The following is a 57,671-nucleotide window of genomic DNA, read 5'->3' as shown; positions in this document are numbered from 1 at the left end:
GGCGCTGCACGTCAGCCTGACCTAATTCCTCTGCTGCGTACACAGTTCTTTATCGTCATGGGTCTGGTTGACGCCATCCCTATGATCGCTGTTGGTCTGGGTCTGTACGTGATGTTTGCTGTCGCGTAAGTAGAGTTTTCTCTACTGTGAACTACACCAAACTATTAACTTTTAAAGAGGCATTGTGCTGTGAATCTTAACGCAACAATCCTCGGCCAGGCCATCGCGTTTGTCCTGTTTGTCCTGTTCTGCATGAAGTATATATGGCCGCCGATTATGGCTGCCATCGAGAAGCGTCAAAAAGAAATTGCTGACGGTCTCTCTTCTGCAGAACGTGCCAAAAAAGATTTGGACTTAGCGCAAGCCAATGCGACCGACCAACTGAAGAAGGCCAAAGCAGAAGCACAGGTGATTATTGAGCAAGCGAGTAAACGTAAAGCTCAGATCCTTGATGAAGCTAAAGCAGAAGCTGAACAGGAACGTAACAAAATCGTGGCGCAAGCGCAGGCAGAGATCGACGCCGAACGTAAGCGTGCTCGTGAAGAGTTGCGTAAGCAAGTCGCGATGCTGGCTATAGCTGGCGCCGAGAAGATCATCGAACGTTCCGTGGATGAAGCTGCTAACAGCGACATCGTTGATAAACTGGTCGCTGAACTGTAAGGAGGGAGGGGCTGATGTCTGAATTTGTAACTGTAGCTCGCCCCTACGCCAAAGCAGCTTTTGACTTTGCTGTTGAGCACCAGGTGGTTGAACGTTGGCAAGATATGCTGGCGTTTACTGCCCAAGTGACGCGCAATGAACAAATCGCTGAATTGCTTTCCGGTGCTGTAGCACCAGAAACAATGTCTAAGACGTTTATTGCAGTCTGTGGTGATCAGCTCGATGAACCCGCACAGAACTTCATTCGAGTTATGGCGGAGAATGGCCGTTTACTGGTTCTTCCTGAGGTACTACAGCAGTTTATTCAACTGCGTGCCTCGCTGGAGTCGACCGTCGACGTTGAAGTGAGCTCTGCGAGCCCATTGAACGACGAACAGCTGGCGAAAATTGCCGCTGCGATGGAAAAACGTCTATCACGCAAAGTTAAGCTGAATTGCAAAATCGATAAGTCCGTAATGGCCGGCGTAGTAATACGTGCAGGCGATATGGTGATAGATGGCAGCGTTCGCGGTCGTCTAGAACGCCTGGCGGACGTCTTGCAGTCTTAAGGGGACTGGAGCATATGCAACTGAATTCCACCGAAATCAGCGAACTGATCAAGCAGCGCATTGCTCAGTTCAATGTGGTGAGCGAAGCTCACAATGAAGGTACTATTGTTTCCGTTAGTGACGGGATCATTCGCGTACACGGTTTGGCCGAGGTTATGCAGGGCGAGATGATCGCACTGCCAGGCAATCGTTACGCAATCGCACTGAACTTGGAGCGCGACTCCGTAGGTGCTGTAGTTATGGGTCCGTACGCCGATCTTGCCGAAGGCATGAAGGTTAAATGTACTGGCCGCATCCTGGAAGTTCCAGTCGGTCGTGGCCTGTTGGGTCGCGTCGTCAATACTCTGGGTGAACCTATTGATGGTAAAGGTCCGGTAGAAAACGATGGCTTCTCAGCTGTTGAAGCTATCGCACCTGGCGTTATCGAACGTCAATCCGTTGATGAACCTGTTCAGACCGGCTATAAGTCTGTCGATGCCATGATTCCAATCGGTCGTGGTCAGCGTGAATTGATCATCGGTGACCGTCAGACAGGTAAAACTGCTCTGGCGATTGATGCGATCATCAACCAGCGCGATTCAGGCATTAAATGTGTGTATGTTGCTATCGGCCAGAAAGCCTCTACTGTTGCAAACGTAGTGCGTAAACTGGAAGAGCATGGCGCATTGGCTAACACCATTGTGGTTGTCGCTACTGCCTCAGAATCAGCAGCATTGCAATACCTGGCACCTTACTCTGGTTGTGCCATGGGTGAATATTTCCGCGACCGCGGTGAAGATGCGCTGATTATTTATGATGACCTGTCTAAACAGGCTGTTGCATATCGTCAAATCTCCTTGCTGCTCCGTCGTCCACCAGGTCGTGAAGCTTATCCTGGCGACGTATTCTACCTCCACTCCCGTTTGTTGGAGCGTGCTGCGCGTGTTAACGCCGATTACGTTGAAGCCTTTACCAAGGGTGAAGTGAAAGGTAAAACCGGTTCTTTGACCGCATTACCAATCATTGAAACTCAAGCAGGGGATGTTTCCGCGTTTGTTCCGACCAACGTAATTTCTATTACCGATGGTCAGATCTTCCTGGAATCCAGCCTGTTTAACGCCGGTATTCGTCCTGCGGTTAACCCGGGTATCTCCGTATCTCGTGTGGGTGGTGCAGCGCAGACCAAGATCATGAAAAAACTGTCCGGTGGTATTCGTACCGCTCTGGCACAGTATCGTGAACTTGCTGCGTTCTCCCAGTTCGCATCCGATTTGGATGATGCAACACGTAAACAGCTGAGCCATGGTCAGAAAGTGACCGAGCTTCTGAAACAGAAACAATACGCACCGATGTCTGTTGCGCAGCAGTCTCTGGTTCTGTTCGCAGCTGAACGTGGTTATCTGGGTGATATCGAGTTGGCGAAGGTAGGTAGCTTTGAAGCTGCACTGTTGGCATTTGCTGACCGTGAGCATGCCGAGCTTCTGCAACAAATCAACCAAACTGGCGCGTATAACGATGAAATCGAGGCCAAGCTGAAAGGCATCCTTGATACATTTAAGGCAACCCAGTCCTGGTAACGCTATACGGTCCTGCTTTTCGTTAGGAAAGCAGGCCGTCTGGCAATGAGGAGAAGCAGAAATGGCCGGCGCAAAAGAGATACGTTCCAAGATCGCCAGCGTGCAAAACACGCAAAAGATCACCAAAGCCATGGAGATGGTCGCCGCCTCCAAAATGCGTAAATCGCAGGAACGCATGGCGGCTAGCCGTCCTTATGCAGAAACAATGCGTAGTGTGATTGGTCACCTCGCGTTAGGTAATCTGGAATATAAACATCCATACCTGGAAGAGCGCGATGTTAAGCGTGTTGGGTATCTGGTGGTTTCTACAGACCGTGGCTTGTGCGGTGGTTTGAACATTAACCTGTTCAAAAGACTGTTGTCTGAGATGAAAGGTTGGTCTGAAAAAGGCGTTGAATGTGATTTAGCGCTAATCGGGTCAAAAGCAGCTTCTTTCTTTGGTTCCGTGGGCGGCAAGATTGTTGCTCAGGTTACTGGCATGGGGGATAACCCTTCTCTGTCAGAACTTATCGGGCCAGTGAAAGTGATGTTGCAAGCCTATGATGAAGGTCGTTTGGATAAACTGTATATCGTTAATAACAAGTTTATCAATACGATGTCTCAGGAACCACGGATCATGCAGCTGTTACCTCTTCCGCCAGCGGAAGACGGTGAGCTGAAGAGGAAATCCTGGGATTACCTGTATGAACCTGATCCAAAAGCGCTGTTGGATACCCTCCTGCGTCGCTATGTGGAATCGCAAGTTTATCAGGGCGTCGTTGAAAACCTGGCTAGCGAACAGGCCGCGCGAATGGTAGCGATGAAAGCCGCCACCGATAACGGCGGCAGTCTGATCAAAGAGCTGCAGTTGGTTTACAACAAAGCTCGTCAGGCCAGCATCACTCAGGAACTCACCGAAATCGTCGGGGGAGCCTCCGCGGTTTAACCAGGTTATTACCCTAAATAGTTCAGATTGCGGGAAGGCGGCAACTGAGCAAATCCCCAGGCGCTTGCTTAGAGTAAGTTACTAGGGTGAGAGAAGGCAGCCAACGCCCCAGCAATTTGGAATATGACGGGTAAACGTATTACGTAGAGGATTCAAGATGGCTACTGGAAAGATTATCCAGGTAATCGGCGCCGTAGTGGACGTCGAATTCCCCCAAGACGCTGTACCAAAAGTGTACAACGCCCTTGAGGTTGAAGGCGCAGCTGAGAAGCTCGTGCTGGAAGTTCAGCAACAGCTGGGCGGTGGTGTTGTTCGTTGTATCGCAATGGGCTCTTCCGATGGTTTGAGCCGCGGGTTGAAAGTTATCAACCTGGAACACCCAATTGAAGTGCCGGTGGGTAAATCAACTCTGGGCCGTATCATGAACGTATTGGGTGATCCAATCGACATGAAAGGGCCTATCGGTGAAGAAGAGCGTTGGGCAATCCACCGTGAAGCGCCTTCTTACGAAGAGCTTGCCAGCTCGCAAGACTTGTTAGAAACCGGTATCAAGGTAATGGATTTGATTTGTCCGTTCGCTAAGGGCGGTAAAGTCGGTCTGTTCGGTGGTGCGGGTGTTGGTAAAACAGTAAACATGATGGAGCTGATTCGTAACATTGCGATTGAGCACTCAGGTTATTCTGTATTTGCTGGTGTGGGTGAGCGTACTCGTGAGGGTAACGACTTCTACCACGAGATGACTGACTCCAACGTTTTGGACAAAGTATCCTTGGTTTATGGCCAGATGAATGAGCCACCAGGTAACCGTCTGCGCGTTGCACTGACCGGCCTGACCATGGCGGAGAAATTCCGTGATGAAGGTCGTGACGTATTGCTGTTCATCGATAACATCTATCGCTATACCTTGGCTGGTACGGAAGTATCCGCACTGTTGGGTCGTATGCCATCTGCGGTAGGCTACCAGCCAACGCTGGCAGAAGAAATGGGTGTGTTGCAGGAACGTATTACTTCCACTAAGACGGGTTCAATCACTTCTGTTCAGGCCGTTTACGTGCCAGCGGATGACTTGACTGACCCATCTCCAGCAACCACCTTTGCTCACTTGGATGCAACCGTCGTTCTGAGCCGTCAAATTGCCTCTCTGGGTATTTACCCAGCGGTTGACCCGCTCGACTCCACCAGCCGTCAGCTTGATCCGCTGGTTGTTGGTCAGGAGCACTACGATGTAGCGCGTGGCGTGCAGTCTATTCTGCAACGTTACCAGGAACTGAAAGATATCATCGCGATTTTGGGTATGGACGAGTTGTCAGAAGATGACAAACTGGTTGTATCCCGTGCGCGTAAAATCCAGCGCTTCCTGTCTCAACCGTTCTTCGTGGCAGAAGTCTTTACCGGTTCACCGGGCAAGTTCGTATCGCTGAAAGATACCATTCGTGGTTTCAAAGGCATCATGAACGGCGACTATGACCACCTGCCGGAGCAGGCGTTCTACATGGTTGGCACCATTGAAGAAGCAGTGGAAAAAGCCAAGAAACTGTAACGCTGTTGACTGGAGGGTGACATGGCTGCAATGACTTACCATCTGGATGTTGTGAGCGCAGAGAAGAAAATGTTCTCAGGCGTAGTACAAAAAATTCAGGTGACGGGTAGTGAAGGTGAACTGGGTATTTTCCCTGGTCATGCCCCGCTGCTCACTGCCATTAAGCCTGGCATGATACGCATCGTTAAGCAGTTCGGTGAGGAAGAGTTTATTTATCTTTCTGGCGGCATCCTTGAGGTGCAACCGAGTGTGGTGATCGTATTGGCTGACACTGCTATTCGCGGAACTGATCTGGACGAAGCTAAGGCGCTGGAATCTAAGCGTAAAGCTGAAGACCATATCAATAATTCCCACGGTGATGTCGACTATGCTCAGGCATCCGCTGAATTGGCGAAGGCGATTGCAAAACTACGTGTAATCGAGCTGACCAGGAAAGCGATGTGATTTTACAGTGGTGGGTTTTTAGTAACCCACTGATATGTAAAATTATTATATATTCAAAGTGATTGGGATTGTCGGTGGCCAGCGAAAATCGCTAACCTCTTGCTATTTCAAATACGAAGAATATAAAGAACGATAGAATGCCAGTCAGTAAAACTGATTGGCATTTTTTTTACTTTTACATTCAATAAAACCGACTTTCTGTCCTCTTTCGCCTTTGGGCGCAGTCATTTAACCTACCTCTCCTGTATTTAATTAATCCTACGCTAAACTGAAAGCGTTTCTTTCTGAAAACTCTTGTTTCTTGGCGTAAAATAAGTAGTTAATTATCTGAATAGGTGAGAGTGTTTTGATAAAAACAGGTCAGAAAACGTCGCTGATCGCAGACACTTTTGACTACATTTTTTTATTACCTGCTCAATTGCTGCAACCCTTTAACTATGCGGGTTGAGTACGTTTTTCGCTGAGAAATATGTAGTAATTATTTCGCTAAACAGGTTTACTTCCGTCTATTAATTTGGAGTTATCAGGTTGCTTATGTCTAACAGCTCAATGAGTGTAGTCATCCTTGCCGCGGGTAAGGGGACACGTATGTATTCCGACCTTCCTAAGGTATTACACCCACTGGCAGGTAAGCCGATGGTTCAGCATGTTATTGATGCTGCCATGAAGTTGGGTGCTCAACACGTTCATCTGGTTTATGGGCACGGTGGTGAGTTGTTGAAAAAAACACTGACTGACCCGGCACTGAATTGGGTACTGCAAGCCGAACAGTTGGGTACCGGGCATGCGATGCAACAAGCTGCACCCTATTTTTCTGATGATGAAGATATCCTGATGTTGTACGGCGATGTGCCGTTGATCTCTGTTGATACTCTCGAGCGCCTATTGGCAGCTAAGCCAAAGGGGGGTATTGGCTTGTTGACGGTGAAGCTGGATAACCCTAGCGGTTACGGGCGCATTGTGCGTGAGAATGGCGATGTGGTGGGTATTGTTGAACATAAAGATGCCAGCGATGCACAACGCGAGATTAATGAAATCAACACTGGGATATTGGTTGCCAATGGCCGTGATCTAAAACGCTGGCTATCATTGTTGGACAACAATAATGCTCAGGGTGAATTTTATATCACCGATATTATTGCTTTGGCCCATGCTGATGGTCAGAAGATAGTTGCGGTGCATCCAGCTCGTTTGAGTGAAGTGGAAGGAATCAATAACCGCCTGCAGTTAGCCACTCTTGAGCGCGTCTATCAGTCAGAGCAAGCTGAAAAGTTGTTGTTAGCCGGGGTGATGTTACTGGATCCCGCGCGCTTTGATTTGCGGGGAGAATTAACACATGGCCGTGATATCACAATTGATACCAATGTCATTATTGAAGGCCATGTGGTTTTAGGTGACCGGGTGCGTATTGGTACCGGGTGTGTACTTAAAAACTGTGTTATTGGCGATGATTCAGAAATCAGCCCATACAGTGTGTTGGAAGACTCTCGTTTAGATGCTGGTTGTACCGTTGGGCCATTTGCCCGCTTGCGGCCGGGTGCTGAGTTAGCTGAGGGCGCACATGTCGGTAACTTTGTTGAAATCAAAAAAGCCCGCTTAGGTAAAGGTTCTAAAGCCGGACACCTTTCTTATTTAGGCGATGCTGAGATTGGCTCAGGCGTAAATATAGGCGCAGGGACAATCACCTGCAACTATGATGGAGCTAATAAGTTTAAAACTATTATTGGTGATGATGTCTTTGTTGGATCTGATACTCAGCTCGTCGCGCCAGTGACTGTTGCAAACGGCGCGACTATTGCTGCCGGTACTACCGTCACCGGTGATATTGCCGAAAATGAGTTAGTTCTTAGCCGAGTTAAACAGGTTCATGTGCAGGGTTGGCAGCGTCCGGTTAAGAAAAAATAATCTATTAAAACAGTCCCTTCAACGTTCGTTATTCTGCATTGAAGGGATGTTTTGCCCTGTGTTTTTTGCTTATCTATTTGTGCCGAGAATACAGAACAAAACATAATAATCCCCAACTCTACAGGCTCGGGGAACCCCGGAAAATCCGGAAATTCAGGTCACTGACATCGACAAGGTTCTAAAAGAATCTTAAATAGGAATAAAACAGATGTGTGGAATTGTTGGCGCAGTAGCGCAACGTGATATCGCTGAGATTCTGATCGAAGGTTTACGTCGTCTTGAATATCGTGGCTATGACTCAGCTGGTTTGGCTGTAGTGGATGCTGACAGTAATCTGACTCGTTTACGTCGGGTGGGTAAAGTTCAGGCGCTATCTGATGCGGCCGAAAGCCAAGATTTACATGGCGGAACCGGGATTGCACATACTCGTTGGGCCACTCATGGTGAGCCATCAGAGGCCAATGCGCATCCTCATGTTTCGGACTACATCTCCGTCGTTCATAACGGCATTATTGAAAATCACGAACCTTTACGTGAATTGCTGATTAGCCGTGGCTACCGTTTCAGTTCTGAAACTGATACTGAAGTTATTGCTCATCTGGTGCATTGGGAGCTACAACAGGGCGGTTCATTGCTGGAAGTCGTTCAGCGCGTGATCCCGCAATTGCGAGGCGCTTACGGCACTGTTGTGATGGATAGCCGTGACCCAAGCCGCTTGATAGCAGCACGTTCAGGTAGCCCATTGGTTATTGGCTGTGGCGTGGGTGAAAACTTTATCGCCTCCGACCAACTGGCTTTATTGCCAGTCACCCGTCGCTTTATCTTCCTGGAAGAGGGTGATGTGGTTGAAGTGACTCGCCGTAGCATCGCTATTTTTGATAAGCAGGGTAATGCTATTGAGCGCCCTGAGATCGAATCTCAGGTGCAATATGATGCCGGCGATAAAGGTGTTTACCGCCATTACATGCAGAAAGAAATTTATGAACAGCCAATGGCGATTAAGAACACGCTGGAAGGCCGTTTAAACCACGGGGCGATTGATTTATCTGAGCTTGGCCCTAAGGCTGATGCTTTGCTGGCTGACGTCCAACATATCCAAATCATCGCCTGCGGTACTTCTTACAACTCAGGTATGGTTTCGCGTTATTGGTTTGAATCATTAGCCGGTGTACCTTGCGATGTAGAAATTGCATCCGAGTTCCGCTACCGTAAATCCGCTGTGCGCCCGAATAGCTTGCTTATTACCTTGTCACAATCAGGTGAAACCGCCGATACACTGGCCGCTCTGCGTTTATCCAAAGAGTTAGGATATTTAGGTTCTCTGGCAATTTGTAATGTCGCCGGTTCTTCGCTGGTGCGCGAATCTGATTTAGCCTTGATGACTAAAGCCGGTACCGAGATTGGCGTGGCCTCAACCAAAGCCTTTACCACTCAGTTGACCGTGTTATTGATGCTGGTGGGGCGTATCGGCAAGCTGAAAGGCGCTAATGCCAGTTTAGAGCACGACATTGTTCATGCACTACAGGCTTTGCCAGCGCGTATTGAGCAGATGCTGTCTCTGGATAAAACCATCGAAGCGCTGGCTGAAGGTTTCTCTGATAAGCACAATGCACTGTTCCTTGGCCGTGGCGATCAGTATCCGATTGCGATGGAAGGTGCGCTGAAACTGAAAGAGATTTCTTATATTCATGCTGAAGCTTATGCAGCGGGTGAATTGAAGCACGGCCCATTGGCATTGATTGATGCAGATATGCCGGTCATCGTGGTCGCGCCAAATAATGAATTGTTGGAAAAACTGAAATCTAACATTGAAGAAGTGCGCGCCCGTGGCGGTTTGCTGTATGTATTTGCCGATCAAGATGCTGGCTTTACTGATAGCGAAGGCATGAAAATCATTCAGTTACCGCATGTAGAAGAAATTATTGCTCCTATCTTCTACACCGTGCCACTACAATTGCTGGCTTACCATGTCGCGCTGATTAAAGGCACCGATGTGGATCAGCCTCGTAACCTGGCAAAATCAGTGACGGTTGAATAATCCCTGCGGATGATAAAATCGCGATAAATCTAAAAGTCCGGTTGTGCTGTTTAAATAGCATCACCGGACTTTTTTATGATTAGCTTAAATTTCCTGTTAGGCGACGATGAAAATCGCTGCTGCGCATATCCAGCCCTTCAATAGTCACTTCAGCACCGTAACGTTTATAGCGATACTCGATACCATCCAGAGCCGCTACGGTGGAAGCATCCCAAATCTGTGCATGCGTCAGGTCGATGATGACTCGTTTGGGGTCATTGGCATACTCGAAATGCTCGAACAGGTCGTTACTGCTGGCAAAAAATAGTGGGCCGCGTACGGTATAGCGAACACTTTCACCATCATCACTTAATGTACGTTCTGCATGAATAACATGGGCTATGCGGCGTGCAAATAGCGCCATGGCAACAATAACTCCGGCCAATACACCGAGCGCGAGATTACTCGTCCAGACAGTAATCACTACAGTTAGCACCATCACCAGTGTTTCTGACCAGGGCATACGTTTAAGGGTTGATGTTTGCAAGCTATGCCAGTTAACCGTTTTTACTGCGACAACCATCATTATGCCCGCGAGTACCACCATAGGGATTTGTGCCAAAATTTTGCTCAGACCTGTCACCAGTAACAGCAGAACCACGGCTGCCGCGAAAGTTGAAACTCGGCTCCGGGCTTTGCCTAACTCAACATTGACGATAGTCTGGCCAATCATGGCACAACCCGCGATGCCACCATAAAAACCGGCGAGAATATTACCAACACCAAGGCCCCATGACTCACGGCGCTTGCTTGATGGGGTATCTGTAATGTCATCTACCAGTTTTGCTGTTAACAGCGACTCCATTAACCCGACAAAAGCGATACTTAACGCTGTAGGCCATACAATGTGGAGTGTTTGCCAATTCAGAGGAACCAGAAGCTGGGTGAACCCTGGCAAGCCGCCACCCATCGGCCCTTCATCGCCGACATTAGGTAGTCGGTAGCCCATCAACAAAGCCACTACAGTGACGACCACGATGGCAATAAGTGGTGAGGGTACGCTTTTAAGTATACGCGGGAGCAGCAAGACAATGAGCAGGGTAATGACAAGCATCCCCCATACCAGGTTCGATTGCCCCCAAACATGGGGTACCTGAGCGAAAAATATCAAGATACCCAATGCATTAACAAAACCGATCATCACAGAGCGCGGGATATAACGCATCATGCGAGATAAACCTGTCATGCCGAACAGGATTTGAACTATCCCTCCCAACACGACCGCTGGCAGTATGTATTCGACGCCATGTATATGAACCATTGGGCCGATGACTAATGCCACTGAACCTGCAGCGGCGGTGACCATTGCGGGTCGCCCTCCGAGAATAGATAGCGTCAAACACAGAACAATAGATGCGACCAAACTTACTTTCGGATCGACGCCAGCAATGACAGAAAATGAGATAACTTCAGGAATGAGCGCCAATGCTGTCATCACTCCGGCTAAACATTCACGTGCCATTAACTTTGGTGATGTGAGAACCTGGGCTACACGCAGTTGATCGCCTAACGCTTCAGCGGTGTTAATGTGATTACTGTTACTCATTTCTTCTGTCTCTTTTCATTATTATTTCTTAGGTAAAACTTACCGGGTGTTGGCAAAATAGCTAAACGCCAAGATCCTAAGCATCACAGCAAAAAACCGATAAAATATTGGCCTAAATGGGCATGAATAGATAATGCGAAAAGCATGAATGCTTTAACAGTACCCGCTCAGAGTCGTTCAGTGCGATGGGGAATAACTCAAGGTGGCGTAAGATTCATGATGACTTTAGTGACTCGTGGTAATTATAAGGGGGCTTTAGTGAGCAATGATACGATAGGAGGCTAGCCGCGAACACCAATTTCTAATGTCATAAATATGAGTGCCAATTATCCCCTTTTTAACTAAAACCCTTACTTTCTGAGTTTTATATTTAAACTAAAAAAACATTAAAACAAATAAAATCAACGTCTTGTATTGATTCTTGTTTGCTGTCATATAACTGTAATATTTCATACATTTTTCTGTCATTAAACTGTCCTATTTTCCCTCCTGCACCATACTTAATCTGATGAAAAAATTTTATACACTTTGTACTTGAAGTTGCAGGTTTGTTAGCTACGTTCACTCACCCGAATCACTTACACGAGTAAGTTCATCGGGGTTCGCTTGCCGCCTACCAGCAGCACCAAGTTCTTTGGTATAGAGTTAATTCTAATATCCCATTAGGAGGGATTATGAAACTGATGCGTACCACCGTAGCCAGCATTGTGGCAGCGACTTTATCTATGACCACCGTGTCCGCGTTCGCTGCTGCAAGCCTGACGGGTGCAGGTGCGACATTCCCCGCACCGGTGTATGCCAAGTGGGCAGATTCTTATCAGAAAGAAACAGGTAACAAAGTTAACTATCAGGGGATCGGTTCTTCGGGCGGCGTAAAACAAATTATTGCCAATACTGTTGATTTCGGTGCGTCTGATGCGCCATTAACAGATGACAAACTGGCGGCTGAAGGTTTGTTCCAATTTCCAACAGTGATCGGCGGCGTAGTATTGGCCGTGAATATCCCTGGTATTAAATCCGGTGAACTGACATTAGACGGTAAAACACTGGGTGATATTTATCTGGGTAATGTGAAAAAGTGGAATGATCCGGCTATTGTTAAGCTGAACCCAGGCGTTAAATTGCCAGATCAAAATATTGCTGTGGTGCGTCGTGCTGACGGCTCCGGCACTTCATTCGTGTTCACCAGCTACCTGGCTAAAGTGAACGCAGAATGGAAAGAAAAAGTAGGCGCAGGTTCGACGGTTAACTGGCCGACTGGTTTGGGTGGCAAAGGTAACGATGGTATCGCCGCCTTTGTACAGCGCTTACCTGGCTCTATTGGCTATGTAGAATATGCTTACGCCAAACAAAATAGCCTGGCTTACACCAAACTGATTTCTGCGGATGGTAAACCTGTTAGCCCAACAGAACACAGCTTTAGCTCTGCGGCGAAAGGTGTGGACTGGAGCAAAACATTTGCTCAAGACTTAACCAATCAAAAAGGTGATGATGTTTGGCCAATAACATCAACAACTTTCATCTTGGTACATAAAGAGCAGAAAAATGCGGCTAACGGCGTTGAAGTATTGAAGTTCTTTGACTGGGGTTACACAGACGGCGCTAAACAAGCCAACGAGCTGGATTATGCAACATTGCCAGCTGAAGTTGTTGAGCAAGTCCGTGCTGCTTGGAAAACTCAGATTAAAGATAGCAGCGGTAAGCCAATCTTCTGATTGAAGTTCGTTTTACCTGTAATAAGTTATTTATAACATCACCTTATACCCAAAGTAATTGGAGTTGCAGGTAGGCGGCAATTGAGCTAATCCCGATGAGCTGACTTATTTTAAGGTCAAGACCAGTCAGTGATTCGGGTTAGTGAACGCCGCCAACACGCCTGCGGCTTCAAGTACAAGGGGGTATAACACTCAGATGAGAAGAGAGTCTATGGCTGACAAGCCGACAATCAAAGCACCGAGTCAATATGGTGACATCATTTTCAGTGCGCTAGTTAAACTGGCTGCGCTGATTACGCTATTTCTGTTAGGCGGCATTATCGTTTCATTGATTATTGCTTCCTGGCCAAGCATTGAGAAATTTGGTTGGGCTTTCCTGTGGACCAAAGAGTGGGATGCGCCGGCTGAACAGTTTGGTGCATTAGTGCCGATTTACGGCACGGTTGTGACCTCGGTTATTGCCCTACTCATCGCGGTTCCGGTCAGTTTTGGTATTGCTCTGTTTTTAACTGAATTAGCCCCAAACTGGTTAAAACGCCCACTGGGTGTGGCGATTGAATTGTTAGCCGCGATCCCCAGCATTGTTTACGGGATGTGGGGTTTGTTTGTCTTCGCCCCGTTATTTGCCCGCTATTTCCAAGAGCCAGTCGGCAATGTGATGTCCGGCATCCCGATTGTGGGCGTATTGTTCTCTGGCCCGGCTTTTGGTATCGGCATTCTGGCCGCCGGTATCATCTTGGCCATCATGATTATTCCTTACATTGCAGCTGTCATGCGCGATGTCTTCGAACAAACCCCGGTGATGATGAAAGAGTCGGCCTATGGTATTGGCTGCACCACCTGGGAAGTGATTTGGCGCATTGTGCTGCCTTATACCAAAAATGGTGTTATTGGTGGCGTGATGTTGGGGCTGGGCCGTGCGCTGGGTGAAACCATGGCGGTAACCTTTATTATCGGCAACACCTACCAGCTCGACAGTTTCTCGCTGTTTATGCCGGGCAACAGTATTACCTCCGCGTTGGCGAATGAGTTTGCCGAAGCTGAATCTGGCTTACATACCGCCGCGTTGATGGAACTGGGTCTGATCTTATTCGTCATTACCTTTATCGTACTGGCTTTATCTAAGTTAATGGTTTTGCGTCTGGCTAAGAAAGAGGGGCGCTAAGATGGCGACGATGGATATGCAAAGTGATGCGACGCTGATGGAAACCCGCCGTAAAAAGCAGGCATGGCGTCGTCAAAAAAACCGTATTGCTTTATTGCTTTCAATGGCCACCATGGCATTTGGCCTGTTCTGGTTGGTGTGGATTTTGTTCTCCACGGTGACCAAAGGTATCGACGGTATGTCTTTGGCCTTGTTTACCGAGATGACACCGCCGCCCAATACGGCCGGTGGGGGGTTGGCAAACGCCATTGCGGGGAGCGGATTATTAATTCTGTGGGCAACCGTCATTGGCACCCCACTGGGGATTATGGCGGGGATTTATCTGGCGGAATATGGCCGTAAATCCTGGTTGGCGGAAATTACCCGCTTTATAAATGACATTTTATTATCAGCCCCTTCCATTGTTGTCGGCCTGTTTGTTTACACCATAGTGGTTGCCAAGATGGAGCACTTCTCCGGTTGGGCTGGGGTGATTGCGCTGGCGCTGTTACAAATCCCTATTGTCATTCGCACCACTGAAAACATGCTGAAGTTGGTACCGGATAGCTTGCGCGAAGCGGCTTATGCATTGGGAACACCAAAATGGCGCATGATATCGGCCATTACCTTGAAAGCATCTATCTCCGGTATTTTGACGGGTATCTTGTTAGCGGTCGCGCGTATTGCCGGTGAAACCGCGCCTTTGCTGTTCACCTCGCTCTCCAACCAGTTCTGGAGTACCGATCTGAGTCAGCCAATTGCTAACTTACCGGTCACTATCTTTAAGTTTGCCATGAGCCCATTTGCTGAATGGCAACAACTGGCATGGGCTGGGGTGCTTTTGATAACCCTGTGTGTGCTGTTACTGAATATTGTGGCTCGCGTTATTTTTGCTAAGAAAAAGTATTAATCGGCTGAGAAAAGCCCTTAATTAGCAAAGAAAAACCCGATTCGCCAATAAATTCCAAAATGCAGCTACGGCGGCATTGGCTAAAAGAGAGAAGTCTTGATGAGTATGGCTACTGACATCAACAACAGCAAAATTCAGGTTCGCGATCTGAACTTCTACTACGGCAAATTTCATGCGCTGAAGAATATTTCGCTGGATATTGCCAAAAACCAGGTCACAGCATTCATCGGCCCATCAGGCTGCGGTAAATCAACACTGCTGCGTACATTCAATAAAATGTATCAGTTGTATCCGGATCAGCGCGCTGAAGGCGACATTTTGCTGGATGGGCAGAATATCCTGACCGATAAACAAGATATTGCATTGTTGCGGGCAAAAGTTGGCATGGTTTTCCAAAAGCCAACCCCATTCCCAATGTCGATTTACGATAACATCGCCTTTGGTGTGAAACTGTTTGAGAACCTATCTCGCACCGATATGGATGAGCGCGTGCAATGGGCGCTGACCAAAGCGGCTTTGTGGAATGAAACCAAAGATAAGTTGCACCAGAGCGGATACAGTTTGTCGGGAGGCCAGCAGCAGCGCCTATGCATCGCCCGTGGTATCGCGATTCGCCCAGATGTGTTGTTGCTTGATGAGCCTTGCTCAGCACTTGACCCTATCTCGACTGGCCGTATTGAAGAGCTGATCAGCGAGTTGAAGTCTGACTATACGGTGGTGATAGTGACACACAACATGCAGCAAGCGGCTCGCTGCTCAGATCACACGGCATTTATGTATCTGGGCGAGTTAATTGAATTCAGTGATACAGATACGCTGTTTACCGCACCACAGCAGAAACAGACGGAAGATTATATCACCGGTCGCTATGGCTGATTTTACTCATAGGGTATACATCAATTTCGCCTATTTACATGTACGGGAAGTATCATGGATAACTTGAATCTTAATAAACATATTTCCGGCCAGTTCAATGCAGAACTTGAACATATCCGCACCCAAGTATTGACCATGGGCGGGCTGGTGGAACAACAATTATCTGACGCGATCACCGCCATGCACAATCAGGACGGCGAGTTGGCAAAACAGGTCATTGCTGGTGATAAAAAGGTCAATATGATGGAAGTGGCCATTGATGAAGCCTGTGTGCGCATCATTGCCAAACGTCAGCCGACGGCGAGTGATTTGCGTCTGGTGATGGCCATCATCAAGACGATTTCTGAGCTAGAGCGCATCGGTGATGTGGCGGATAAAATCTGCCGCACTGCGCTGGAAAAATTCTCTCATCAACACCAGCCTTTACTGGTCAGTTTGGAGTCTTTGGGGCGTCATACGGTACAGATGCTGCATGATGTTCTGGATGCCTTTGCCCGGATGGATTTGGATGAAGCTATCCGAATCTATCGCGAAGATAAGAAAGTTGATCAGGAATATGAAGGCATTGTGCGCCAGTTGATGACGTATATGATGGAAGATCCGCGAACTATCCCAAGTGTGCTGACAGCATTGTTTTGCGCCCGTTCGATTGAACGCATTGGCGACCGCTGCCAGAATATCTGCGAATTTATCTTCTACTTTGTTAAAGGTCAGGATTTCCGTCACTTAGGTGGCGATGATTTAGAAAAACTGCTTTCTAATAAAGCTGAAAAGTAACCTGTTTCCCCCAATTAGATTAAGCATTTCTGCTTGATTGGGGGTTATTTTTATAAATTATTTTTTCCCGCCTTTGCTACCTTATTATTAATTTATTAAGCTAATTCACTCTCGTTTTATCTCTGTTTATATTTAATCCCCCATTGATTGACATAATGAAAGTGTGTTTTGTTGCTTTGTGGATGTATATTTAAATGGTTTTATTGTTTAGGGGAAATATAACTTCCCTCATGGGGAAAGTATATTTCCCCTATTATAATATAATGGCGATTTTAATATTTATCTGCATAAGAATATATGATTTTTAATATGCGTTTACATTGGGCGGGATAAGTGAACATACGTCTGTATATGCCAAAGAATGTCGCTCTTAGCCTGCTGTGGGTTGTTTGGGGAGCATGTTTAGTTAGCTATATAGTCTACAATTTATTTTTTTATCTTCTTCTTGCTCCTACTTTATTCCTCATTTTTATTCTGATAAATATTATGTTTAAAAAGAAAGCAAGCAGTCATGACAAGGTGTCTATTATGGCCAACTCTTCTCTACCATCTTCAGCCCCATTATCGGGTTCGCCATCAGACTCAGTGAAGACAAATACGATTATAGCGGTGGGGACAAAATTAAAAGGTAATATTAATCTTGATGGTGACATTCAAATTTATGGTGTTGTCATCGGTGATATTGTTGTCAATGAAGGCACACTAAGATTGATGCGCAGTGGTCATATTGAAGGGAATTTAACCGCCCCTCACATTACGGTTGATGGGCGGATCGAGGGTGTTTGTGTTTCCGATCATTTGGAAATTTTGGAGAATGGTCGGCTAAACGGCATTGTAAAAGGCAGTAATTTCTCTATCAAGAAAGGCGGTGTTTTCATTGGTCAGTCAGAGATTAGCGAAGAGTCTGAAAGCCTGACAAAGACTAAAGTTAAATCCACTACTTCGAATCATCATGAAAAGGTAAAGTCGGAAGAAACACCCAGTTAAATACTATAACTCGGTATATAACTCTGTTGAGGTTGTTGTTACTCATACACGCTAGAAATGCGGTTTGGCCGGGGATTCACGGCCATAATCGCCCGTTTTCCCCGCCCATGATTTCACTTTTTCTTTCAATATAAGCAAACTTATCCACTGAGATGATTTAGTTATAAATATATCGTTTTATATTATTTCCTGACCTAACGCGGACTTGATAGCTTACGTGTATCGCAACATCTCAATCATCTTAGGAGCTTTCAATGAAGCAATCTCTAACCACCAAAAAAAGCGTTCTGGCACTCACGCTGTTAGCCGGTCTGGCCACACTTTCTGGTGCTGCTCACGCAGATAAGCTGGATGATATTAAACAGGCTGGTGTGGTGCGGATTGCTGTTTTCGATAGCAACCCACCATTTGGTTATATCGACCCACAGACTAAAAAACTGGTGGGATATGATGTCGATGTGGCGAATGCAATCGCGAAAGATTTAGGTGTAAAAGTTGAACTGCGGGCAACTAACCCAGCTAACCGTATTCCGTTACTGGCCTCTAAAAAAGTGGATTTGATTGCTGCCAACTTCACTATTACGGATGACCGCGCCAAAGAAGTGAACTTCAGCTTGCCGTACTTTGCGACGGGTCAGAAATTTATTGCCCATAAAGGTGTGCTGAAAACGCCAGAAGACATCGCTGGGTTGCGTATCGGTGCGGATAAAGGCACGGTACAGGAAATAACCTTACGTGACCGTTATCCAACGGCGAAAGTCATTTCCTATGATGATACTCCGGTGGCATTTACCGCTCTGCGCAATGGTAATGTTCAAGCTATCACTCAGGATGATGCAAAATTAGTTGGGTTGTTGGGCAACCTTTCTGTGGCACAAAAAGCAGATTTTGAAATCTCACCATTCAGTATTACTAAAGAATATCAAGGCGTTGGTATTCCTAAAGGGGAAGATCGCTTAACTACTCAAGTGAACGAGACACTGGTTAAACTGGAAAAAGATGGCGAAGCAGCGAAAATTTATGACCGCTGGTTCGGGCCTGAAACCAAAGCAGCTCAACCCCGTGGCGATTTCAAATTTGCACCATTGGATCAACAGCCTAAAGCATGATTCAATAGTCAATTGAGAACACCAAAAGCCCTGCATTGTTGTGATGCAGGGCTATTTGCTTTCATGCAGATACGGGTTTAAGGAAATATGAATCTACATCACCTCACTGACTGGTTGCTGGCTCCGCAATATCTCGGCTGGTTATGGAATGGTTTTCTGCTGACGTTGTGGATTTCTGCCTGCACAGTGGTGGCTTCTACGCTATTGGGTTTTTTACTGGCCGCCGCCAGAGACAGCGAACTCAAAGCGTTGCAATGGTTTGCGATTGGTTACAGCATGCTATTTCGTAATACGCCGCTGCTTATCCAGTTGTTCTTTTGGTATTTTGCTGCCAGTCAATTTCTGCCCGCATCCTGGATACCTTGGCTTAATACTCCCCATGAAATCACGGTTTTTGGACTCACTCTCGGCTGGCCTTCTTTTGAGTTTTTGGCCGGTTTCATCGGCTTGACCTTCTATTCCACGGCATTTATTGCGGAAGAGTTGCGCTCGGGGATCAGCGGGGTTGCCAAGGGACAAAAATATGCTGCCCATGCATTGGGGCTGACGGGTTGGCAGTCTATGCGCCATGTTGTGTTGCCGCAGGCGTTGAAAATCGCTATGCCGCCGTTACTCGGCCAATATATGAATATTATTAAAAACTCATCATTAGCGATGGCTATTGGTGTGGCCGAGCTTTCTTATGCTTCCCGCCAGGTTGAAACGGAAACTTTGCGGACATTCCAGGCTTTTGGTGTGGCAACGGTGTTGTATATCGCGATTATTGCGTTGATTGAGGCCTGGGGCATGTGGCGTCAGCAGCGAACCATCGTTAAGGGGCACTGAGATGGATTTTACGATTATTGCCGATAACTGGACTTATCTGTTATGGGGAACATTTCCTGATGGGCCGTTAGGCGGAGCTGCATTAACCTTGTTGATCAGCCTGTTAGCTGGCGTGGCTTCGGCTATTTTAGGCACCGTGTTGGGTGTGGTGCTGGCGATGTCCCGCGGTGCCTGGGCGGGAATATTAGCTGCATTTTTAGGTTTTTTCCGCGCTATTCCCGTGATTATGTTGATTTTTTGGACGTATTTTCTACTGCCGATCGTATTTGGTGTGGATATCCCCGAAATCACTACTGTGGTATGCGCGTTGGCACTGATTGCTTCAGCCTATCTGGCTCATGCGGTGAAAGCGGGAATTGTGGCGATCGGGGCGGGGCAGTGGCAAGCGGGTTTGTCATTGGGCTTCAATCGTTGGCAAGTTTTGTGGTTCGTGGTTTTGCCGCAAGCCTTGCGCATGATGGTGCCATCATTTATTAATCAATGGATTTCTTTGATTAAGGATACCTCGCTGGCTTATATCGTCGGGGTCAATGAACTGACGTTTTTGGCCACTCAAGTTAATAACCGCAGTATGGTTTACCCGATGGAAGTATTCCTGTTCGTGGCATTGGTCTATTTCGTTTTATGTTTGGCACTGGACTTACTGGCAAATGGCCTTAACCGCCGTTTTAGCTCCCAACATGCCATTAATAAGCAAAGCGCCATTAACCGTTCATGGCGCTGGTGGCGAAATAAATCTGTATTACCAGTAAGTTAAGTGCGGGTTATCTGCCAGCCTCTGGCGCGCCATAAATCGGGTAGTTGCCGCATATCATCAAACATGGTGACTAATGGGTGGTGAATCGGCTGATTATGTGGATCGGCGCAGTAATAATATACCGGTATCCCGGCCGCTATTCCGGCATGGGTACCGGCTGCTGAGTCTTCAATCAAAATACAGCGCTCGGCCGCGACCTTCATCTCTTCTGCGGCATGATAAATCAACGCGGGATCAGGCTTCCAACGTTGGATGTCGTAGCCGCTATAGAGCCTTTCTTCAAAGAAAGGCAGTAAGTCGGTCAAGCCCAGAGAGTGCTGCATTTTACTCACCGGCCCATTGGACACCACGCAAATCGGCAATGTTATTTGCTCTAGCAATGTTTTTGCGCCGGCGATAGGTTGTAACTCAGCATCAAATAAGCGAGCAACTTCATCGCGATAGAGTTTCTCCAGCTTTTCTATTGGCTCATCCAGGCCGTTTTCTTTACTCACCAACGCGACGATTTCATTGAGTTTCACGCCCTTAAAACGCTTAATCACCTCTTCCAGCGACAAGTGAATATCATAATGGGCAAACATCACAACATAGGCCTGACAACACAGAACTTCACTGTCGACCAAGGTTCCATCACAATCGAACATGACACATTCAATCTGGTTCACTCAATCCATCCTTTATTATGCCGTTTTAAGTTCATTCCACTTTAACCATCCTGCCCCAGAATGCGATACATAATTACCCTGCTAGCAATATTACGCATATCAACTGAATAAAATTCAATAAGTTGAATAGTGGGTGGTTAAAGTTAATCCACTTGTTGCGCAACACGGCAGATAAAAAATAGCCAAATAGAGTGTGATCTCGCTCTAAACAACTGTTTTTTTGTTATAGGATATCCACAACTGTCACTCCCTTTTGCGGAACTCCTCAAATGAGTAAACCAAACCTTGATACTGAGCAGGGGCTGCTCGAACGTGTTTTTAAACTAAAGCAACACGGTACCACCGCCCGTACTGAGCTGATTGCGGGTATCACCACCTTCCTGACCATGGTCTATATCGTGTTCGTTAACCCACAGATTTTAGGGGTTGCGGGGATGGATGTGCAGGCCGTGTTTGTCACCACCTGTCTGATTGCTGCTTTCGGCAGTATCTTTATGGGCCTATTGGCTAACTTACCGGTCGCTCTGGCACCGGCGATGGGGCTTAATGCTTTCTTCGCTTTTGTGGTGGTTGGCGCGATGGGTATTTCATGGCAAGTCGGCATGGGTGCTATTTTCTGGGGAGCAATCGGTTTCCTTTTGCTCACTATTTTCCGCATCCGTTACTGGATGATAGCTAACATTCCTCTGAGTCTGCGGGTGGGGATAACCAGTGGTATCGGCCTGTTTATTGCCATGATGGGGCTGAAAAATGCCGGCATCGTGGTCGCCAATCCGGATACTTTAGTCGCGGTCGGGAATCTGACCTCTCACAGCGTCCTGTTGGGAGCATTGGGCTTCTTTATCATTGCAATTCTGGCATCACGCAATATTCATGCTGCGGTGCTGGTGTCGATTGTCGTGACGACGTTAATCGGCTGGGCGCTGGGTGATGTGCATTACTCTGGCATTTTCTCCATGCCGCCCAGTGTGACTTCCGTGGTTGGGCAGGTCGATTTAGCCGGTGCGCTGAATATTGGTATGGCGGGGATCATATTCTCCTTCATGCTGGTTAACCTGTTTGATTCATCCGGTACATTGATTGGTGTGACGGATAAAGCCGGTTTAACTGATCATAAAGGGAAGTTCCCGCGCATGAAACAAGCGCTGTATGTGGACAGTATCAGTTCTGTTGCCGGTGCGTTTATTGGTACGTCGTCAGTGACGGCTTATATTGAAAGCTCCTCCGGGGTTTCTGTCGGTGGCCGTACCGGCTTAACCGCCGTGGTGGTCGGGATCCTCTTCCTGTTGGTGATATTTATTTCTCCACTGGCTGGAATGGTACCTGCCTATGCAGCGGCGGGCGCATTGATTTATGTGGGCGTGCTGATGACATCCAGCTTGTCCCGTGTGAAATGGGATGACTTGACCGAAGCGGTTCCAGCATTTGTCACCGCAGTGATGATGCCGTTTAGCTTCTCAATTACTGAAGGGATTGCGCTGGGCTTTATTTCTTACTGCCTGATGAAGTTAGGTACCGGTCGCTGGCGTGAGATCAGCCCATGCGTGGTAGTGGTTGCGCTACTGTTTGTGCTGAAAATTGCGTTTGTTGATCACTGATAATTTATGATTAGTTACTGATTTTGAACACGCCCCCATATTCGACACCGAGGGTGGGGGCGTAGTATTTATAATCTTATGACTTCAATTGAGCGCTAATTTGCTCCAGTGCTTTTGTGGCACATTGCGCATCCAGATGCCCGCCGGGCGCACCAGCAACACCAATCGCACCAACCACTTCATCCCCAGCTTTCACCGGTACACCGCCACCTAAGAGTAAGAAACCGGGAATATCTTTCAGGTTATTGGCCGCGGGTGTTTTCTGACTGTTTTCCATAACTGTCCCACTTGGGGTTTTGGTCGACAGCGCGGTAAAGGCTTTTTGTTCACTGGCTTTTACAGTATGTGGGCCAGCATTATCAGCACGCAACACAGTCTTGATGATGCCAGCGCGATCCACGACGGTGACCGCGACGTTATAGCCATCAGCTTGGCAAACGGCGAGGGTACGGTTGGCTACATCAGTGGCCAGTGCCAAAGAAATATTACGTTCAGTATTCAGACCCGCAGCAGAGGCTTGAGTTATCAGGCCGATGAATAAGGCAGAAGTCAGGGCAATAGGCTTGATCATATAAAATCCTTATTGTTAGCGAAGTGAATTCCTCACAGTAAAGCTATCCTACGGCGAAAAGTGGTGAAAAAACATTCGGCTAACTACCCGTTTTACTAGGTACTTCTACCTATCCCCTGCGCACTTGACGCCGCAGGGGTGTTAGCTGCGTTCGCGTACCCGAATCACTTACTTATGTAAGCTCATCGGGATGAGTTCACTGGCTGCCTACCTGCAACACCAATTGCTTTGGGGATTATTGGCGCACTTGACGCCGCAGGGGTGTTAGCTGCGTTCGCGTACCCGAATCACTTACTTGTCGTTGACCTTATATAAGTAAGCTCATCGGGATTAATGAGCCTCATTCTTGAGGCTCACCCTAAGGGCTAGCATAAATGCTGTTCAAATCGGTTCCCGACCGATTTGTCTCTCACTTGCTGCCTACCTGCAACACCAATTACTTTGGGTATATTATTGGTAGGATATATGAGTAGTGATGAATAAGTGATGCCAGCGAGTTGACCTCTAATTTGGTAATGATATTGGCGCGGTGGGCCTCGACGGTTCGCGGAGATATCGACAAGATATGGGCGACCTGTTTACTGGTTTCCCCTTGAATAATCAGGGTGGCGACTTCCCGCTCTCGAGCAGAGAGTTGGTTGAATAACTGTTGATAGCTTGCCTGCTGCTTATAAGCTATCAGTGCCTGTTCATGTTGATCCAGCGCCATGCTGATGGTTTCGATCAATACATCGGCATCAATTGGTTTGGTCAAAAATTCCAGCGCCCCGCCTTTAAAGGCCCGGCGACACAATTCAACATTGCCATGCCCCGTCATAATGATGACCGGGAGGGAGCTATCACGCTCTTGAATGGTTTCTAAGATTGTCATGCCACTTTTACCCGGCATGCGAATATCCAACAGCACGCAACTCGGCTGGGTAACCGTCAGATTATCGAGGAATATCTGGCCGTTACTGAACGCCTTAACCTCCCAACCCATGGTCGAGAGTAACGCGGACAACGCAGCACGAACACCCTCATCATCATCAATCAGATAAATGTGTTTTGTCATGTGTACTCCCGGTCATCAGAGGAAAAATCAAGATAAAGCAAGCGCCGCCATGTTCATTGTTTCTCGCTTTTATGTCGCCACCCATACGCTGTACCAATGTTTCACACAGGGTTAGCCCTAATCCCAGCCCGCTCTCTCGGGTGGTATAGAAGGGGCTAAATAAGTTGTCTAATTGCTGATGATTTAGCCCTGGGCCATTATCCTCAATCTGAATAATGTATTGTTTTGGCGTAAATTTTATGGTGAAAGTGATTGTTGGGGCCGGCATTTGTTGGATAGCCTGAATGGCATTACTGAGCAAATTATGAAAAACCTGTTCCAGCCATAAAGGGTCACTTTGGAGTGTGGGCAGATTGGCGGGAATAATATTGATGATTTTCACATTCGCCGCAGTTATTTCTTGGCTCAATAACACATTAACTCGCCGCCAGATATCAGCCACCACGACCGGCTGTAAATTTATCTGCCCACGGCTGAGTAAGGTTCGCAGCCGATCGAGCAAAGCAGCAATGCGCTTGATTTGCTCGACAGAGGCCACCAGCAATGGAGCGACTTTCTCATCTTGCGGCGGTAACAGCCGTAGGGCGGTTTGGTTATAGGTCAATGTCGCGGTGAGCGGCTGGTTTAATTCATGGGCGATGCCGGTTGCAATTTCTCCCATAGCATTGAGTCTGGCCTGGTCAGCAAATTTGGCGCGTTGATCAGCATGTAAACGGTGCTGAGCCAATTGCTGCCAGCGGTGCCAACTGTATAAGGCAGCGGCTGTCATCAGCGAAAGCAGCAGGGCGGTAAACCAAGGTAAATCACGCCAAACCGGGGTGGCATGACCTATTAAAGTGAAAGATTGTGCCCCTTCGCCCACCGGTTTTTGCCACTGCCAGAAACTTTCAGGTGCTGAATGGCCCAAAATCGCGAGTTGATGCTGCTGATAGCGCAATATTAAGCTATCAAAATGAGGCGGTAAGCCCACTATTTGCAGTAATTTCTGGGCATTAACCTGCAAACCACTGCCGTTGTATGAGTTAGCCAACCGGTAATCTCCCTCCTGAATATGCAAGGTAAGTTGGCCGGGTTGAGATGGGTCTGCCGGTGTTTGATTGATTGCGACTAACTGTGGGAAATGGCGTTGTAATTGCACCAGTTGAGCCGGTTCCAGAGCCAAAAATAAAATTGCCTGCTGCTGGGCCAATTGTTGGCTTAGTTCGCGGTGAATGATGCGAAACTCCGCTTCTCGCTCGGTTTGTTGCGTATTCAGCCCATACCAGCCTAGCCAGAAAGTGGATATCAGGGTCAGGAGAAGCCAGACAGTGATTTTAACGGCCATGGGTGAGTAGCATCCGCAAAGATAAAGTGGCTATTGATAACATGGGGCGCGATACGGAGAAACCCCCCAATACCGCAGGCTATGGGGGTTCTGTAACCATAGAGGGTTATTTCACCCGAACACGCTCAATGTAAGTGGCAAATGCAGCAAGCTGTTTGGCCAGAAAATCCAGTGTTCCCTGATCCGTCAGCTCTTTGGTTTGTTCATCGACTTTGCTTTGAATCACACCGCCCATAAATTCAGGCTTATTCATTACCATCGCATCAAGGAAGACCAAAATTTGGCGCAAATGATACTGGCAGCGCGCGCCACCAATTGGCCCCATGGAGCTGGTCTGAATCGCCACTGGTTTGTTAGCCAGCGGTTGGTTAGGTAAACGGGATAGCCAGTCGATGGCATTTTTCAACCCACCTGGGACTGAGTAGTTATATTCCGGTGTCACGATAATCACCCCATCGGCCTGACGAATCTGCTCAGCAATGGCCTCAATCGTGGTCGGGAACCCCTCTTCCTGTTGTACATCGGCATCATAAAGTGGAATGTCGCGAATAGCAGGCAATGCTTCGATGCTCACACCGGCTGGCGCTAATATAGGTAGCGCACGCGCCACCATGGCATTGTATGAACCGCTACGCAGACTTCCCAATAGGGTAACAATTTTAAGGGGTTGCTGTGACATGACATACTCCCGATAAGTGAATAAATGATGCTGTTCCATCTCCAGAGTAGGACAAATTTGAGTGACGTGCTACCCATTAAAATTTAACTTAAATGAGTGTCATCTGCGGATTTGTTTCATTGAAATTGCGACCGATGGAAGAAAATGAAAAAATAGTTTCTGGTTGTTATCAAGTCTATACGTGAAATGCCGTTAATAGATCTGGAGCTATCCAGCTCTCTTACATTGAGCGACACGATAATGCTAAAAACCACTCAAGCCCGATTTACCTTACTCGTTAGTGCGTTTTTCATTTTTTTACTGATAATCACTGTGGTGGTTATTCAGCTTTTTATAACACCACAACTCAAACAATCTGAAAGCACCATTGTTGGCAACAGTGTTAACCAAATCGCCACGGCAATAACGGCGCAAATGAATAAAGTGGAAGCACAAGCCCGCAGTATTACGCAGGCCGTTGCCATCATGGACAGTAATACCATTGACTCATTATTGCCGGGGTTAGTGGATCAATACGGTGACAGCAATGTCTTTGGTGGTGGGATTTGGCCATTACCCAATAAACGCGAGCAAGGGGTGATTAAATTCAGCACTTTCTTTGCCCGTAATGGGGAAAATAAATTAACGGTGAATACCCACTGGAATTCGCCAGAGTCACAAAATTATTTTGAACAACCCTGGTACAAAGATGGCTTAAATGCCCCGAAAGGCTTCTGCGCTTGGGCTAAAGCCTATCAGGACGATGCCAGCCCGCAACCAAGAACCAACTGCGCAATGGCGATTTATAAAGGTGACGAGATCTATGGTGTTTCTACCATTGACGTCACTTTAGGTTTCTTTAACCGCCTGGTTAAAGAGATGGAACAGAAGGTCAATGGCACCATTCTGATTGTCGAAGCTGATGGCAAGATTGTGGGGAGCAGCGCCCTGACGGATGGTAAAGCAGAATTAAAAAATCTGTCAGATTTTGCCAGCAGTTCGCCGATGGCGGCAGAAACTCTGCGATTATTGCCGCAAATGAAAGACCAGAAATTACTGGAAAATGAATTTGACGTCGATGGCACCTCTCACACTCTGTTTATCCGCCCCATCGCCAATAGCCCGTGGTACTTGGTCACTGACCTGCCCACCAGTTTATTGGTCAAGCAGAGCCACAGCATTTTACTGCATCTGGGGTTAGTACAGATTCCTATCATGTTGTTATTGCTGTTGTTCCTGGTGTTTTCTATCCGCGTCTTTATGAAACGGCTGGCGGTGTTGAAGCAGAATATCACGGCATTATCCGCGGGTGGCGCTGATTTAACCCAGCGTTTACCACAAAGCAGTAGCCCGGAATTCAATGCTATTAACCAGAGTTTCAACGATTTTATCGACTATTTGCAGCAAATGATGCGCAAAGTCGGCGAAAGCAGTTTGGCTATCGCGTCGGCATCGCGCCAAATTGCCAGCGGCAATCTGGATTTATCCGCTCGTACTGAAGATCAAGCCAGCTCCATTGAAGAGACTGCGGCTTCAATGGATGAACTGACCAGTACCGTGAAACAAAATGCGGATAACGCTAGCCATGCCAACAAATTGGCAATGGATGCTTCCACAGTGGCGGTGAAAGGCGGCACCGTGGTGAAGAAAGTGGTGGATACCATGGGGTCAATCAACCATTCGTCGAAGAAAATCGTCGATATTATCAGTGTGATTGACAGCATTGCTTTCCAAACTAATATTTTGGCATTGAATGCGGCGGTAGAAGCCGCGAGAGCCGGTGAGCAGGGGCGTGGCTTTGCTGTAGTGGCCTCTGAAGTGCGTAATCTGGCGCAGCGTTCGGCCACTTCTGCACGCGAAATTAAAAAGCTGATTGAAGACTCGGTGTCTGATATTACGATTGGTACTCGTCTGGTGGCGGATGCGGGCACGACAATGGATGACCTGATGAGCGGGGTTTCCAATGTGGCGTCATTAATGAATGAAATAATGTCATCCAGCCAAGAGCAAAGCTTGGGTATTGAGCAGGTTAATCTCGCGATTAATCAGCTAGATAACTCAACGCAGCAAAATGCGGCGCTGGTGGAACAAGTGGCGGCAGCGGCTCAAGCTATGCAGGATCAAACCGTGCAGTTGGAAAGTGTGATTAGCGGCTTTAAGGTTTAATTTTATACCCGTCATACTTCAAGCTGCATGTGTGTTGGCTACGCTCATTCATCCCGAATTATTTAGGGTATATATCGCTGTTATGCCAAAAAAATTAACCCCTTTTGCTAGCCGAAAGGGGTTTTTTATCACTCACGGCGAATTTTACTGGCAAATAAATTACCCAGTGATTGGATTAACTGTACGGTGATAATTAATACAATCGCGGTAGTGACTGTGACAAAAGTATCAAAGCGCTGGTAGCCATAAGTAATGGCTAAATCACCAATCCCGCCGCCGCCGACGGTACCCGCCATGGCGGTCGCGCCAATCAAACCAATGGTAGCGGTGGTCAGCGCCAATATTAAAGATGACAGGGCCTCGGGCAGTAAGAAATACCAAATGGCTTGTAGCGGTGTTGCTCCCATCGATTTCGCTGCTTCCAAAATTCCGGGATTAACGTCCAGCAGGGAGTTCTCCACCAAGCGGCCAATATAGGGCGCGATAAAAATAATCAGCGGCACAATAGCCCCCGGAGTTCCTATGGTGGTGTTCACAATGAGGCGGGTGAGCGGGATAATCGCGACCATCAGAATAATAAATGGCAATGATCGGATGATATTGATAACAGGATTTAGAATATTATAAAAAGTTCTATTCTTAATTAATCCACCTGGCCGGGTCACCACCAGTAAAATCCCCAAAGGAATACCAATAAGAGAACCGATCACCAATGAAATACTGACCATAACCAGAGTGTCGCGTAGCGCCTGGGTAAATTGGTCTAATGTAATTGCGGTTTCGATCATCAATTTATTTCCTGTATATCAATCCCTGTTCCCGCCAGATAATTAACGGCGCTATCAATGGTGTGATTCTCGCCGGTTAATAGCAGCACCATATGGCCCAATGTGGTGTCTTGTATCTCTGACATGTTGGCAAACAGAATATTGACGCCAATATCATATTGCCTGATAAGTTGGTTAATCACCGGCTGTGTGGCTATTGCCCCGATAAACGCCAGACGGAATTGACGACCTGCATGGCTGTTATCCAATAGCTTTTTCACACTCTCGGGCAAGCTGTCTTTGATGACGGTACGAACAAAGTTAATCGTCGTGGGGTGGGTTGGATGACCAAAAACAGTTAATACTGAACCTTGTTCAATAATTTGGCCGTTTTCCATGACCGCCACTTTATTACAGATCTTTTGAATGACTGACATTTCATGGGTAATCAGCAACACCGTAATATTGTATTGCTGATTAATTTTCTTCAGTAATAATAAAATTTGAGCCGTGGTTTGCGGGTCGAGTGATGATGTCGCTTCATCACACAGCAAAATAGAGGGGTTGGTTGCCAGCGCCCTTGCAATTCCCACCCGCTGTTTTTGTCCGCCGGATAACTCATTCGGAAAACTGTGACTTTTATCTCCCAGCCCGACAAAAGCTAGCAGCTCCGCAACACGTTCCTGAATGAATTTCTTATTTTTCCCCAATAAAATAAGTGGCATGGCTACATTTTTAAAAACGGTTTTTGATTCCAATAAATTAAAGTTTTGGAATATCATACCAATATCTTTTTTCAGTAACCGGAGTTGCTCATGGCTAAAATCATGCAAGTTCTTGCCGTCAATAATGACATTTCCGACAGTTGGGCATTCCAGTGAATTAACCATGCGTAATAGGGTGCTTTTCCCCGCGCCACTGTAGCCGATGATGCCAAATATATCACCATCCTCGACGGTTAAATTGACATCATTAAGAGCCTGTAGTTTGATACCTTTACGCTCAAACGTCTTGGAAATATGCTGAAGCTCAATCATCTGTTATTCCATTAGTTTAGATAATCAGGCAGCATATAACCGGTGTATTTTTCGTTACTCAGAATGTATTTTTTAAATTCAGGGGAGTGATATCCCGCAATAATATCTTTGGCAAACTCGGCGTCTTTATTCTTACCGGCAACGGTCACCACATTGACAAACTGAGCGGTAGGTTTTTCAAGTTGCAGGGCTGAAGTGAGTTTTATGCCATTAGAAACAGCAAAGTTACCTTGGATAGCACCATAGTCAACATCAGGCAATGCTCTGACTTGCTGTGCGTTATCCATTTCTTTAATCACCAAATGATACGGATTTTCTGCAATGTCTTTTTGCGAGAAAGTGGCTGGATCAATTTTTTCTTTCAGCTTTATCCAGCCAATAGATTGCAGTAAAAGCGCGGCTCGGTATTCATTTGAGGGCTGATTCGGGACTGAAATCCATGCACCATCTTTGGGTTTGTCTTCTGTATTGTGCTTATTAGAATAGAGGCCCATCGGGGGCGTAGGGACTTGTACAATTCCTGTGTTATCAATGCGTAATCGGTCATTTATAGCTTGCAGATAAACCGGGTGTTGCATGATGTTGCCATCAATTTCACCGGTGCTGACTGCATTATTGACCTGGATTCCATCATTGAAATCTTTATATTCAATCTTGTAGCCTTTACTTATTAGATAAGGCGCTACGCCTTTCTCAAATTGCTCTTTATAAGGGCCAGGATTAAATCCTAACTTAATGATTTTCTTCTCCTCACTATGGGCATTCAGTGAGGTTAAAATAATTAAACTAAATAAGGATATTGCCAGCGAACGCATTCTCATCATCATTTCCCTGTGGAATAAATATTAATTCAGACTCTAAAGAGGAATTTATTCACAAGGTTGCAGGCTATTGAGTGATCCGTAAACGAAGAATATAAACTTAACTTATCTATTATCGATATATAGGATAATAATCTGGGTCTATCAGGAGAATATCATGAGAGGAGATGTTAATGAGTGAATAATCAACCCGCTGTACGGCGCACAGCGGGTTGTCTGGATTAGCCCTGAATCAGATTAGGGATTTTCACATCAGGATTAACATCGGCTTCATAGTCAACACCGTCAACCGCGAAACCAAACAGATTTAAGAACTCGGTCTTATAGCCGATAAAATCAGTCAATTGGTCAATATTGTCGTTGGTGACTTGATCCCACAACTGCTTAACCTGACTTTGCACTTCAGGAGCCAGTTCTTTGTAATCAGCACGTAGGCGGCCATCTTGGTCCAAGTGCGGCGTGTTGCCACACAAGCTGTCTTTATACAGCGCATAAACCTGCTCGATACAGCCCTCATGAGTGCCTTTCTCTTTCATCACTTTGAATAATAGCGATAAATACAGTGGCATCATTGGAATCGCAGAGCTGGCCTGAGTCACAACTGCTTTCAGCACAGAAACACGGGCATCACCGCCGCCGTGGGCAGACAAGCTATCGCGGATCGCCAGAACTTTTTGGTCCAAGTCCTTCTTGGCCGCGCCAATAGAGCCATTCCAATAGATATCATGAGTGATTTTTTCACCCAGATAGGTGAACGCGGTCGTTTGTGCGCCTTCAGCCAACACACCCGCTTCCAGCAGTGCATCAATCCACATCTGCCAGTCTTCGCCGCCCATGACGGCGACCGTGTTGTCGATTTCTTCTTGAGTGGCCGGTTGCAACACGGCTTCTTTGATAACTTCTTTATCAGTATCAAGGCTACGGAATTTAACTTCATGCCCGATAGGTTTCAGTGTGGAGTTAAACACTTGACCGGTTTTCGGGTGAGTACGACGTGGCGAGGCCAAACTGTAGATAACCTGATCAACCTGACCTAAGTCTTGTTTGATGGTTTCAATGGTCAGGCGCTTAATCTCATCAGAGAAAGCATCGCCATTGATACTCTTTGCGTACAGGCCTTTTTGTTCAGCGAATTTGTGGAATGCGGCGCTGTTGTACCAACCAGAGGTTCCCGGTTTGCCTTCTTCGCCCGGACGCTCAAAGAAAATGCCCAGTGTATCGGCACCACAACCAAATGCTGCTGTAATGCGGGCTGCCAGCCCGTATCCAGTTGACGCACCAATCACTAATACTCGTTTTGGGCCGTTAGCGATTGTGCCTTCTGCTGTGACATAGTCAATTTGCTTTTTGACGTTGGCTTCGCAGCCCGTCGGATGTGCAGTCACACAGATAAAGCCGCGTACACGTGGTTTTATAATCATGGATACCTCAGTTTATGAATAAAGTTAAGTGTTCGAGCCATATTCAGTTCAGATTGATGGGCGATTCAGACTCATAGAGCCAGATTATCAAAATTAGCGATAATCTGCTGCAGCTCTATGGCATCACACTCATTTTCCGATACAAAAACTGGAGAAAATTCGCCCCAGTAAGTCATCTGAGCTAAATTCGCCGGTAATTTCACTCAATGACTGTTGCGCTAAACGCAGTTCCTCCGCCAGTAGTTCACCGGCGTAAGCGCTTACTAACTGTTCATGGCCCTGTACCAAATGCTGTGCAGCAGTTTCCAGCGCTTGTAAATGGCGGCGGCGCGCCAAGAAACCACCTTCAGTGTTGCTGGTAAAGCCCATACTCTGCTTGAGATGGCTGCGCAGCAGATCAATACCTTCACCGGTACGCGCTGATAAGCGAATAAGTGAGTGACCATTTACTTCGGTTAAACCCAAGGTTTCACCGGTAATGTCAGCTTTGTTACGCACCACGGTGATGGGGAGCGTAGCAGGTAACCGCGCCATAAACTCTGGCCAGATAGCAGCCGGTTCAGTGGCATCCGTGGTGGTTCCATCCACCATAAACAGCACGCGGTCAGCCTGTTCTATCTCATTCCACGCACGTTCGATGCCAATGCGTTCAACTTCGTCACTGGCTTCACGTAGGCCTGCGGTATCAATGATATGCAATGGCATCCCATCGATATGAATATGTTCCCGCAATACATCGCGGGTGGTACCTGCGATATCAGTGACAATTGCGGCCTCTCGGCCTGCTAACGCATTGAGTAGACTGGATTTACCGGCGTTTGGGCGGCCAGCAATAACCACTTTCATCCCTTCACGCAATAAACTGCCTTGCCGGGCTTCAGTGCGTACTTGCTCCAGATCTGCCATTACGCCGTTTAACTGGCCTTCAATTTTTCCATCAGACAGGAAATCAATTTCCTCATCAGGAAAGTCAATCGCAGCTTCGACATAGATTCGCAAGTGAGTAAGTGCTTCCACCAATTTGTGGATCCGCACTGAAAATGCGCCTTGTAATGAGTTTACCGCCGAACGCGCAGCTTGTTCTGAACTGGCGTCGATCAAGTCGGCAATCGCTTCTGCTTGGGCTAAATCCAACTTGTCATTTAAGAATGCGCGCTCAGAGAACTCACCCGGGCGGGCAATGCGCAGCCCTGGCAGAGCTAGAATACGTTTTAACAGTAAATCCAGTATAACCGGACCACCGTGACCTTGTAGTTCCAGCACGTCCTCGCCAGTGAAAGAATTCGGGCCGGGGAAGTAAAGAGCGATACCTTGATCCAGCGTGCTGCCATCGACATCTTTAAATGGCAGATAGTCGGCATAGCGTGGCTTGGGTAATTTACCTAAAACCGCCTGTGCGACCACTGTAGCAGCACGACCTGAAACACGTAAAATACCAACGCCACCACGGCCTGGGGGGGTTGCTTGTGCCACGATAGTATCAGTGGTGCTCATGGTTATATCTCTCTTTAACTTATTATTTTTGCACAAGCCTGAAAGTGTTCAGGCTTCTATAAAAAGAATAAGGCGGTCATATTGACCGCCCTTTAATACTTATGACTATCGCTGTGGATTATTTTTTCTTGTCACGGCTGTGTAAGCCGCGTTTTTCCAGACCACGATAAATCAACTGTTGCTGCAGGATGGTCACCAGGTTACTGACAATATAGTACAGTACCAGACCAGCCGGGAACCACAGGAAGAATACAGTGAAGATAACCGGCATGAAGGTCATGATCTTCTGCTGCATCGGGTCAGTCACGGTAGTCGGTGACATCTTCTGAATGAAGTACATGGTGATACCCATCAGAATTGGCAGAATGTAGTACGGGTCTTGTGCTGACAAGTCATGAATCCACAAGATGAATGGCGCATGGCGCAACTCAACGGAACTCATCAACATGTAGTACAACGCCAGGAAGATTGGCATCTGAATGACCAGCGGTAAGCAGCCACCCAGTGGGTTAACTTTCTCAGCTTTGTACAGCGCCATCATTTCCTGACTCATACGCTGCTTATCGTCGCCGATACGCTCACGCATGGCAGCCAGTTTAGGCTGTAGCAAACGCATTTTCGCCATCGAGGTATATTGCGCTTTAGTCAGCGGGTACATGATACCGCGCACGATAAAGGTAATAACAATGATGGAGAAGCCCCAGTTACCGACAAAGCTGTGGATGAATTTCAACAGTTTGAACAGTGGCTGAGAAATAAACCATAACCAACCATAATCAACAGTCAGGTCCAGATGTGGCGCGATGGCCGCCATTTTGTCCTGAATTTCCGGGCCAACCCACAAGGTAGCACCCAGTTGTTTCTGCTCACCCGGCTGAATGACTACTGGTGCACCTTTAAAGCCGATAGCAGCCAGACCGTTACCCAAGTCAGCGGAGTAGAAAGTGTTGGTTTCGTTAGCTGCTGGAATCCACGCTGTTGCAAAATACTGCTGCAACATAGCAACCCAACCGCCTTTGGTGGTGATGTCCAGGCTCTTATCTTCGATATCACTAAAGCTATATTTTTTATATTTAGTTTCATCAGAAGAGTAAGCCGCACCACGATAAGTATGCAGCGCGAAGTTATTGCTGCCGGTATCACGGTGTTTAGGTAAGTTGATGCTTTGCTTTAATTGGCCAAACAGCGTCAGCTCCAGCGGGGCAGCAGAGGCGTTTTTAACGTGATAATCCACGCCAATGGCGTAATCGTTACGTTTCAGCACAAACGTCTTGGTGAAGACGGAGCCATCTTTGCCTGTGAAGGTCAATGGAATACGCAGTTCGTCTTGGCCATCAGCTAATACAAAGCTGGTTTGAGGCGCTTCGAATAGTGGGCGTTCACCGTTAGCTGGATTGTCCGGGCCGTTTTTACCTGTCAGGCCACTTTGTGCCTGATAAATGAACGCCGGAGTAGTTTCCAGTAATTCGAAAGTTTTATCTGAACCCAGAGCATCCGGGTAAGCCAGCAGGTTAGCCTGCTCGATGTCACCACCACGGGTATTAATGGTCAGAGACAGCACATCAGTTTTTACAGTAATCAGTTGGCCCTGACCACTGCCTGGCACAGCCTGGCTTGCTTTATCACCGGTAGCAGTATTCGCAGTCTGTTGCGTGGTCTGAGCGGCTGGTTGTGGATTGTTGTCCACTTGCCAGGCTTGCCAGATCATGAAAGACACGAACAGCAGAGCGATGAGTAGAAGATTGCGTTGCGAATCCATCGTTAGTGTTCTCTGTTATCGTCGGGTTTCGGCGGCACGGGATCATCGCCACCTGGGTTCAAAGGGTGGCATTTTAATACGCGTTTCAGTGTTAACCAACTGCCTTTTATCATCCCAAACCGGCGCAATGCCTCAATTCCGTAATGAGAACATGTCGGATGGAAACGACAACGCGGCCCCAGCAACGGACTTATCACGAGCTGATAGCCCCTGATTAGCCCGATCAGGATGCGGGAGCCTGGCGACAGTGGCGACGCCATAATTTTTCCAAAGCTTCTGTCAACGCACGGTTATCGAGGTCAGCCACACCTTTTTTCACCAAAACGACAAAATCCATAGACGGTAACGTATGCTGATGCAGCCGGAAGCTTTCGCGGGTTAGGCGCTTTATCCGATTACGTTCATGAGCACGTTTGACATGTTTTTTGGCGACGGTAAGACCGATGCGGGGATGCCCCAGCTCGTTCTGGCGGCCGAGGATGGTGATTTGCGGCGTGCCAGCCCGTTGTGGCTGCTGGAAGACGAACGTAAAATGACTGGGAGTTAACAAACGTAACTCCCTAGGAAATGCTAGCTTAACCATTGAGATGGTTAGCTTTTATTACTTAGAAACAGTCAGACGAGTACGGCTTTTCGCACGACGGCGAGCCAGAACTTGACGACCATTTTTGGTGGCCATACGAGCACGGAAACCGTGGCTACGGTTGCGCTTCAATACGGACGGTTGGAAAGTGCGTTTCATAGCGATTTCTACCTAAACTTAAAATAATTACTGATTCAGTAAACGCGTTTGGCTGCTCGGAGTGAAGACACCGACGCCTCAATCGCAACATATAAAGAAGCGGGATTGTAATAATTGTACAGTCCTGAGTCAATTGACATTGCGCACGCCCGCACAGAAGTTTTCTGTATGGGAGTTTACCAAGAGCCTGTCCGTGTTCACCGCTGGTTTCTTTTTGGCCAAGGCCATCAAGAGAAACAGGCATCACACGTAGGGCTGAGGATTATACGGACTCCCTGATAAATCGCAAGGATCGCGGTGAGATCCTTTGTAGATTAATGAGGATCAGGGTTGGGATAAGGGGAAAGTTATTCCAGTATATTCCGAAAAGCGTCGGGAGCGCGGACGATAAGGGCAGGAAAAGCTGTGCGCTAGGTTACACTCCCAACAGAAGTTATCGCCTGTGGATAAAAAGGATCTAATCTGTGAGGAAGGGGAGGATCTATTGCTCCTTTTGCGCTATGATCCGCCATTCCGATCACACCCACTACTCTGGGATCACTACTCCAGTGATCTTGGGGGGATGTTAGTCGTAAAACAACCGAAAAACGGTTCGCATGTCACTTTGGCTTGCTACAGGCCATATAGGCGTGTGTCAAAAACGATGAGTTACAAAAAATCCTGATTTCTTTCTTTTATTGATCTTGTTCGAGTGGAGTCCGCCGTGTCACTTTCGCTTTGGCAGCAGTGTCTTGCCCGATTGCAGGATGAGTTACCTGCCACAGAATTTAGTATGTGGATACGCCCCCTACAGGCGGAACTGAGTGACAATACTCTGGCGCTTTACGCACCTAATCGTTTTGTACTGGACTGGGTCCGTGATAAGTACTTAAACAATATCAATGGCTTGCTTAATGATTTCTGTGGCAGCGAGGTTCCTTTACTACGTTTTGAAGTCGGGAGTAAACCCGCGGTAAGAGCAGCACACAGTCATCCAGTTACAGCCAACGTTAGCGCGCCTGTTGCTCCGGTTACCCGCAGCGCACCTGTACGCCCGAGTTGGGACAGTTCGCCCGCTCAACCTGAACATTCTTACCGTTCGAATGTGAACCCGAAACACACATTTGATAACTTCGTTGAAGGTAAATCTAACCAACTGGCCCGCGCAGCAGCACGTCAGGTTGCGGATAATCCGGGTGGCGCGTACAACCCGCTATTCCTCTATGGTGGCACAGGTTTGGGTAAAACCCACCTGTTACATGCCGTGGGGAATGGCATTATCGCCCGTAAAGCGAATGCCAAAGTGGTTTATATGCATTCAGAGCGTTTTGTGCAAGATATGGTAAAAGCCTTGCAGAACAACGCAATAGAAGAGTTTAAGCGCTATTATCGTTCGGTTGATGCGTTATTAATCGATGATATTCAGTTCTTTGCCAATAAAGAGCGTTCCCAGGAAGAGTTTTTCCACACCTTTAATGCTTTGCTGGAAGGTAATCAGCAGATCATTCTGACCTCAGATCGCTATCCAAAAGAGATCAATGGGGTAGAAGATCGTTTGAAATCGCGTTTTGGCTGGGGCCTAACGGTGGCGATTGAGCCGCCGGAACTGGAAACCCGGGTCGCGATTCTGATGAAAAAAGCGGATGAAAATAATATTCGCTTGCCCGGTGAGGTCGCGTTCTTTATTGCCAAGCGTCTGCGTTCCAACGTGCGTGAGCTGGAAGGGGCATTGAATCGTGTGATCGCCAATGCCAATTTTACTGGCCGAGCAATCACCATTGATTTTGTTCGTGAAGCTCTACGTGACTTACTGGCATTGCAGGAAAAACTGGTCACTATTGATAATATTCAAAAAACTGTCGCAGAATATTATAAAATTAAGGTCGCAGACCTACTCTCCAAACGGCGTTCCCGTTCGGTAGCTCGCCCGCGCCAAATGGCGATGGCGTTGGCGAAAGAGTTAACCAACCACAGCCTGCCTGAAATCGGCGATGCGTTTGGTGGCCGCGACCATACCACGGTGTTGCATGCTTGCCGCAAGATTGAACAATTGCGTGAAGAAAGTCACGACATCAAAGAAGATTTCTCTAACTTAATCAGAACATTATCCTCCTAGCGCTATGAAATTTATCATTGAACGTGAGCATCTGCTAAAACCGCTGCAACAGGTCAGTAGCCCGCTGGGTGGACGTCCTACGTTGCCAATCTTAGGTAACTTGTTGCTGCAAGTCACCGAAGGCTCTTTGCTGCTGACCGGTACCGATCTTGAAATGGAGATGGTGGCGCGCGTGGCGCTGTCTCAGCCTCATGAGCAGGGTGCAACCACTGTGCCCGCACGGAAGTTTTTTGATATCTGGCGTGGTTTGCCGGAAGGCGCGGAGATTACAGTCGCACTTGATGGTGACCGCCTATTGGTGCGCTCTGGCCGTAGCCGCTTCTCACTGTCTACCTTACCAGCCGCAGACTTCCCGAATTTGGATGACTGGCAGAGTGAAGTTGAATTCACTTTACCGCAGGCAACTTTAAAGCGTCTGATTGAGTCCACTCAGTTCTCAATGGCCCATCAGGATGTGCGTTATTACTTGAACGGCATGTTGTTTGAGACTGAGGGTGAAGAACTGCGCACTGTCGCAACTGACGGTCACCGGTTAGCGGTTTGTGCGATGCCCATTGGCCAGACATTACCGTCACATTCGGTTATCGTGCCGCGTAAAGGCGTGATGGAGTTGGTCAGGTTGCTGGATGGTGGCGACACGCCATTACGTTTGCAAATTGGCAGTAACAATATCCGCGCCCATGTGGGTGATTTCATTTTCACCTCCAAGCTGGTTGATGGCCGTTTCCCTGATTATCGCCGTGTATTGCCGAAAAACCCGGACAAAACACTGAAAGCGAGCTGTGATTTGCTGAAACAAGCCTTTGCTCGCGCGGCGATTTTGTCCAACGAGAAGTTTCGTGGCGTTCGGCTCTATGTCAGTCAAAATCAGCTTAAAATCACCGCGAATAACCCTGAACAGGAAGAAGCGGAAGAGATCCTCGATGTTAGCTACGATGGGGCAGAAATGGAGATCGGCTTCAACGTCAGCTATGTACTCGATGTGCTGAATGCGCTCAAGTGCGAAGATGTTAGTCTGTTACTGACCGACTCGGTCTCCAGCGTGCAGATTGAAGATGGCGCCAGTCAGGCTGCGGCGTACGTTGTCATGCCAATGCGTTTGTAAAGCATGGCTCTGACGCGTTTATTAATTAAAGATTTTCGTAATATCGAATCGGCAGACTTGGCACTGGCGTCGGGGTTTAATTTTTTAGTGGGCCCCAATGGCAGTGGTAAAACCAGTGTGCTGGAGGCGATTTATACCTTAGGTCATGGCCGCGCTTTTCGTAGTTTGCAGGCGGGCCGCGTGATTCGTCACGAATGTGCCGGGTTTATATTGCACGGTCGGGTTGATGCTAATGAGCGTGAGTCGTCCGTGGGGCTGAGCAAAAGCCGACAAGGTGATACCAAGGTGCGCATTGATGGCACTGATGGTCATAAAGTGGCTGAATTGGCGCAATTGTTGCCAATGCAACTGATTACTCCTGAAGGGTTTACTTTATTGAATGGCGGGCCAAAATTTCGGCGTGCCTTTTTAGACTGGGGTTGCTTTCATAATGAACCCGGTTTTTTTATGGCCTGGAGCAATCTGAAAAGATTACTTAAGCAGCGCAACGCCGCGCTGCGCCAGGTGAGTCGCTATGCGCAAATCCGGGCCTGGGATCAGGAAATTATCCCGCTGGCTGAGCGTATTAGTGAGTGGCGGGCGGCATACAGTGACGCCATTGCGGCAGATATTTCAGCCACATGCGCGCTGTTCCTGCCAGAGTTCGCCCTGAGTTTCTCTTTCCAGCGCGGTTGGGATAAAGAGAGTGACTATGGTGAGTTGCTGGAACGGCAGTTTGAGCGTGACAGAGCGCTAACCTATACCGCCGTCGGGCCACATAAAGCGGATTTTCGCATTCGGGCCGATGGTACGCCGGTAGAAGATTTGCTATCGCGTGGTCAGCTTAAATTGCTGATGTGCGCATTGCGGTTAGCGCAGGGTGAGTTTCTCACCCGACAGAGCGGGCGGCGTTGCCTGTATCTGCTTGACGATTTTGCTTCCGAACTAGACACCGGCCGTCGTCGTTTATTGGCCGAGCGTTTAAAAGCTACCCAGGCACAGGTTTTTGTCAGCGCAGTGAGTGCTGAGCAAGTGGCCGACATGGTAGGCGAAAAGGGCAAGATGTTCCGCGTGGAACATGGCAAAATAGAGGTTCAACCACAGGATTAAAAATGAGCGAGAAACGTTGATGTCGAATACTTATGACTCCTCAAGTATCAAGGTATTAAAAGGGCTGGATGCAGTTCGTAAGCGTCCGGGCATGTATATCGGTGATACTGATGACGGTACCGGTCTGCACCACATGGTATTCGAGGTTGTGGATAACGCTATCGACGAAGCCCTCGCTGGTCACTGTAAAGAAATTATTGTCACCATCCATTCGGATAACTCGGTTTCTGTACAGGATGATGGCCGCGGTATTCCAACCGGTATGCATGACGAGGAAGGGGTATCGGCAGCTGAGGTCATCATGACCGTGTTGCATGCTGGCGGTAAATTTGACGATAACTCGTATAAAGTTTCCGGCGGTTTGCACGGCGTGGGTGTCTCAGTTGTTAACGCCTTGTCTGAAAAACTGGAGCTGGTGATTCGCCGTGAAGGTAAAGTTCACGAGCAGACTTACAAAATGGGTGTGCCGCAGGCACCACTGAAAGTGGTGGGTGAAACCGATCAGACCGGGACAACCGTGCGTTTCTGGCCGAGTTTCCAGACCTTCACCAATAACACCGAATTCCAGTATGAAATCCTGGCTAAACGCCTGCGCGAGTTGTCATTCCTGAACTCTGGGGTTTCAATTAAACTGAAAGACAAACGTAACGATAGAGAAGACCATTTCCATTATGAAGGTGGTATTCGGGCGTTTGTTGAATATTTAAGCAAAAACAAAAACCCGATCCATCCGAAAGTGTTCTATTTCTCTACCGTGAAAGACGATATCGGTGTGGAAGTGGCATTGCAGTGGAACGACGGTTTCCAGGAAAACATTTACTGCTTCACCAACAACATTCCACAGCGCGATGGGGGGACTCACTTAGTGGGGTTCCGTACGGCGATGACCCGTACCCTGAACAGCTACATGGATAAAGAAGGCTACAGTAAAAAAGCGAAAATCAGTGCCACCGGTGATGATGCCCGTGAAGGCTTGATTGCCGTGGTTTCCGTGAAAGTACCAGACCCTAAATTCTCCTCACAGACCAAAGATAAACTGGTCTCCTCTGAGGTGAAAACGGCGGTCGAAACGCTGATGAACGAGAAGCTGGTTGAGTATTTGCTGGAAAACCCAACTGACGCCAAAATTGTCGTGGGCAAGATTATTGATGCTGCCCGTGCTCGTGAAGCGGCACGTAAAGCGCGTGAAATGACGCGTCGTAAAGGGGCGTTGGACTTGGCTGGTTTGCCAGGCAAACTGGCTGACTGTCAGGAACGCGACCCGGCATTGTCCGAACTCTACTTAGTGGAAGGGGACTCTGCGGGCGGCTCAGCTAAACAGGGCCGTAACCGTAAAAATCAGGCCATTTTGCCGCTAAAAGGTAAAATCCTGAACGTCGAGAAAGCGCGCTTTGACAAAATGCTTTCTTCACAAGAAGTGGCAACGCTGATTACCGCGCTGGGTTGTGGTATTGGCCGGGATGAATATAATCCGGACAAATTGCGCTATCACAATATCATTATCATGACCGATGCCGACGTGGATGGTTCGCACATCCGTACGTTGTTGTTGACCTTCTTCTATCGTCAGATGCCGGAAATTATTGAGCGTGGTCATGTGTTTATCGCTCAGCCGCCACTGTATAAAGTGAAGAAAGGTAAGCAAGAGCAATACATCAAAGATGATGACGCGATGGAGCAGTACCAGATGACTCTGGCACTGGATGGCGCGGCTTTGCATATCAATGCTGATGCCCCACCGCTGGTGGGCGAACATCTTGAGAAACTGGTTGCCGAGCACTACAGCGTCCAGAAGACTATTGGCCGTATGGAACGTCGTTATCCGCGTGCTTTGCTGAATAACCTGATTTATCAGCCAACCTTGCAAGAAGAGGATTTGACCGATAAAGAGGTTGTGACGCAATGGATTGATTCGCTGGTGGTGTTGCTGAACGAGAAAGAACAGCACGGCAGCAGCTACAGTTCAGTGGTGCGCGAAAACCGTGAGCGTCAACTGTTCGAGCCGGTGCTGCGTATTCGTACCCACGGGGTTGATACCGATTATGATCTGGACTTTGATTTCATCCACGGTGGTGAGTATCGCAAAATCTGCCTGTTGGGCGATAAACTCCGTGGCTTAGTCGAGGAAGGTGCTTTTGTTGAACGTGGCGAGCGCCGTGTGCCGGTTTCAAGCTTTGAAGATGCACTGGACTGGTTAGTGAAAGAGTCTCGTCGTGGTTTGGCCATCCAGCGCTATAAAGGTTTGGGTGAAATGAACCCAGAGCAGTTGTGGGAAACTACCATGGACCCAACCAGCCGCCGTATGCTGCAGGTTATGGTGAAAGATGCCATTGCTGCCGATCAGTTATTCACCACGCTGATGGGGGATGCGGTTGAACCTCGCCGTGCCTTTATCGAAGAGAATGCGTTGCGCGCAGCGAATATCGATATCTAATCAGATAAGTTATTGACCTGATAATTTATAGGTCAGATAGAAATGCCCAGAACAGGAAACTGTTTCTGGGCTTTTTTTTACTTGATAATCGTAATCTTGCGAATTCTTATCTTGCTAGTATTTGTGCTGTATACGGACGCGGACTTACTAGCATTTCAGCGCTGAATCGCGTTAGCATGGAGTATTCGCCAAGAAAATGTGAGGGCCTATGGCTATTGAATTAATTGCTATCGATATGGACGGCACGTTGTTGAACACACAACATGAAATCACTCCACGAGTAAAGCAGGCTATTGATGCCGCTCGGGCAAAAGGGGTCTGTGTGGTACTGGCGACGGGGCGGCCTTATATCGGAATCCGACGTTATTTACGCGAACTGAATATGGAAAATAGTGGCGATTATTGCATCAGCAATAACGGCGCATTAGTACAAAAAGCGGCCACGGGTGAGTGTATTTTACAGGAAACCCTTAATTTCGAGGATTATCTCTATTTCGAAGCTTTGTCGCGCGAAATGGGGGTCAGTTTCCAGGCTTTTGATTTTGAGACTTTATATACCGCCAACAAAGACATCAGCAAATATACCCTACATGAAGTTTTCATAACCGGTATCCCATTGAAATATCGGGCGGTAGAGGAAATGGATCCCAAGTTACGCTTCCCGAAAGTGATGATGATTGATGAGCCAGAAAAACTGGACCGTGCATTGAAAATGATGCCCGCTGAAGCTTTTGAGCGTTTCACTATTATGAAAAGTGCGCCTTTTTACCTGGAGATTCTGAGTAAACGAGTCGATAAGGGGACGGGGGTGAAAATGCTGGCTGATCATTTAGGCATTGCGCAGGAAAATGTAATGGCACTGGGTGATCAAGGTAATGATATTGCGATGGTGAATTATGCCGGCGTGGGTGTTGCAATGGGAAATGCTATTCCCGAACTGAAAGAGATAGCGCAGTTTGTGACAGGCACTAATATTGAAGATGGTGTCGCGCTGGCCATTGAGAAATATGTGCTCTGAGTTTTGATTGGGTCTGCTCTATTACAAATTAGGTGCTTGGTTCGGTTGATATGAGATCGGCGCTCAGCTTACTTCCGATGCCTCAGCCGCCAAAGGGGTTACAAGCGCGTAACCCTCTTGGAACCCCTGCGCTTTTGCACGTATCGTTTGCCCACTTCGTGGGTGCCACTCGGCTCATCACTACACTGGCGGGACGGCGTGATTTGCAATCTTTTGCTCAAGCACGCCTAAATCCGGCGTCCTGCCGGATTTCCCTGGCTGCATTCTTCACTCGGCAGCTCAAATGTGCTTTTAGAGTCAACAGAGAGAATATAAAAGCCTACCCTCTCTTTTATCGCCCCAGAATCCCTTTCACTATTTGCACATCCTGAATCCCTAATCCGGTTAAATCCGCTAAGGTAATCTGCTGTTCATTGTCTCTGAAAGGTACGCCCTGAGCTAAAACTGTACCCATCTCGGTTAAGGTGTGATGCGCTAATAGTCGCTGTTGAAATGCTGATGAGATTTCACCAAATTCAGTGCATTGCTCCCATGAATCCACCAAGATTTTATCGGCTTTGGCGACCAGTTCAGGGGCCAGTTCGTGCTTACCTGCACCATCAGCACCGACTGCCGTAATGTGAGTTCCTGGCTGAATATCTACAGCTTGTAAAATAGCTTCTCGGCTGGGTGTGGTGGTCACAATAAACTGGCAATGACGGCCTAACACCGCGGCATCCAAGGTGATATTGACTTCAAAACCCTCCGCCTGAGCATATTGACGGTATTCCTCTAATGCTGTCTCACTGCGGCCCCAGACCCATAGCTGGCGGCATGGAATGACACTTTTCAGGTACGTCAGATGCAGTCGTGCTTGCATGCCGGTGCCGACGATACCTATGGCACTGATATGTTTTGGTGCACATAGCTCGGCAACAATTCGCCCAGCCAATGCTGTGCGCAGCGCGGTCAACCAGCCCTCATCCAGTAATAGGGCTTGCGGCTCGCCGGTTTGGGCAGAAAACGCCATCATCAACCCTTGGTTACTCGCTAGCTCTTTAGCGGGATTATCATAAAAACCGCCCGAAACTTTCACGACGAATTGTCTATCGCCCTGCAAATAGCCACTTTTAATACAGCAATCGCCATTGGTCTGTTCAAACAGCAAGTGCTGCACTGGGGGCATTTGCACCTGTTTTTGACTAAAAGCAATAAAGCCTTGTTTGAGCAGTAACGTGATGGCATCAGCATTGAACTTGTCGAGAATCTGCTGCTTACTCAGAATAATCATTCGCTGACCGCTCCCAGGTATTTTTCTAGCACGATATTCTTCCCGCACAATACCACCGCAACTTTCTTGCCTTGCCAATGCGGTGCCAGTTTCAGCGCTGCCGCTAACGCCACCCCAGCAGCGCCTTCAATCATCCAGCGGTCAGTGCGGGCGATCAAGCGCATCGCATCTTTGATTTCTTGCTCACTCACCAGCACTTTCTGATCAATTAATTGCTGGCAAAGGGCGAAAGTTATCGCCCCCGGTTCAACCCCTCCGGCCGTGCCATCAGACAGGGTTTCTTGCTCCGCCACTTCCTGAATTTGGCCATTTTCCAAACTGGTATACATACTGGTGGCATTGGCGGGCCAGCACCCAATAATTTGAGTTTTATCAGAGAGTTTCTTTAGTACGGTTGCAATGCCGGAAATCAGCCCACCGCCACCGACCGCCACAAAGACAGCATCAAGATTCGGCTGCTGTTCAACCATCTCCATGCCGCAAGTCCCTTGTCCGGCGATAATTTGTTCATCGTTATAAGGTGAGATATAGATTTTGCCTTGCTGTTGTGCGGCGCTATCAGCCGCCAGCTCGGCATTTAATGCATCCCCTGGAATCAGTTCAACCTCTCCACCCAGTGCGCGGATAGCCTCTAATTTGATGGCCGCCGCCTGCTCCGGTGCATAAATAGTGGCCTTAACCCCCGCCAGTTTCCCGGCCAGTGCCATGGCTTGCCCGTGATTACCGGTCGACGCGGTGATAACACCTTGTTGGCGCTGTTCGTCAGTTAATAAACGCAATTTGTTACTGGCTCCGCGAAATTTAAAGGAACCGGTGTGCTGTAGATGCTCACATTTGAGATAGATTTCACAACCACTGTGCTGGGACAGCAATGGGCTATATTCCAGCGGCGTCACTCTCACTTGAGGGCGTAATACCTGATGGGCCTCTTTAATAGCATCAAATAATGTGTTCATGTTAATTCCTTTAAGTTTATGTATTTTTTATATTTTTTAGTTGGTTATAAACAGTGGCACGGGCGATGTTAAGGATTTTTGCGACATAGCCAGCAGCATTTTTGCCGTTAAATGCACCCTGTTGGTAAAGTGCCTCAATCAACTTTCGGCGGTTAACATTGTTCAATGTCGCCAGAGTGAGTTTTTGCTGTTGCAGCCAGTGGTGTATGTAAGTATTGATGCGCTCCTGCCAGTCATCCTGGAACAGCACATCAGGCTGCGGTTGCATTTGATGGCCCGACAGGAATATATCCAGTGCCGCTTTGGCACTTTCAAAGACAGTAATGTCCAGATTGATGCACAGCAGCCCGATAGGTTGCCCATGGTCATCCCGCAGCACAGTGCTGATGGAGCGCAGTTGGCGGCCATCCCAGTTGCGCTTTTGGTAAGGGCCAATCACCTGCGAGTGTTGATCAAATTGCAGGTCGCTGAGGTTGGAGTCTTCCCCCAATTCCCGCTGTGAATAGTTATTCGCGATATAAACCAGTGTTTGGCTGGCTAAGTCGTGGAGGGCAACTTCCGCATAAGGAGAGAAAAGTGTGGCTATCGCATCGGCAATGGGCTGGTATCGGCTAAGCATAGAGAACTTTTGTTTAGAATAAAAAATCTATATTAGACTATTTCTTCTAAATAGCGACAGTTTATTGCTGACTGGGCTTACAGTAATAAGATATGAGGATGATATAATTCAGCATAATGAATCATTATCAGCGTAATCGCGTCCGGAGCCAGCATGGCCTTGCAGGAACAGCAACTCACTTTTGATCCCAGAGGTCATCAACTCACTAATATCAATGTTTGGACGCCGGATAGCCAATGGCTGGCATATGATGTGCGGCCTAACGGCAGTACGTTTAGTGGTTTAACCATTGAGCGGGTAAATTGTATAACCGGTGATATTGAAGTCATTTATCGTGCTCAGCATGGTGCGCATGTCGGGGTGGTGACGGTAAGCCCTGATAAACCCGCCCGCTATGTCTTTATCCATGGCCCGGAGCACCCAGATAATCACTGGCATTATGATTTCCATCACCGGCGAGGGGTGATTGTCACTGAGCCGGACAGAGAACTGGCGGTAACATTGGATGCGATGGACATCACCGCGCCATATACTCCCGGCGCATTGCGCGGTGGCAGCCATGTGCATGTTTTCAGTCCTGACGGCAGCCGTCTGAGTTTTACTTATAACGACCATGTGCTGCATGAATGGGATCCCGCGCTGGATTGCCGCAATGTCGGCGTTGCCCTGCCTTTGCAGGGGGTTAATCCGCCCAAGCAACATCCGCGTGAATATGATGGCAGCCATTTCTGTGTGTTAGTGACTCGAACCACTCCCAAGCCCCTGGCGGGCAGTGACCAAATAAACCGCGCTTATGAAGAGGGCTGGGTGGGCGTTCAGGGCTATCTGAAAGCGGATGGCACTCGCCAGCGTTGGGCATTGGCATTTATTGGCGACACACTTTCGGCGCAGGGAGAAAAAATCCCGGAAGTCTTTATTGTTGATTTACCGCCGCATGACAGGGATTACGCCCGCGCCGGAACTGCGCCACTTGAGGGAACGCCAACTACCTTGCCCGCGCCACCAGCAGGTGTCAGCCAGCGGCGGATAACCTTCACGGCCGACAAGCGTTTTCCTGGGTTGGCGACCAGTCCACGGCATTGGCTGCGCACTTCACCTGACGGCAGTGCCATTGCTTGTTTAATGAAAGATGATCAGGGTGTGGTGCAGTTGTGGTTGGTTTCACCGAATGGTGGCGAACCACGGCAACTGACCTTCACGGAGCAGGGGATTCAGTCGGCGTTTAGTTGGCATCCACAAGGGCACAGTTTGGCATTTGTGTGTGATAACAGTGTGATGCAGTGTGATAGTGCCACCGGTCGGTTACAGCGATTGACCACCCGGAGCGCAATTGCACCACTGGCGGATGCCGTGGTGTTTTCACCTGATGGCACCAAAGTCGCGTTTATGCGGGAAATCGACGGGTTGGCGCAACTATTTACTGTGGATATAGTTACCCTGAATATAGTTACCGTGGATGTTGGCTAGATCATGGTAGCGGGGTAGCAGCAGGAGGCACGGTTGGCGGATTCTGCGCTTCTGACTGACGGATACGCTCGCGTGGGGAGTTGGCCATTTTATCTTCGTTGTCAGAACGTAAATAATCATATGGCAGGAGCAGGGTGTCCATCACCGCAGAGAAAGGCAGGTCCACTGCCAATAAGGGGCGCAGCGCCCAACCGGTATTATCATCTTTGAGCATCGCCACATTGGCAGCCGTGCCGGAGTAATAGCCCTGGCTGCTGCTGGTGTGCGTCATAATACTGGAACAACCGCCGGACAACAGCAGCGAACAGCCGATAACAAAAGGGATAACTGTATTTTTCATTATTTTATTCAGCTCTCATTCTACCGGGGAGTAACAAGTTACCGCGATAAGCCAGCAAACAGTGTCAGGTTTTGACATGATTTTTACACTACCTTACAGACAGTTCCTATGGTCAAAAATTCAATCTTGTGGGTAACTTGAGCTAAGTGTAAGTTATAACAGCGCATTTATCGAATAATTAGAGTCATAAACGTCTTATTGGGATATTTTCCACGAAAAAATTTTTTGTTTTGCTCTTGAAAAGAAAAATACCGGTCCCACTTTATTATCAGGCCAGAGAGAATACGCCGACAGGGTATTCGGGCCATAAGCCTGTCCATAGTGGAAGGCTTAATACAAAATATGATAACACCCTTGCTAATATATTTAGGAGGCAGTTTTTATGCGTAATTCCGAGCTTGCACCACTGTATCGTTCAGCTATCGGTTTCGACCGGTTGTTCAATCTTTTAGAATCCGGCCAGAACCAAAGTAATGGCGGTTATCCTCCTTATAACGTCGAGTTAGTCGACGAAAATAACTACCGCATCGCGATCGCGGTGGCAGGTTTTGCTGAGCAGGAATTGGAGATTGTTACACAAGATAACCTGTTGATTATACGTGGTTCTCATGCCAATGAGCCAGCGCAGCGCACCTATTTGTATCAGGGTATCGCTGAGCGTAACTTCGAGCGTAAATTCCAGTTGGCGGAGCATATTAAAATTAAAGGTGCCAATTTAGTGAATGGCTTGCTGTATATCGACCTTGAGCGTTTGGTACCGGAAAGTTTAAAACCACGCCGTATTGAAATTAAGTAATCTACTTAACAGTGTAAGTTATTTACATTATTTAACGGAGTTTAGCCTGCCGTAATCGGGGGCTGACCAGTCACGGATTGATAGCGAGAAATAATATAACGCCAGTATCTTGCGTTCAGGTTTTTTATATCGCTAATTCGTGACTGTTTATTATCTTATCTCGCTTCTCAGAAGGAGTTATATCTATGCGTAATTATGATTTGTCACCTTTGCTTCGTCAGTGGATTGGTTTTGATAAATTAGCCAACTCAATGCAGGGCGGTCAGGATTCTCAGGGATTCCCGCCATACAATATTGAGAAAACTGACGATAACCATTATCGCATCTCACTGGCATTAGCCGGTTTTAAACAGAGTGAGCTGGATATTGAAGTTGAAGGCCCGCGTTTGACTGTTCGCGGTAAGCCAGCACCAGCTGAAAAACAGGTTGAATACCTGCATCAAGGCTTGGTTCATAAAGAGTTCTCATTGACCTTTACGCTGGCAGAGCATCTGAATGTTGATAATGCTCAATTCGAAAACGGTCTGCTGCATATTGATCTGTTGCGCCAAGTGCCAGAAGCGCTGCAACCACAGCGTATTAGCATTGGCAGTGCTGCTCCACAAGAGCACCAGGTATTAGATAATCCGGCGGCAACTGAGCAATCTGAACAGCAGTAGTTATGATGTTCGGTACCCCACACTGGGGTACCGATATACCCTTCTTACTTGACGCCGCAGCTTTGTTCGCGGCATTTCCTCACCCGAATCACTTACTGGAGTAAGCTCATCGGGACTCGTTCACTTGCTGCCTCGCTGCAACGCCAATTAATTTGGGTATAAGTTTCCGTGTTTGTTTTTTCACCGGAGAGTTTCCCCACTCTCCGGTGCATTTTGTGGTGTATCCCACAGTCAATCATTTCCCCTTCTGACAGAATCCTTACTAATTGTAGGAATTTAAGGCCATGACTGACCCAAATGAGATTCCACATGGCCGCCAGTTTTTAAACTTAGGCAAGGAAGTGATTTATGAGTGCTATCGCCCTTACCGTCAGTATGTTGGCGCTGGTCGCCGTATTGGGGTTATGGATCGGTAATTGGAAAATCTATGGTGTGGGGTTAGGTATCGGCGGGGTGTTATTTGGCGGCATTATCGTGGGCCATTTTGCACAAACTTATCAATTAGTTCTCAATGGGGACATGCTGCACTTCATTCAGGAATTTGGCCTGATTCTGTTTGTTTATACCATCGGCATTCAGGTGGGGCCGGGGTTCTTCTCCTCACTGCGGGTCTCGGGGTTGCGGCTTAACAGCTTTGCTATTCTGATGGTGATTGTCGGCGGGTTAGTGACCGCAATTATCCATAAGTTGTTTGCTGTGCCGCTGCCTATCATTTTGGGCATATTTTCAGGTGCAGTCACCAACACCCCGGCTCTCGGGGCGGCGCAGCAAATCCTCACTGATTTAGGCTCGCCACCGCAATTGGTCAGCCAAATGGGGATGGGTTATGCCATGGCCTATCCATTCGGCATTTGCGGTATTTTGCTGGTGATGTGGCTGATTCGTTTATTCTTTAAAATCAATATCGATCGCGAAGCGAAAGAGTTTGATAGTAGCCACGGGCAGAACCGCGAGTTGCTGCAAACTATGAATGTGGCGGTTCGTAACCCTAATCTGCATGGGCTATCCGTACAAGATGTGCCGCTGCTCAACAGTGATGAAGTGGTCTGTTCCCGCTTGAAACGCGGTGACTTACTGATGGTGCCGTTGTCGGCCACAGTGATTGAACTGGGCGATTATCTACATTTGGTCGGGCAGCGCGAAGCTTTGGAGAAAGTACGGCTGGTGGTCGGGGAAGAGGTGGATGTCACCTTATCTACCGCCGGTACGGCATTGCAAACTGCCCGAGTGGTGGTGACCAATGAGGCGGTGCTGGGTAAAAAAATCCGCGACCTTAATCTGAAGCAGAAGTATGACGTGGCCATTACCCGCTTAAACCGTGCGGGCATTGAACTGGTTGCCAGTAATAGTGCCAGCCTGCAATTTGGTGACATTCTTAATCTGGTCGGCCGCCCGGAATCTATTGAGGCGGTATCTGCTGTTGTCGGTAATGCGCAACAGAAACTACAGCAAGTTCAGATGCTTCCGGTATTTATCGGTGTCGGTCTGGGGGTGTTGTTAGGGTCAATTCCGCTCTTTATTCCGGGGTTCCCTGCGGCTTTACGTCTGGGTTTGGCGGGTGGCCCGCTGGTTGTCGCACTTATTCTGGGGCGTATTGGCAGCATCGGAAAACTGTATTGGTTTATGCCGCCGAGTGCCAACCTGGCACTGCGTGAACTGGGAATTGTATTGTTCTTGTCAGTGGTCGGGCTGAAGTCAGGCGGTGATTTTATCAATACTTTGGTGAATGGTGATGGGCTGGCGTGGATTGGCTACGGGGCGATGATTACCGGAATTCCATTGCTAACAGTGGGGATTTTAGCGCGTATGTTGGCTAATATGAACTACCTGACATTGTGCGGCATGTTAGCCGGTTCAATGACCGATCCACCGGCGCTGGCTTTTGCCAATGGTCTGCATCCGACCAGTGGTGCAGCGGCACTGTCTTATGCAACAGTTTACCCGCTGGCGATGTTCTTACGAATCATGTCGCCGCAGATATTGGCCGTATTGTTTTGGACAACTATGTGACGCTAATGACCTTGGGTTAGATAGTGACGTTGGGTTAGATAATAACTTTGAGATGGTTTTAAAATAAAACTGAGGGCCGCCGAATAAGCGGCCCTTAGCTATTTATTCTCAGCCAATCACTTTGCTTCCTGAAACGCCCGCTCAACCTCTTCGGCCAGAATTGCCACACCCTTTTCGATATCTTCCGGTGCTGGAACATAATTCATCCGCATGCATTGATGGGTATGCGGCCAATCATATTCCAGACCGGGGAAGAAATAGTGGCCCGGCACCATCAACACACCGCGCTTTTTCAGGCGCTGATACAGCAGTTCAGTGCTGATCGGCAAATCTTTAAACCACAGCCAGAGGAATATCGCCCCTTCCGGTTTGTGGATCAAGCAGCGCTCCGGCGGTAAGTATTTGCGCAGGATAGCAATAGTTTGCTGTACCCGCTCAAAATAGAATGGCCGGATGACCTCTTTGGATAAACGCAGCAAATCCCCGCGCGCAATCATTTCGGCAGCAATAGCTGGCCCCATGCTGCCCGGTGACAGACTGATAATGCCATTCATATTGGTGAGCGCCGAAATGACTTTCTCATCGGCAATCACAATCCCGCAGCGCGAACCCGGCAGGCCCAGCTTCGACAAGCTCATGCACAGAATGATATTCGGGTTCCACAGTGGGGTCGCATCGGTAAAGATAATGCCGGGGAATGGCACGCCATAAGCGTTATCAATCAATAACGGAATACCACGTTGCTGAGCAATAACATCAAGGCCGATTAACTCATCGTCAGTAATCACATTCCCGGTCGGGTTGGTGGGCCGCGAGACGCATATCAGGCCAATATCATCAGTAATATTGAGATGCTCAAAATCGACGTGATATTTGAATTGCCCTTCGGGCAGTAGCTCAATATTGGGCTTGGCGGAGACGAATAAATCTTCGTCGAGGCCCGCGTCGGCATATCCGAGATACTCTGGTGCCAGTGGGAATAATACCCGCCGACGGGTGCCATCGGCATAGCGGCCAGCGAAGAGATTAAATAAGTAGAAAAACGCGCTTTGACTGCCATTTGTCAGTGCAATGTTCTGTGGCTCAATTTGCCAACCCAGCTCATCTTGCAGCATTGTTGCCAATGCTTTCAGCAGTAAATCTTTGCCTTGTGGCCCATCGTAATTGCACAACGCCTCGGTCAGCTTCCCGCTTTCCAGCATGTCCTGACAAAGTTGCTGAAAGTAAGCATCCATTTCAGGAATATGTGCCGGATTACCGCCGCCAAGCATGATAGAACCTGGGGTTCTCAGGCCGTCGTTGAGGTCGTCCATCAATCTGGTAATGCCCGCGTAGCGGGTGAATTTGTCGCCGAAAAGTGAAAACTTCATAAATGAAAATTTATTGTTATCCGTAAGTGAACAACTACCATACTCGCAGATAAAAACGGACGCAATGCGGAAAGGTTTCTTCCTACCGCGCGAAAATATCGGTAGGAAGTGTTATTTCGAAATAATATACTTAATTACTCTTTTTTGTCGCCAACCCAAACGACCAAGACTTTATCACCTTGATGTTGGCGGCTAAAAGCATAGTAATCAGCAGTTTGTTGCGATTGCTGCACACCAGCACCAATGGCCGGATGGCGAGCGCGGAACTGACTGACTTTTTGCCAATGCGCCAACAGCGCACCTTTTTCACCCGTCAGTTCATCCCAGTTCATATCTGATCGGGTTCCCTGCAATGGGTCTGAGCCGGTTGGGCCAAATTCTCGCCCGCTTTCATCACCATAGAAAATTTGCACCGCCCCTGGAGCCAGTAGCAGCAGGTCGCCCGCGCGTTGCTGTTTCACCAATGACTGTTGCGCGTCATCTTTAAAAAATAGCCGGGTATCATGGGATGAAATATAACTCAACACATTGAAACCTTGCAGTTTATCAGCCATTTGCTGATAGGTGCCGTCAATCGATGAGAAGCACGCCAGCGCTTGTTTAGCTTGATCCTGAAAATCAAAGTTAATCATGGCATCGAAGCCATTTTGGTAATAATCACTTTTCATCACCCCGTGGCCCCAAGCTTCTCCCGTCATCCAGAATGGCAAGTCATCCAGTGCTTGGTCAGGGTGAGCCGCTTTCCACTCGGCCAGAGCCGCCGCGCTTTGCAGCTTTAGTTGTTGCCAGGCGGGTTTCTCGACATGCTTGGCGGTGTCTACACGAAAACCGTCGATACCATAATCGCGAACCCATTGGCTCAACCAATGAGTTAGATAATCACGTGGAGTGGCACCAGCAATTTCCCGCGCGGCAGTATCCGGTTTATGGCGGTAAAACACCGGCAAGCCACTCGCTTGAGTGGATTCTGTTTTGATGTCCGGCAGAAAAGCCAGCGACATGGTCAGATCGTCATAACCGGGGGAGTCATAATCGCCAATATCAGTGCGGATCCACTTCTTGCCCCACCAGTTATCCCAGGCGGATTTATCACTGAAATTAATATAATCGTTAAAACTATGCCAGTTTTGCCCTTTGCCAGGAGTCCAGTCAGTCCAGTTTTTGCCCAGTGTTTTTTCTAACGAATCGCCTTGCAGATACAGCGAGCCGAATTGGTAGCTTTGCATATCTGCCAGAGTGGCATATCCCATATGGTTCATTACCACATCAAATAGAATACGAATGCCGCGTTTATGGGCTTGCTCAACCAGTTTATGCAAATCTTGTTCGGTACCCATATTGGCATCTAAACGTGACCAATCCAGGCCGTAATAACCATGATAAGCATAATGTGGGAAATCACCTTTGGTACCGCCGCCGACCCAGCCGTGGATTTGCTCTAGCGGGGAGGTTATCCACAGTGCGTTGACTCCAATCTGTTGAAGATAATCAAGTTTTTCTGTTAATCCGGCCAAATCTCCGCCGTGGAAAGTGCCGATTTCCTCCATGCCATCGCCATGGCGGCCATAGCTATGGTCATTGTCGGGGTTGCCGTTTTTAAAGCGGTCAGTCAGGGCAAAATAGACGGTGGCATTTTGCCAACTAAATGGCGCGGCTTGCTGGGTTTGGGCTGATTCCAATAACAATAAGCCCCCGCTCTCGGGAGTGGGTTGCAGCGTGATTTTACCGAGGGAGACTTTCGTCGTTTGCCCGGAGTAGAAATCCCGCACCATTTCCCCCTCAGCGAAGGTTTTACTGACATCAATTGTCACCGGTTTGCCGTCCCAGCGCTGACAACTGTGTGTTACGACTTTGACGGTTTCCGCCACCGGCTCTTTGATGCTCAAAGTGAGTGTGGGGGTGCCGCTGCGGGTATCAATCCGCATCTGATATTGGCCATCGCGGAACAGCTTCCAGTGGATATCGGCCTGATTTTGGCAAGGCTGCAGCGAAAATGTCTGATTCAATTTTACTGGGCCGGTGGGCTGCCAGCACTGTTTATCTTGATGAAATTTAAGGGTGTATTCCCCTTTTGTTAGGGCGCTGCTACTCAGGAAAACGCCACTGTCTTGTTCAGTAAAAGCCGGGAAATGGGGCAGTGACCAGTTCGCCATCACTGCCGGTGACAAAACCAGAAGCAGAGGGAAAGTAAGATATTTCATCGCGCGTCTTCCTTGGGTCTGAGAAACGTATAAATCTTTATGAATATCAGAGTGCCAGACGGCGAAGAAATAGCCTCATCCTCTAGGGATTATTGTAGGGAGGAGGGCGATGGAGGAGGGGGATTTGGCCTGCAAGCAGACCAATCGAGTCGCTTATATTTTCTGCAATACCTGCGGATTGACGCAGTTTTCTGTGACAGTGCCGGTCAGTGCGGCAATCAGGTTATCCACCGCGCAGGCGGCCATGTTGTAGCGAGTTTCGTGGGTGGCGGAACCAATATGCGGCACGGCCACCACATTGCGTAATGTGAGTAATGGCGAATCCACCGGCAGAGGTTCTTGTTCAAATACATCCAAGCCCGCGCCATGAATAGTGCCATCTTGTAGGGCCGCAATCAGTGCTTTTTCATCCACGACTGGCCCACGGCCTGCATTGATCAAAATGGCGCTGGATTTCATTTTAGCCAGTTGTTCACGGCCAATCATATGATAAGTCTGCTCGGTCATCGGCAGGGTAATGCAGAGGAAATCGACCTCAGCCAGCAATGTATCGAGTGAGCAGCGGCGAGCACCAAAGCGCTTTTCCGCTTCTTCATGTGGGCGACGGCTGGTGTACAGCACCGGCATGCTGAAACCAAAATGTGCCCGTTGGGCTAGCGCCATGCCAATCCGGCCCATGCCGAGAATGCCAATAGTTTTATGATGAACATCGACGCCAAACCAATCATCACCAATGCTGTCTTGCCACTCACCGGCTTTCACGCGCTCAGCCAACTCGACAACCCGACGAGCAGTGGAAAGCACCAGCGTCATCATGGTGTCGGCCACTGTTTCAGTCAAAACGGTCGGCGTGTGCATTAATACAATTCCGCGCTGGTTCAGCGCATCGACATCAAAATTGTCATAACCGACAGAAATGGTTGAAGCAGCGCGCAGCCGAGGTGCTAATTGCAAGAAAGTCTGATCAATTTTACCGCCGGAACCGATAAGTCCTTCCGCCTGTTGCAGCGCAGCCAATAGCTCAGGCTGATTATCTGAAGATAAACCCTCAAAACTGTTTACGGTAAAATGTTGCTCTAAACGCTGATGTAGATCAGCGGGAATACTTTTGTACAGCACAATAGACGGCTTCATCGCAACCTCCAATGACTTTGGGTCAATAGGATTAATATTAAGATTTAAAGCCAGAATAACAGCAAAGAGTGGTGCGGGATCAAGCGCTAATCGCCCTTATAATGTTACGAGCAATGAAAAAACCAACCTGTTTGAGCAGGTTGGCTCTCATCATTTATTATGCTTCGTGACTGGCGGTGCTTTTAACAGCAAAGCCGGGCAAGCGAATGGCGGCGCAGCGTAGCGCGGTGATAATCGCCAGTGCAGGGGCAATGGCATACAGCGTAAATAACCAATGGGCGGTGTTTTCGGCACCCGCGACCCCGCCGGGGAAATTAAGCCCCGAAAGGTTGGCTACCATTCCGGCTATTGCCGCCCCCACTGCGGTGGCAAACATCTGTACCGTGGTAATCGAGGCCCCGGCAATATCTTTATCTTCTTCAGCAGCCACTTGCAGAATGCGGGTCAGCAGGTGCGGCCAGCCAAAACCAATACCAAAGCCCACTAATGTCAGCGCGATGGCGATAGGGCCCATCTGCACCCACCCGCCCAATGAGCTGACCGGTATCAGAATGGCGAGCGCAATTATCCCTACCAGCACAATAACTGGGCCGCTGATAATCGCCCAACGAACACCTGATTTCTTCCAGCCAGCACTCATGACTTCAGAAATTGTCCAGCCCGCTGCCATCGTGGCGGCGATATAGCCAGAAATCAGCGGTGATTGGCCGTGCAAGGTTTGTAAGAAATA

52 protein-coding genes (2 of these 52 cut by a window edge) are annotated in these 57,671 nt (G+C 48.1%); 29 read left to right on the top strand and 23 right to left on the bottom strand.

All coding sequences use genetic code 11. The annotated features are described in order from the left end of the window. The 9 genes from atpE to glmS form a co-directional block, all read left to right on the top strand. Positions 1–129: the 3' portion of a F0F1 ATP synthase subunit C gene (gene atpE / locus OVO64_RS06745; RefSeq protein WP_004393045.1), read on the top strand. The gene continues 111 nt to the left of window position 1, outside the view; only the last 129 of its 240 coding nucleotides appear in the window; the start codon falls outside the window, past its left edge; its stop codon occupies positions 127–129. Positions 130–189: 60 nt separating this feature from the next. Further along, positions 190–660 carry a F0F1 ATP synthase subunit B gene (gene atpF, locus OVO64_RS06740; protein WP_004393038.1) on the top strand — a complete coding sequence of 157 codons (471 nt, stop codon included), beginning with the start codon at positions 190–192 and terminating at the stop codon, positions 658–660. 14 nt (positions 661–674) lie between these two features. Then, the gene (gene atpH / locus OVO64_RS06735; protein WP_004393034.1) at positions 675–1,208 is read left to right on the top strand and encodes a F0F1 ATP synthase subunit delta; all 534 of its coding nucleotides are present in this window, start codon (positions 675–677) and stop codon (positions 1,206–1,208) included. A gap of 14 nt (positions 1,209–1,222) precedes the next feature. Next, a complete protein-coding gene (gene atpA, locus OVO64_RS06730) occupies positions 1,223–2,764 on the top strand; it encodes a F0F1 ATP synthase subunit alpha (RefSeq protein ID WP_004393033.1) in 1,542 nt (513 codons plus the stop codon). 61 nt (positions 2,765–2,825) lie between these two features. Then, positions 2,826–3,689: a F0F1 ATP synthase subunit gamma gene (gene atpG / locus OVO64_RS06725; protein ID WP_038637747.1), complete on the top strand. Its 864-nt coding sequence runs from the start codon at positions 2,826–2,828 to the stop codon at positions 3,687–3,689. A gap of 157 nt (positions 3,690–3,846) precedes the next feature. After that, complete coding sequence (gene atpD / locus OVO64_RS06720; RefSeq protein ID WP_032816366.1) at positions 3,847–5,229, top strand: F0F1 ATP synthase subunit beta; 1,383 nt, start codon at positions 3,847–3,849, stop codon at positions 5,227–5,229. A gap of 21 nt (positions 5,230–5,250) precedes the next feature. After that, positions 5,251–5,673, top strand: coding sequence for a F0F1 ATP synthase subunit epsilon (locus tag OVO64_RS06715; protein WP_004393020.1), 423 nt, complete (start codon positions 5,251–5,253; stop codon positions 5,671–5,673). 534 nt (positions 5,674–6,207) lie between these two features. Next, positions 6,208–7,578 (top strand): bifunctional UDP-N-acetylglucosamine diphosphorylase/glucosamine-1-phosphate N-acetyltransferase GlmU, encoded by a 1,371-nt coding sequence (gene glmU / locus OVO64_RS06710; RefSeq protein WP_038637742.1) that lies wholly within the window; start codon positions 6,208–6,210, stop codon positions 7,576–7,578. 208 nt (positions 7,579–7,786) lie between these two features. After that, a complete protein-coding gene (gene glmS, locus OVO64_RS06705; protein ID WP_038637741.1) occupies positions 7,787–9,616 on the top strand; it encodes a glutamine--fructose-6-phosphate transaminase (isomerizing) in 1,830 nt (609 codons plus the stop codon). Positions 9,617–9,695: 79 nt separating this feature from the next. Here glmS and OVO64_RS06700 read toward each other — a convergent pair whose 3' ends face one another. Beyond that, positions 9,696–11,201, bottom strand: coding sequence for a SulP family inorganic anion transporter (locus tag OVO64_RS06700; protein WP_038637738.1), 1,506 nt, complete (start codon positions 11,199–11,201; stop codon positions 9,696–9,698). A gap of 674 nt (positions 11,202–11,875) precedes the next feature. On the opposite strand from OVO64_RS06700, the gene pstS reads away from it, so the two are divergent. The 9 genes from pstS (at position 11,876) to OVO64_RS06655 (ending at position 20,301) form a co-directional block, all read left to right on the top strand. Beyond that, positions 11,876–12,916 (top strand): phosphate ABC transporter substrate-binding protein PstS, encoded by a 1,041-nt coding sequence (gene pstS / locus OVO64_RS06695; protein ID WP_038637735.1) that lies wholly within the window; start codon positions 11,876–11,878, stop codon positions 12,914–12,916. Between the two features lie 211 nt (positions 12,917–13,127). After that, positions 13,128–14,081, top strand: a complete 954-nt coding sequence (pstC, locus tag OVO64_RS06690) for a phosphate ABC transporter permease PstC (RefSeq protein WP_038637732.1) — start codon at positions 13,128–13,130, stop codon at positions 14,079–14,081. A 1-nt stretch (position 14,082) separates the two neighbouring features. Then, on the top strand, positions 14,083–14,970 hold the full coding sequence (gene pstA, locus OVO64_RS06685) for a phosphate ABC transporter permease PstA (RefSeq protein ID WP_038637729.1): 888 nt from the start codon (positions 14,083–14,085) through the stop codon (positions 14,968–14,970). 99 nt (positions 14,971–15,069) lie between these two features. After that, entirely contained in the window at positions 15,070–15,846 is a 777-nt protein-coding gene (gene pstB, locus OVO64_RS06680) for a phosphate ABC transporter ATP-binding protein PstB (protein WP_038637726.1), read from the top strand. 54 nt (positions 15,847–15,900) lie between these two features. Beyond that, positions 15,901–16,623, top strand: coding sequence for a phosphate signaling complex protein PhoU (gene phoU / locus OVO64_RS06675; RefSeq protein ID WP_038637723.1), 723 nt, complete (start codon positions 15,901–15,903; stop codon positions 16,621–16,623). A 378-nt stretch (positions 16,624–17,001) separates the two neighbouring features. Then, positions 17,002–17,610: a bactofilin family protein gene (locus OVO64_RS06670; RefSeq protein WP_042562657.1), complete on the top strand. Its 609-nt coding sequence runs from the start codon at positions 17,002–17,004 to the stop codon at positions 17,608–17,610. Positions 17,611–17,864: 254 nt separating this feature from the next. Further along, entirely contained in the window at positions 17,865–18,719 is an 855-nt protein-coding gene (locus OVO64_RS06665; protein ID WP_038637721.1) for an ABC transporter substrate-binding protein, read from the top strand. 87 nt (positions 18,720–18,806) lie between these two features. Next, complete coding sequence (locus OVO64_RS06660; protein WP_038637717.1) at positions 18,807–19,544, top strand: amino acid ABC transporter permease; 738 nt, start codon at positions 18,807–18,809, stop codon at positions 19,542–19,544. A gap of 1 nt (position 19,545) precedes the next feature. Further along, positions 19,546–20,301: an amino acid ABC transporter permease gene (locus tag OVO64_RS06655; protein WP_038637714.1), complete on the top strand. Its 756-nt coding sequence runs from the start codon at positions 19,546–19,548 to the stop codon at positions 20,299–20,301. Here OVO64_RS06655 and yieH read toward each other — a convergent pair. Continuing rightward, positions 20,298–20,966 carry a 6-phosphogluconate phosphatase gene (yieH, locus tag OVO64_RS06650; protein WP_050291908.1) on the bottom strand — a complete coding sequence of 223 codons (669 nt, stop codon included), beginning with the start codon at positions 20,964–20,966 and terminating at the stop codon, positions 20,298–20,300. The genes OVO64_RS06655 and yieH overlap by 4 nt on opposite strands. 269 nt (positions 20,967–21,235) lie before the next feature. On the opposite strand from yieH, the gene OVO64_RS06645 reads away from it, so the two are divergent. Further along, positions 21,236–22,564, top strand: a complete 1,329-nt coding sequence (locus OVO64_RS06645) for an NCS2 family permease (RefSeq protein WP_038637709.1) — start codon at positions 21,236–21,238, stop codon at positions 22,562–22,564. A 76-nt stretch (positions 22,565–22,640) separates the two neighbouring features. Here the strand turns inward: OVO64_RS06645 and OVO64_RS06640 are convergent, their stop codons facing one another. From OVO64_RS06640 to OVO64_RS06625, 4 genes are all read right to left on the bottom strand, one after another. Then, a complete protein-coding gene (locus tag OVO64_RS06640) occupies positions 22,641–23,135 on the bottom strand; it encodes a GlcG/HbpS family heme-binding protein (RefSeq protein ID WP_038637706.1) in 495 nt (164 codons plus the stop codon). Between the two features lie 436 nt (positions 23,136–23,571). Next, positions 23,572–24,189, bottom strand: coding sequence for a response regulator transcription factor (locus tag OVO64_RS06635; RefSeq protein ID WP_038637703.1), 618 nt, complete (start codon positions 24,187–24,189; stop codon positions 23,572–23,574). Next, positions 24,164–25,513: a sensor histidine kinase gene (locus OVO64_RS06630; protein WP_145509793.1), complete on the bottom strand. Its 1,350-nt coding sequence runs from the start codon at positions 25,511–25,513 to the stop codon at positions 24,164–24,166. Before OVO64_RS06630 ends, OVO64_RS06635 begins: the two co-directional genes overlap by 26 nt. A 106-nt stretch (positions 25,514–25,619) precedes the next feature. Next, positions 25,620–26,192: an NADPH-dependent FMN reductase gene (locus tag OVO64_RS06625; protein WP_038639953.1), complete on the bottom strand. Its 573-nt coding sequence runs from the start codon at positions 26,190–26,192 to the stop codon at positions 25,620–25,622. A gap of 240 nt (positions 26,193–26,432) precedes the next feature. Here OVO64_RS06625 and OVO64_RS06620 point away from each other — a divergent pair, with 240 nt between their 5' ends. Beyond that, a complete protein-coding gene (locus OVO64_RS06620) occupies positions 26,433–28,337 on the top strand; it encodes a methyl-accepting chemotaxis protein (protein WP_038637696.1) in 1,905 nt (634 codons plus the stop codon). Between the two features lie 128 nt (positions 28,338–28,465). On the opposite strand, the gene OVO64_RS06615 is transcribed toward OVO64_RS06620, so the two are convergent. The 9 genes from OVO64_RS06615 to rpmH all read right to left on the bottom strand — a co-directional run bounded on the left by OVO64_RS06615 (position 28,466) and on the right by rpmH (position 36,378). Beyond that, the gene (locus tag OVO64_RS06615; protein WP_186377429.1) at positions 28,466–29,125 is read right to left on the bottom strand and encodes a methionine ABC transporter permease; all 660 of its coding nucleotides are present in this window, start codon (positions 29,123–29,125) and stop codon (positions 28,466–28,468) included. Continuing rightward, positions 29,125–30,141 carry a methionine ABC transporter ATP-binding protein gene (locus OVO64_RS06610; protein WP_038637691.1) on the bottom strand — a complete coding sequence of 339 codons (1,017 nt, stop codon included), beginning with the start codon at positions 30,139–30,141 and terminating at the stop codon, positions 29,125–29,127. Before OVO64_RS06610 ends, OVO64_RS06615 begins: the two co-directional genes overlap by 1 nt. A gap of 11 nt (positions 30,142–30,152) precedes the next feature. Then, positions 30,153–30,962, bottom strand: coding sequence for a MetQ/NlpA family ABC transporter substrate-binding protein (locus OVO64_RS06605; protein ID WP_038637688.1), 810 nt, complete (start codon positions 30,960–30,962; stop codon positions 30,153–30,155). 221 nt (positions 30,963–31,183) lie between these two features. Continuing rightward, positions 31,184–32,383 carry an enoyl-ACP reductase FabV gene (fabV, locus tag OVO64_RS06600; RefSeq protein WP_038637685.1) on the bottom strand — a complete coding sequence of 400 codons (1,200 nt, stop codon included), beginning with the start codon at positions 32,381–32,383 and terminating at the stop codon, positions 31,184–31,186. Between the two features lie 129 nt (positions 32,384–32,512). Continuing rightward, positions 32,513–33,877 carry a tRNA uridine-5-carboxymethylaminomethyl(34) synthesis GTPase MnmE gene (gene mnmE / locus OVO64_RS06595; protein WP_145509791.1) on the bottom strand — a complete coding sequence of 455 codons (1,365 nt, stop codon included), beginning with the start codon at positions 33,875–33,877 and terminating at the stop codon, positions 32,513–32,515. Positions 33,878–33,995: 118 nt separating this feature from the next. Continuing rightward, positions 33,996–35,636: a membrane protein insertase YidC gene (gene yidC / locus OVO64_RS06590; RefSeq protein ID WP_145589377.1), complete on the bottom strand. Its 1,641-nt coding sequence runs from the start codon at positions 35,634–35,636 to the stop codon at positions 33,996–33,998. A gap of 2 nt (positions 35,637–35,638) precedes the next feature. Next, on the bottom strand, positions 35,639–35,896 hold the full coding sequence (gene yidD, locus OVO64_RS06585) for a membrane protein insertion efficiency factor YidD (RefSeq protein WP_032906726.1): 258 nt from the start codon (positions 35,894–35,896) through the stop codon (positions 35,639–35,641). Beyond that, positions 35,860–36,219 (bottom strand): ribonuclease P protein component, encoded by a 360-nt coding sequence (rnpA, locus tag OVO64_RS06580; RefSeq protein ID WP_038637673.1) that lies wholly within the window; start codon positions 36,217–36,219, stop codon positions 35,860–35,862. The genes yidD and rnpA overlap by 37 nt, the downstream gene beginning before the upstream one ends. Positions 36,220–36,237: 18 nt before the next feature. Continuing rightward, positions 36,238–36,378, bottom strand: coding sequence for a 50S ribosomal protein L34 (gene rpmH / locus OVO64_RS06575; protein ID WP_004393543.1), 141 nt, complete (start codon positions 36,376–36,378; stop codon positions 36,238–36,240). Between the two features lie 703 nt (positions 36,379–37,081). Between rpmH and dnaA the strand changes: the two genes are divergently transcribed. The 5 genes from dnaA (at position 37,082) to yidA (ending at position 44,119) form a co-directional block, all read left to right on the top strand. Further along, the gene (gene dnaA, locus OVO64_RS06570; RefSeq protein ID WP_038637671.1) at positions 37,082–38,473 is read left to right on the top strand and encodes a chromosomal replication initiator protein DnaA; all 1,392 of its coding nucleotides are present in this window, start codon (positions 37,082–37,084) and stop codon (positions 38,471–38,473) included. Positions 38,474–38,477: 4 nt separating this feature from the next. Then, positions 38,478–39,578: a DNA polymerase III subunit beta gene (gene dnaN, locus OVO64_RS06565; RefSeq protein ID WP_038637668.1), complete on the top strand. Its 1,101-nt coding sequence runs from the start codon at positions 38,478–38,480 to the stop codon at positions 39,576–39,578. A gap of 3 nt (positions 39,579–39,581) precedes the next feature. After that, complete coding sequence (recF, locus tag OVO64_RS06560) at positions 39,582–40,667, top strand: DNA replication/repair protein RecF (RefSeq protein WP_038637665.1); 1,086 nt, start codon at positions 39,582–39,584, stop codon at positions 40,665–40,667. 19 nt (positions 40,668–40,686) lie between these two features. Next, the gene (gyrB, locus tag OVO64_RS06555) at positions 40,687–43,101 is read left to right on the top strand and encodes a DNA topoisomerase (ATP-hydrolyzing) subunit B (protein ID WP_038637662.1); all 2,415 of its coding nucleotides are present in this window, start codon (positions 40,687–40,689) and stop codon (positions 43,099–43,101) included. Positions 43,102–43,309: 208 nt separating this feature from the next. Next, entirely contained in the window at positions 43,310–44,119 is an 810-nt protein-coding gene (gene yidA / locus OVO64_RS06550) for a sugar-phosphatase (protein WP_038637659.1), read from the top strand. A 331-nt stretch (positions 44,120–44,450) separates the two neighbouring features. Here the strand turns inward: yidA and OVO64_RS06545 are convergent, their stop codons facing one another. The 3 genes from OVO64_RS06545 to OVO64_RS06535 are packed head-to-tail and all read right to left on the bottom strand — an operon-like array spanning position 44,451 to position 46,964. After that, a complete protein-coding gene (locus OVO64_RS06545; RefSeq protein WP_050291901.1) occupies positions 44,451–45,389 on the bottom strand; it encodes an ornithine cyclodeaminase family protein in 939 nt (312 codons plus the stop codon). Then, a complete protein-coding gene (locus tag OVO64_RS06540; RefSeq protein WP_038637653.1) occupies positions 45,386–46,345 on the bottom strand; it encodes a threonine/serine dehydratase in 960 nt (319 codons plus the stop codon). Before OVO64_RS06540 ends, OVO64_RS06545 begins: the two co-directional genes overlap by 4 nt. 16 nt (positions 46,346–46,361) lie before the next feature. Next, positions 46,362–46,964: a helix-turn-helix transcriptional regulator gene (locus OVO64_RS06535; protein WP_038637650.1), complete on the bottom strand. Its 603-nt coding sequence runs from the start codon at positions 46,962–46,964 to the stop codon at positions 46,362–46,364. Positions 46,965–47,117: 153 nt separating this feature from the next. On the opposite strand from OVO64_RS06535, the gene OVO64_RS06530 reads away from it, so the two are divergent. Beyond that, a complete protein-coding gene (locus OVO64_RS06530) occupies positions 47,118–48,431 on the top strand; it encodes a DUF3748 domain-containing protein (protein ID WP_042562526.1) in 1,314 nt (437 codons plus the stop codon). Position 48,432: 1 nt separating this feature from the next. Here the strand turns inward: OVO64_RS06530 and OVO64_RS06525 are convergent, their stop codons facing one another. Beyond that, positions 48,433–48,771: a YceK/YidQ family lipoprotein gene (locus tag OVO64_RS06525; protein ID WP_038637647.1), complete on the bottom strand. Its 339-nt coding sequence runs from the start codon at positions 48,769–48,771 to the stop codon at positions 48,433–48,435. Positions 48,772–49,153: 382 nt separating this feature from the next. On the opposite strand from OVO64_RS06525, the gene ibpA reads away from it, so the two are divergent. The 3 genes from ibpA (at position 49,154) to OVO64_RS06510 (ending at position 52,236) form a co-directional block, all read left to right on the top strand. Beyond that, positions 49,154–49,567 carry a small heat shock chaperone IbpA gene (gene ibpA, locus OVO64_RS06520; protein ID WP_038637644.1) on the top strand — a complete coding sequence of 138 codons (414 nt, stop codon included), beginning with the start codon at positions 49,154–49,156 and terminating at the stop codon, positions 49,565–49,567. A 185-nt stretch (positions 49,568–49,752) separates the two neighbouring features. Beyond that, positions 49,753–50,226, top strand: a complete 474-nt coding sequence (gene ibpB / locus OVO64_RS06515) for a small heat shock chaperone IbpB (protein ID WP_038637641.1) — start codon at positions 49,753–49,755, stop codon at positions 50,224–50,226. Between the two features lie 348 nt (positions 50,227–50,574). Beyond that, positions 50,575–52,236, top strand: coding sequence for a putative transporter (locus OVO64_RS06510; protein WP_038637636.1), 1,662 nt, complete (start codon positions 50,575–50,577; stop codon positions 52,234–52,236). A 116-nt stretch (positions 52,237–52,352) separates the two neighbouring features. On the opposite strand, the gene OVO64_RS06505 is transcribed toward OVO64_RS06510, so the two are convergent. From OVO64_RS06505 to OVO64_RS06490, 4 genes are all read right to left on the bottom strand, one after another. Then, on the bottom strand, positions 52,353–53,606 hold the full coding sequence (locus OVO64_RS06505; protein ID WP_038637633.1) for a valine--pyruvate transaminase: 1,254 nt from the start codon (positions 53,604–53,606) through the stop codon (positions 52,353–52,355). Between the two features lie 134 nt (positions 53,607–53,740). Continuing rightward, positions 53,741–55,807 (bottom strand): alpha-amylase, encoded by a 2,067-nt coding sequence (locus OVO64_RS06500; protein ID WP_145509788.1) that lies wholly within the window; start codon positions 55,805–55,807, stop codon positions 53,741–53,743. 153 nt (positions 55,808–55,960) lie between these two features. Continuing rightward, the gene (ghrB, locus tag OVO64_RS06495) at positions 55,961–56,941 is read right to left on the bottom strand and encodes a glyoxylate/hydroxypyruvate reductase GhrB (RefSeq protein WP_050291893.1); all 981 of its coding nucleotides are present in this window, start codon (positions 56,939–56,941) and stop codon (positions 55,961–55,963) included. A gap of 157 nt (positions 56,942–57,098) precedes the next feature. Then, positions 57,099–57,671 carry the 3' end of an MFS transporter gene (locus tag OVO64_RS06490; protein WP_267248677.1) on the bottom strand. It continues 867 nt past the right edge of the window, so 573 of the gene's 1,440 nt are visible here — the last part of the coding sequence; its start codon lies off the right edge, out of view; the stop codon is at positions 57,099–57,101.

The organism is Yersinia sp. Marseille-Q5920 (assembly GCF_946902935.1).
GTDB classification, from domain to species: Bacteria; Pseudomonadota; Gammaproteobacteria; order Enterobacterales; family Enterobacteriaceae; genus Yersinia; species Yersinia rochesterensis.
This window is presented reverse-complemented; position numbering and strand designations above follow the sequence as displayed.

What these genes read in the sequence shown, in the direction of transcription:
- atpH (WP_004393034.1), top strand. Translation starts at nt 675, where the DNA reads ATGTCTGAATTTGTAACTGTAGCTCGCCCCTACGCCAAAGCAGCTTTT.
- atpA (WP_004393033.1), top strand. Translation starts at nt 1,223, where the DNA reads ATGCAACTGAATTCCACCGAAATCAGCGAACTGATCAAGCAGCGCATT.
- atpG (WP_038637747.1), top strand. Translation starts at nt 2,826, where the DNA reads ATGGCCGGCGCAAAAGAGATACGTTCCAAGATCGCCAGCGTGCAAAAC.
- atpD (WP_032816366.1), top strand. Translation starts at nt 3,847, where the DNA reads ATGGCTACTGGAAAGATTATCCAGGTAATCGGCGCCGTAGTGGACGTC.
- OVO64_RS06715 (WP_004393020.1), top strand. Translation starts at nt 5,251, where the DNA reads ATGGCTGCAATGACTTACCATCTGGATGTTGTGAGCGCAGAGAAGAAA.
- glmU (WP_038637742.1), top strand. Translation starts at nt 6,208, where the DNA reads ATGTCTAACAGCTCAATGAGTGTAGTCATCCTTGCCGCGGGTAAGGGG.
- glmS (WP_038637741.1), top strand. Translation starts at nt 7,787, where the DNA reads ATGTGTGGAATTGTTGGCGCAGTAGCGCAACGTGATATCGCTGAGATT.
- OVO64_RS06700 (WP_038637738.1), bottom strand. Translation starts at nt 11,201, where the DNA reads ATGAGTAACAGTAATCACATTAACACCGCTGAAGCGTTAGGCGATCAA.
- pstS (WP_038637735.1), top strand. Translation starts at nt 11,876, where the DNA reads ATGAAACTGATGCGTACCACCGTAGCCAGCATTGTGGCAGCGACTTTA.
- pstC (WP_038637732.1), top strand. Translation starts at nt 13,128, where the DNA reads ATGGCTGACAAGCCGACAATCAAAGCACCGAGTCAATATGGTGACATC.
- pstA (WP_038637729.1), top strand. Translation starts at nt 14,083, where the DNA reads ATGGCGACGATGGATATGCAAAGTGATGCGACGCTGATGGAAACCCGC.
- pstB (WP_038637726.1), top strand. Translation starts at nt 15,070, where the DNA reads ATGAGTATGGCTACTGACATCAACAACAGCAAAATTCAGGTTCGCGAT.
- phoU (WP_038637723.1), top strand. Translation starts at nt 15,901, where the DNA reads ATGGATAACTTGAATCTTAATAAACATATTTCCGGCCAGTTCAATGCA.
- OVO64_RS06665 (WP_038637721.1), top strand. Translation starts at nt 17,865, where the DNA reads ATGAAGCAATCTCTAACCACCAAAAAAAGCGTTCTGGCACTCACGCTG.
- OVO64_RS06660 (WP_038637717.1), top strand. Translation starts at nt 18,807, where the DNA reads ATGAATCTACATCACCTCACTGACTGGTTGCTGGCTCCGCAATATCTC.
- OVO64_RS06655 (WP_038637714.1), top strand. Translation starts at nt 19,546, where the DNA reads ATGGATTTTACGATTATTGCCGATAACTGGACTTATCTGTTATGGGGA.
- OVO64_RS06645 (WP_038637709.1), top strand. Translation starts at nt 21,236, where the DNA reads ATGAGTAAACCAAACCTTGATACTGAGCAGGGGCTGCTCGAACGTGTT.
- OVO64_RS06640 (WP_038637706.1), bottom strand. Translation starts at nt 23,135, where the DNA reads ATGATCAAGCCTATTGCCCTGACTTCTGCCTTATTCATCGGCCTGATA.
- OVO64_RS06635 (WP_038637703.1), bottom strand. Translation starts at nt 24,189, where the DNA reads ATGACAAAACACATTTATCTGATTGATGATGATGAGGGTGTTCGTGCT.
- OVO64_RS06630 (WP_145509793.1), bottom strand. Translation starts at nt 25,513, where the DNA reads ATGGCCGTTAAAATCACTGTCTGGCTTCTCCTGACCCTGATATCCACT.
- OVO64_RS06625 (WP_038639953.1), bottom strand. Translation starts at nt 26,192, where the DNA reads ATGTCACAGCAACCCCTTAAAATTGTTACCCTATTGGGAAGTCTGCGT.
- OVO64_RS06620 (WP_038637696.1), top strand. Translation starts at nt 26,433, where the DNA reads ATGCTAAAAACCACTCAAGCCCGATTTACCTTACTCGTTAGTGCGTTT.
- OVO64_RS06615 (WP_186377429.1), bottom strand. Translation starts at nt 29,125, where the DNA reads ATGATCGAAACCGCAATTACATTAGACCAATTTACCCAGGCGCTACGC.
- OVO64_RS06610 (WP_038637691.1), bottom strand. Translation starts at nt 30,141, where the DNA reads ATGATTGAGCTTCAGCATATTTCCAAGACGTTTGAGCGTAAAGGTATC.
- OVO64_RS06605 (WP_038637688.1), bottom strand. Translation starts at nt 30,962, where the DNA reads ATGAGAATGCGTTCGCTGGCAATATCCTTATTTAGTTTAATTATTTTA.
- fabV (WP_038637685.1), bottom strand. Translation starts at nt 32,383, where the DNA reads ATGATTATAAAACCACGTGTACGCGGCTTTATCTGTGTGACTGCACAT.
- mnmE (WP_145509791.1), bottom strand. Translation starts at nt 33,877, where the DNA reads ATGAGCACCACTGATACTATCGTGGCACAAGCAACCCCCCCAGGCCGT.
- yidC (WP_145589377.1), bottom strand. Translation starts at nt 35,636, where the DNA reads ATGGATTCGCAACGCAATCTTCTACTCATCGCTCTGCTGTTCGTGTCT.
- yidD (WP_032906726.1), bottom strand. Translation starts at nt 35,896, where the DNA reads ATGGCGTCGCCACTGTCGCCAGGCTCCCGCATCCTGATCGGGCTAATC.
- rnpA (WP_038637673.1), bottom strand. Translation starts at nt 36,219, where the DNA reads ATGGTTAAGCTAGCATTTCCTAGGGAGTTACGTTTGTTAACTCCCAGT.
- rpmH (WP_004393543.1), bottom strand. Translation starts at nt 36,378, where the DNA reads ATGAAACGCACTTTCCAACCGTCCGTATTGAAGCGCAACCGTAGCCAC.
- dnaN (WP_038637668.1), top strand. Translation starts at nt 38,478, where the DNA reads ATGAAATTTATCATTGAACGTGAGCATCTGCTAAAACCGCTGCAACAG.
- recF (WP_038637665.1), top strand. Translation starts at nt 39,582, where the DNA reads ATGGCTCTGACGCGTTTATTAATTAAAGATTTTCGTAATATCGAATCG.
- gyrB (WP_038637662.1), top strand. Translation starts at nt 40,687, where the DNA reads ATGTCGAATACTTATGACTCCTCAAGTATCAAGGTATTAAAAGGGCTG.
- yidA (WP_038637659.1), top strand. Translation starts at nt 43,310, where the DNA reads ATGGCTATTGAATTAATTGCTATCGATATGGACGGCACGTTGTTGAAC.
- OVO64_RS06545 (WP_050291901.1), bottom strand. Translation starts at nt 45,389, where the DNA reads ATGATTATTCTGAGTAAGCAGCAGATTCTCGACAAGTTCAATGCTGAT.
- OVO64_RS06540 (WP_038637653.1), bottom strand. Translation starts at nt 46,345, where the DNA reads ATGAACACATTATTTGATGCTATTAAAGAGGCCCATCAGGTATTACGC.
- OVO64_RS06535 (WP_038637650.1), bottom strand. Translation starts at nt 46,964, where the DNA reads ATGCTTAGCCGATACCAGCCCATTGCCGATGCGATAGCCACACTTTTC.
- OVO64_RS06530 (WP_042562526.1), top strand. Translation starts at nt 47,118, where the DNA reads ATGGCCTTGCAGGAACAGCAACTCACTTTTGATCCCAGAGGTCATCAA.
- OVO64_RS06525 (WP_038637647.1), bottom strand. Translation starts at nt 48,771, where the DNA reads ATGAAAAATACAGTTATCCCTTTTGTTATCGGCTGTTCGCTGCTGTTG.
- ibpA (WP_038637644.1), top strand. Translation starts at nt 49,154, where the DNA reads ATGCGTAATTCCGAGCTTGCACCACTGTATCGTTCAGCTATCGGTTTC.
- ibpB (WP_038637641.1), top strand. Translation starts at nt 49,753, where the DNA reads ATGCGTAATTATGATTTGTCACCTTTGCTTCGTCAGTGGATTGGTTTT.
- OVO64_RS06510 (WP_038637636.1), top strand. Translation starts at nt 50,575, where the DNA reads ATGAGTGCTATCGCCCTTACCGTCAGTATGTTGGCGCTGGTCGCCGTA.
- OVO64_RS06505 (WP_038637633.1), bottom strand. Translation starts at nt 53,606, where the DNA reads ATGAAGTTTTCACTTTTCGGCGACAAATTCACCCGCTACGCGGGCATT.
- OVO64_RS06500 (WP_145509788.1), bottom strand. Translation starts at nt 55,807, where the DNA reads ATGAAATATCTTACTTTCCCTCTGCTTCTGGTTTTGTCACCGGCAGTG.
- ghrB (WP_050291893.1), bottom strand. Translation starts at nt 56,941, where the DNA reads ATGAAGCCGTCTATTGTGCTGTACAAAAGTATTCCCGCTGATCTACAT.